Source organism: Streptomyces sp. NPDC090088, assembly GCF_044747345.1.
Lineage (GTDB): Bacteria > Actinomycetota > Actinomycetes > Streptomycetales > Streptomycetaceae > Streptomyces.
Genome location: NZ_JBIVDZ010000010.1, coordinates 511,439 through 566,522, shown reverse-complemented (window position 1 = coordinate 566,522; position 55,084 = coordinate 511,439). Strand labels below are relative to the sequence as shown.

Genomic DNA, 55,084 nt, shown 5'->3' with positions numbered 1-55,084 from the left:
GGCGGGGCAGGTACTCCGCGACGGTGATACCGACGACGTCCGCCACGCCGGCGACGTCGTTGATGGTGCGGAGGACGGTGTCCCGGCTCAGTCCGTCCGGTTCCATGCCGAGCCCCAGCACGATGTCGTTGCTGTCGACACTGTCGACGTCGAAGTGCAGGGCCACCTTGGAGCAGCCGGTCGCCCGCAGCCACTCCAGCAACGGTCGCGAGTCGTGCTCCAGGTCCGCGGGGGCGAACGTGGTCAGGCCCCACCCGGTCGTGAAGGGTTCCTGGTCGTCCTCCCACACATGGAGTCCCGCCAGGGCCAGCCGCGACGGGTCCACGATGGCCGGGAGGGCTTCGACGAACTCCTTGTCGCCGTGGCCGAGGATGTGGGAGACCGCCATCGCGTGGTAGCCGTCGTACCGGCTCTCGGGCATGCCCGTGTCCGGGTGGGCGTCCAGCCATACGACGGCCAGGTCCTCGCCGTACTTGGCCGCCAGGTAGGCGAAGGGCGCCACGCTCACCGAGCACTCGCCGCCCAGCGTCACGATGCGGTCCGGGGCCTCCGCCCCTATGAGGTCGAGCGCCGTGGTGAGCTGCTCCAGGACGGCCTCACGGGCGAACACCCCGTCGGTGGCGGCCAGTCCCTCGCGCTCGGTCGGTACGGGTACGACCACTTCGGGGCCGTCCGCGGCAGGGGCCAGCCACTGGAGCATCCTGCTCCCGAGGTGGTACCCCAGCTGGGCGGACGGCAGCGGCAGCTCGGGGGTGAGCAGGGCGACCACGTCCGGGGCGGCACCCTGCCACTGCGGCCAGACGAGCCGGAGTGTCTTTCCCTGGTCGGTCGATGCACTCATTGCTGTCTCTCCTGCGGAAACGGGGGTGTGAAGCGGCGGGGTGGGGTGTGGTCTACGTCGTGTCGCCGGCCCGGCGTCCGACCAGAACGGCCACGGAGACCGCGATGATGAGGGCGCCGCCGTTGAAGACGTTCGGCACCCAGAAGGGGGCGCCCGCGAAGGTGAGGCCGGTGATCCCCACCGCGAGCAGGAAGGTGCCCACCACGGCGCCCCAGATGTTGAACTGGCCGCGCTTGATGGTGGTGGAGCCGAGGAAGGCCGCCGCGTACGCCGGGAGCAGGAACTCCGGTCCCATGGACGCGGTCGCCGATCCGACGCGGGCCAGTTGCAGTGCTCCGCACAGCCCGGCGATGGCGCCGGCGATGACGAAGCTGCCGGCCAGGAAGGACGAGGTGCGCACACCGGTGAGGCGGGCCGCTTCCCGGCCCATGCCCGTCGCTCTCAACAGCCGCCCGAACGGGGTGTGTTCGAGCAGGTACCAGAGGATCAGCGCCCCGATCAGGAAGTAGTACACCGTGAGGTCGATGCCCAGGACCTTGCTGTTCGCGATCTCCTTGAGGCTGTCGGGTATGCCCTCGAACAGCGTTCGTCCGCCGGTGACCAGCAGATTGAGTCCGGAGAGCACGGTGGCCGTCGCCAGGGTGGCGATGAAGGCGTTGACGCCGATGCCGACGACCAGCACGGCGTTGACGGCGCCCACCACCGCTCCGACGAGCACGGCCAGCAGGATGGCCAGGCCGACCGGTGTGCCGTGGATGGTCAGTTGAGCGGTGAGGATCGAGGTGAAGCCGAGCGTGGCGCCGACGGAGAGGTCGAACTCGCCCGCCGCCAGCGGAATGACCACGGCCAGGGCCAGCAGTCCCGGTACCGCGTTGTCCCCCAGCAGCACTCGCAGGTTCTCGGTGGTGGGGAACTGGTCCGGCTGCGCGATGCTGAAGCCGACGCTGAGGAGCACCAGGAAGAGGAAGACGCCGTAGTTGGCGAGAAGGTCGGTGAGCGACGAACCGCGCCTGACCGGCTCGGCCGGCACCGCACCGGCGGCGGCCACCCCGGCCGGTGCGGTGCCGGCCTCTTCGACGACGACCACGGACGTCCGCTCGGTCGGCGGAGCCGGGTCCTGGTCCCGCTTGGTGTCGCTCATCGCTCGGTTCCCTCTCCTGTGGACAGTACGGTCAGATGTGATTCCGTGAGTTCTTCGCGCGGGACGTCGGCCACGAGGCGTCCTCGGTTGAGCACGAGGACGCGGTCGCACAGATTGACGAGCTCCTCGAAGTCGCTGGAGGCGACGAGGACGGCCACGCCGTCGTCGGCGAGCCGGGTGACGATCTGCGCGATCTCCTGCTTGGCGCCGATGTCGACGCCCTGGGTGGGTTCGTCGAGGACGAGAACCCTGGGGGCGATACGCGTCCACTTCGCCACCACGGCCTTCTGCTGGTTCCCTCCGCTGAACTTCGACAGGGGTTTCTCGGTGACCCCGGGCCTGATGCCGAAGCTCTCGACGGCGGAGCGGGCGGCCGTGCGTTCCTCCTTCTGCCGCAGGCGGCCACCCCGCCAGAACGGTCCGAGATCGCTCAGCGTGATGTTCTGGCGCAGATTCATGGCGGGGATGCAGCCGTCGGCACGCCGGTTCTGCGGGACGGAGGCGACACCGGCCTTGATCGCGTCCTTCGGGGAACGGAAGGACATCGCTGCTCCGTTCAGGAGCACTTTCCCCGACGACACGGTCTGAGCGCCGGTGACCAGTCGGGTCAGCTCGCTGCGACCGCACCCGAGCAGGCCCGTGACACCGACGATCTCGCCCTTGCGTACGGAGAGGTCGATGCCCTGAAGCCGCCGCCCCCGCAGTCCGAGGCACTGCAGCACGATGTCGCCGGACACCTCGCGGCGCTCCGCCCGCACCCGGGTGAACTCCCGCCCGAGGATCAGGTTGACGATGTCCCGGACACCGAGCCCGCCCAGATCGCGGTCGGCGGTCAGTTTGCCGTCGCGCAGCACGACCAGCCGGTCGGCCAGTTCCCGCACCTCGTCGATGCGGTGGCTGACGAACACGACGGTCGCGCCGGCGTCGCGTGCCTGGCGCAGGGCCCGGAACACGGTGTGGACCTCGCCTGCGGGCAGCGAGGCGGTCGGCTCGTCGAGGATGAGCACGCGATCGGCGATCGGACCCCCGGATCCGTCGTCCGCGAAGGCCCGCGCGATCGCCACCATGGTGCGCTGGGTGGGCGAGAGCGTGGCGACGAGCGCGCGCGGGGAGACCTCGACGCCGAAGTCGTCCAGGGACCGCTGGACCCGCCGGCGGAGGTCCTTGTGGCGGATCGGCCCGACCAGACCGGTGCCGAAACCGTTCACGAACGAGAAGTTGTCCTCGACCGTGAGGCTCTCCACCAGGCCCAGGTCCTGGTGGATGAAGCGGAGTCCGGCGTCATGTGCCCGCCTGGGCGCGACCGGGGTCGGGACCTCACGGTCCGCGACGGTGATCCGGCCGCCGGCGTCCGGGTGGTAGAACCCGGCGAGTATCTTGATCAGCGTCGACTTGCCCGAGCCGTTCTGGCCGAGGAGCGCGGTGATCCGGCCCGCCGGGAAGTGGGCCGTCACCCCGTCGAGCGCTTTGGTTCCGGTGAACGTCTTGGACAGGTCTTCGACGACGAGACCGCCGAAGGCGGGCTCGGGACGCGACGCGCCGCCGACCGGACTGAGTTCCGACATCAGTTGCCTTCCCATGTGACATCGGTGAACGGGAGGGGGGAAGCCGGCGGGGATCGCCGTGGCGAGCACTCGATCCCCGCCCGGGGCCGGGGCCTCAGCGGCTCACCCGACACCCCAGAGCTTCTTGAAGTCGGACTGGTAGTCGATCCCCGCGTCCCAGGGCTTGGCGACGTCCGTCGGCAGGTTCGACTTGTCGAGCAGCTGGGTGGGGTAGTCCTCGGTCTGGAACCCGGCGGCGTCGTTGATGGTCGGCTGACCGTTGAAGAGACGGTTCATCTGGTCGGCCACGACCCAGCCCATGAGTTCCGAGGGACGGGCGTACGACACCGTCTGGGTGCCGTCCTTGATCGCCTGGATGTTCTGCGGGTTGCCGTCGGCCCCGACCATCTTCACCTTGCCGGCCAGACCCGCCTGGGCGAGGGCCGTCGACATCTGCGTGGCCGCGAAGTCGTAGGGGGCGTAGATGTAGTTGATGTCGGGGTGGGCCTGGAGGATCGCCTTCACCCGGGAGGGGAGGGTCGTCGAGATGTCGGTGATCGAGAAGTCCAGCCGCTGGGAGATCTTGCAACTGGGGCAGTACTCGCCGAGCTTGCTCTCGAAGACCTTGACGCCGTTGGCGACATCGGGGAACTCCGAGTCGTTGACCATCAGGACCTTGGCCTTGCCGCCGCTGTCCTTGGCCACGTAGGCGGCGAGAGCCGGAGAGCTCAGCCCGTAGTCGTTGTTCATGATGCCGCTCCAGGCCGACGGACCGAGCGACTGCGAGCGACCGCCGAGCGTGAACATGGCGACGCCGGCCTTGCGCATCTGCTGGAGCAGGTCGGTGCCGACGGCCTCGACGGTGCCGCCGGGCATCCACACTCCGTTCGCCCCCAGCTGCAGGGCCTGCTTCAGCGCCGCCTGCGTCTTCTTGGGGTCACCGGCGGGGTCGATGAGCTGGGTACGCCAGCCGAGGGCCTTGGCCGCCCGAAGGAAGGCGTCTCCCGGTCTGGCGCATCCGACGGCCGCCTCGGCACAGGGAATGCTGACCACGAACTTGCCCTTCGCCGCCTTGGGGGACGTCTTCGGAGGAGTCCAGGTGGGGGCCTTCATCGCCTCGTCGAGGACGGTCTGCGCGGCTGCGGGAAGCTTGTAGTCGGACGCCGCGGCCGACGCGGAGCCGTCACTGCCGGCGCCGGTCGAGGTGGTACACGCGGCGAGCGAGAAGGCGAGGCCGGCTCCTACCAGAGCGAGCAGCCGACGGGTTGGGATGTTCATTGCCTGACCTCCATGGTGCGTGAGCCCGATCACACGCGTCCTGGGCTGGAGGGGAGCGTAACCCATGAGTGACGTCATCGTATATGATTCCGTGCATGATTTCTTATTCCCTTTTGTCGCCGCCGAGGGGTTGAAACGATCGAGCGATCCATCGTCATATATGTCTTTGGAAGACAAAAGGGACATCGACGCCAAGGACGGACCGAAGTGCCCTGACCGGCAGTGGAGCTTGCCCCCGCATCGCGGCGCCAACAGGGACGTCACGAGAGTGACCCTGGACACTATATCTGAAATCGTGTACGATCCTGCATCGCAAGGAGTGCACGATGACGTCGCCTCTCGACCAACCGCTGTCTGCGGTGGATCCGGTCCACATCGAGCGCCACGCTCGCGCCGACGAGACGGTGTTCGCGGGAAGAGCCGTCGGGAAACCGGCCCCAGCAGCCCTGCGCCGCGTTCGGCCTCCACTCCTCGGCCGCCGAGACAGGGACTCGAAAAAGGCACGAAGCGACGGATCTCGCAGGACCAACACCAGGAAGGCTGGCGCGAAGTGGGTCAAGTCGTCGAAAGAATCAGGCTGCGCGTTGCCGAAAAGACAACACTCACAGCACACGTTGTCGAACTCCACTTGGTTTCGGAGGCCGGGGAACTGCCCCCGGTGGAACCGGGCGCGCATGTCGAGGTCACGCTGCGGAACGGAATCTCTCGCCAATACTCGGTCGTACCGTCCTCATCGCACGGTGAATGGTGTGTGGCAGTGTTGCGAGAGGCCGGCAGCAGGGGCGGCTCGGTGTACATTCACGACGAACTCGCCGTGGGGGATGTTGTCGAAGCCACCGAACCCCGCAGTCTCTTTCCCCTGGAAGAAGCCCCGGAGTACCTCTTTCTCGCCGGCGGCATAGGAATAACGCCCTTCTTGTCGATGATCGAGGAAGCGGAACGGCGGGGGCGCCCTTGGAATCTTGTGTACACCGGAAAGTCGGCGGAGACCATGGTCTACGCGTCTTCCCTCCGGAGCCGCTACGGACAGCGGGTCTTGATACACGAGACCTCCGGAAGGACGCGCATGGATTGCGCGAGCGTGATCTCCGCACATCCGCGGGCCGAGGTGTACTGCTGCGGACCGACCTCGTACATCGACGGCGTGCGGACCGCCGCCGAGACGGCGGGGCGAAAGGTGCACATCGAACACTTCCATGGCGATGCGAACCCCCAGGAGGACGACCGGGCCTTCGAGCTCGAACTCGTCGACACCGGGATCACTTTGACAGTGCCTGCCGGGAGAACGGCTTTGGATGTCGTGGACGACGCGGGAGTGTTTGTGCTCTCGTCGTGCCGGGAGGGTACCTGCGGGACCTGCGAGACGCCCGTGCTGTCCGGTGAGATTGACCATCGCGACGTCGTCCTGAGCCCCGAGGAAAAGGCAGAGAATTCGCGCATCATGCTCTGCGTTTCCCGAGCCGCAGCCGGTACATCTCGTGTACGGATCGAGCTCTGACAAAAAACACGAAGCAGGACCGAAGAAGGGGAGAAAAATGAGTGACACCTCAACGCGGCCCTCGACCGCCGATGAGTTCTACCGGAACTTCGACCATTACAACGTGCCCATCGGGCCCGATGGCACACCCTTCGACTTCCTGAATTCATTTCGTGACGCGGTCGCCGCGGAAGGCCGATGGGTCAGCTGGTGCGAGAGCTACGGCGGCTACTGGCTGATCACCGGATGGGAGGAAGCCAGAGCAGTCTTCCGTGACCCTCGAACCTTCGAGAACGGCGAAGTTCCGATTGTCCCGCCCTGGGTGATGCCGTCGGGGCGCCCACAGATGCTGACCGGCTACGACGGTGCGCGGCACATGAAATACCGACGGCTGGTGCACGAGGCCTTCTCCTCCTCCACCGTCGCGCGAATGTACGATGAGTTCGCGACCGACGCGCGGCACCTGATCTCTCGGTTCTCGTCGGGTGAGCGTGCCGACCTCGCCGCGGACCTTGCCACTCGTTTCGCCCACACCGTGGTCGCACGACTGACCGGTCTGCCGTTGGAGGAAGCGGACAAGTTCGGGGCGTGGGTCCACGCCATCACGCACAGCAGTGCACTCGGGGAAGACAATTCGGCCGATCTCGAAGAGATGAAGGCCAGATTCGACCAGCTGCTTGTGGAACATCGTCAAAATCCCACCGCGAACATCATGTCAGAGTTGATCAATTCTGGCGCGGTCGACGGGGAGGCGCTCACCCACGACGATCTCATAGACTTCTTCGCCGTATTCATACTGGGCTCCATCGAAAATACATCACTTCTTCTCGCAGACGTCGGCTGGCTGCTGGCCCAACGCCCCGAGCTGCGCAGAAGGCTCCTCGACGATCCCGATCTCTACGACACGTTCATCGACGAAAGTCTGCGCTTCTTCAGCACCGCATCGGGTGCGGCGCGGACGGCTACGGTCGATACCGAGATCGGAGGCGTCAAAATCAAGGCCGGCGAAAAGGTGTTTCCCTATTTGCCCCTGATCGACCGTGACCCTCGGGAGTTCGTCGACCCCGACGCCTTCGATCCGGCTCGGACACCCAACAGGGCTTTCGCGCTCGGCTTCGGTCCGCATCGCTGCCTGGGTGCAAACCTGATACGCGTCGAACTGGCAGCGGTCGTGAAGACCCTCCTCGAAGAACTGCCCGACTTCGAACTCGATCCAGCCGCGCCGTCCGTCTGGACCCCCAGCCACGTGGCAGGGATGATCTCGGTCCCCATCCTGCTGGGGGGCCTGCCGTGACCGACGGTTCAGTCACCTCGCCCTACAATCCGAGGAAAACGCGTCTGCATTGTCCTTGCGGAGAGTTCCTCCAGGCGGACACCACCGATGAACTTGTGTCTGCGGCTCGGTCGCACCTTGAGAACGAGCATCCGGACCTCGCTGTCAAGTATTCGGATGCAGATATTCTTTGGCTTGCTCACTGAATATCGATCCGGTCGGATGCGTCGCCCCGATGTCCTTGCCGGCGTTCGTTGGTCCGCGAGCCTGCCGGGTCACAGCCGGAGGAGGCGGTCCGCGTTGCCGTGTGCGATGCGTTCGAGGTCGGCGGGGGCGTACGGTGCCGTGCGCAGGAACTCCACGGCCTCGGCGCTGGACTCGAAGGGGTAGTCGATGGCGAACAGCACCCGGTCGATGCCGACCGCGTGGACGGCCCCGAGCAGTGCGGCGTGCGAGAAGACCCCGCTGGTGGTCACGTACACGTTGTTGCGCAGGTAGTACGAGGGCAGGTGCTGCGGCTTGAGCGCGGGCGGGACCTGGACGGAGCGGCTGTCGAGCCGGGACGCCTGGAAGGGCAGCAGCTCCCCCATGTGACCCAGGGTCAGCGACGCGCCCGGGAACTCGTCGAACACACCGCCGTAGATGATCCGGAGCGCGTGGGCGCCGGTTGCCGCGGTCCACCCCCAGGTCGGTCCGTTGAGCATGGGATACCCCTCCAGCACGCGCCAGTTGTCGGCCGCGATGACGGCGGGATGCAGGTACAGCGTCACCCCCAGGCGCTCCAGCTCGGCCCATACCGGCCTGAACTGCGGCTCGTCGAGGTAGTGCCCGTGCACATGGTCGTTGTGCAGGGCGCCCTTGAACCCGAGTTCCTCGACCGCCCGACGCAGCTCGACGACCGCGGCCTGCGGGTCCTGGAGCGGGAGGACGGCGAAGCCCGCGAACCTGGTCGGGTTCTCGGCGATCGCCTTGGCCAGGTGGTCGTTGATCCGCCGCGCGGCGGCCACCGCCTCAGCGGGGTCTTTGACGGCCTCCACGCCGGGCGAGGTGAAGGAGAGAACCTGGATGTCGACGCCGTTGGCGTCCATGTCCGCGAGCCGCAGCTCGGCCAGGTCCGGCAGCCGCCGGAACCACTCCCTGATCGACTCCGGCGCCGGGGAACGCTCGTGGAACTCCGCTTCCTCGCGGATGGAGCCGGGCAACGAGAAAGCCTCTTCCACTGCAACGATACGCATGTCGAATGCCTCCAGTCGGATCTGCGACGGATCGGCTTGCACGGTGACCGGGAGCCGGTCAGTCGGTCGGCTCGCCGCTCTCGGCCAGGAACCTCTTGCGGACCCCGGCGAGGGCTCCCGCCATCGCGCCCGCGGGCCTGCCGAACTTCGAGGCGGAGAACTGGGCGGGGCCGGTCTTGGCGGTGAAGGAGTGCGGGTAGCCGAACTCGCGGAGTCCCTCGTCGCCGTGCTTGCGTCCGTAGCCGCTGTCGCCGCGGCCGCCGAAGGGCAGCCCGGAGTTCATCGAGAACACGAGGGCGTCGTTGATGCTGGTCATTCCGACGCGGAGGCGACGGGCGATGTCCGCACCGCGGTCGCGGCTGAAGACGGCACTGCCCAGGCCGTACCGGCCGGCGTTGATACGGGAGACCGCCTCGTCGGTGTCGGCGACCCTGGTGATGGCCAGGGTCGGTCCGAAGGTCTCCTCGTTGGCCGCGAGGGCGTCGAAGGGCACCCCGGCCAGGATCGTCGGCGAGACATAGCGCTCCCCCACCGCCGCCAGGCCGCCGACCACTGCGGTCGCCCCGTGTTCGAGGGCGTCCGCGATGTGCTCCCGGATGACGGGGACCTGGGAGGGCAGTGGAACGGGGCCGATCTGGGCGTCGTCGCCGCTGCCGGCGCGTACCTGCCGGGCGAGTTCGGCGACCTTCTCGACGAACTCGTCGTGGACGGACTCGACGACGTAGGCCACTTCGAGGCTGATGCAGCCGTGCCCGGTGTTCTGCAGGGAGCCCCACACGACATGCGCGGCGGCCTCGTCAAGGTCGGCGTCCTCGGCCACGATGACGCCGTCGTTGCCGCCGAGTTCCAGCAGCACCGGGGTCAGAGTCCCCGCGCACTGGGCGGCCACCGCCTTCCCCGAGGCGACGCTCCCGGTGAACGCGACCTTGTCGGGACCGGCCGCGATGAGCGCCTGGCCGGTGGCGCCGTATCCGTTGAGGTGCTGGAGCACGGCCGGCAGGTCCGGGACCGCGCGCCGCCAGGTCCCGATGAGCCACTCCGCGACGCCCGGGGTGACATGGCTGGGCTTGAGGATGACGGCGTTGCCCGCCGCGAGCGCGGAGACGACGATCGCACCCGGGGTGTTCAGGGGGAAGTTCCACGGACCGATGACGGCGGCGACGCCGTAGGGCTGGTACTCGATCCAGGCCTCCTGGTTGGACGCCGTCGGGCCGCTCGGGACATCCCGCCGGCCGAGGACGCGTTCGGCGTTCTCGACGGCGTAGTTCAGCTGCTCCAGGATGCCGAGCACCTCGACCCGGGCCTCGTCGAGGGGCTTGCCGTTCTCCGCGTGGATGAGCGCGGCGGCCTCCTCACCGCCCAGCGCGATCTCCCGCTGCCAGGCGCGCAGCCGCCGTGCGCGCCCCTCGAACCCGAGGTCCCACCAGGCTCCGGTGACCGAGCGGGCGGCGGCCACGGCGGCCTCCGCCTCCGCCTGGCCCGCGACGGCGTACTTCGCGAACTCGGCGCCGGTGGCCTGGTCGATGGTGACGATCTCCGTGCCGTCGTATCCGATGACCCCGTCACGCGTGGTCACGGGAGTGCTGTTGGCCACTGTTTCTCCTGCTTTCCTACGATCGTCCGCACGACCGGCGCGCAGGGCGCGACGACGGGCTGCCAGACGGGATGTCGACCACGGTGGTGAGGTGAGTGCGAGAGGGCAGGGTGCCGGGACGACCGGCACCTGCGGGGGTACGACTCGCACCGATGCTGTCGAAGGGGGTCGTGATGAGCGCCAGACTATCAACCGCGCTACTGCTGTCAATAGCTTGACACAAGGATAGCGGTTTACAGGAAATGGGAGTGCCCTATCCTTCGGCAGTGACGCGAACCGACGAGGAGCCCGCCGGGCCCCATGCGCTGGACAGGGTTATCTGGGTGCTGCGCCGTGCCGAACTGGCGGTGACGGCCCTCAAGGAGCAGCGACTGCGTCCGCTCGGGATGGAAGCAGCCCACTACACGCTCCTGATCTCGGTGTACTCCGAACCGGGGCTGACCCGTTCCGAGCTCGCCCGGCGGCTCAACGTGACCCGTCAGGCCGTCGGGTCGCTGGTGATCCGGCTGGAGCACCGGGGATACCTGGAGCGACGGGAGCACCCGCGCCATCAGCATGTGGAGGAACTGCACCTCACCTCGGCCGGACTCGACGCGCTGCGCGCGGCCGACGTGGTCATCGCCGACATCGAGCGTCTCGTCACCGACGGTCTGGGGCCGGAGGAGACCGCGCAGCTGCGGGGGCTGCTCAACCATGTGACCAAGACGGCCGGCAACGGCTGAGCGCGCCGGCCGGCCACGCGCCCGGTCAACGCGACGGGGCAGGACCGGAGTCGACCGGCCGCAGCCCTTCGAGGAGGACGTCGACGGACAGTTCGGTGTCCGCCTCGCTCAGTGCGGTGGCAGGACTCAGGAGCAGGCGGCTGAGCAGGGGGCCGACGATCATGTCGACGGCCAGTTCGAGGTCGACGTCGCCGCGCAGCTCGCTGTCGGCCTGCCCGCGCCGCAGGATGTCCAGCGCGAGGCCGCGCCGGGGTGCCACCACGCTCGCGTGATAAGCGCCCCAGAGATGGCCGCCTTGCCGACCCCGGCCTCGCGGGCGACGCGCTCGATGGAGAGTTCGGCCAGCTTTCCGCACCGTTCACCTCAGTCCGCCCCTCCAGGACAACCGCCTTGCCGCTCGTACGGTGCCACGGACCGCCGAGCAGGACACCGCCGGGAACGAGGCCGGAAAGGCCGCCCCGGCGCGGGCGTCCGACCCCCGGACGCCCCCTGGAACCCGGGCGGCCGCCGCCGGTCCCCCCGGCAGCGACCACGGACGATGTGTCAGCGCCCGGCCGGCGACAGCGGGTCCTGCGGGAAGCCGAACTGCCCGTTGGCGTTCTTCGCCTGGTCCGCCGGGGTCAGGGGCTCCAGGACGTCCCAGTGCTCGACGATCTGGCCCTTGGACATGCGGAAGAAGTCGTAGAAGGAGTACGGGGTGCCCTGGTAGCTGCCCTGGCCGACGACCAGGACGAAGTTGCCCTCGCCGAGCACCTTGTCGATCTTGGCGTACACCAGCGTGCCGGAGTCGACGAGCGACTTCAGCAGGGGCTTGCTGCCGGCGATGCCGTCGGCCTGGATGCCCTCGCTGTGCTGGGCGTAGGTGTCCGCCTTCCAGATCGGCTCGCCGTACTGGGAGAAGTCGCCCCCCATGAAGACCGTCGCCATGGCCGTCCAGGCGAGACTCTTGTTGGCCTTGGTGCGGCTCTCGTCGGTCACCTTGGCCGGCCCGTCGAGTTCCGTGTGTCCCGCGCCGTTCGGGCCGGCGGCGGGCTGGCGGGTGTTCCAGTGCTCGACGATCTTGCCCTGTTCGAAGCGGAAGATGTCCCAGGACGTGGTGTGACCGGTCGGCAGCTTCGTGTCCGACTGGACCATGACGTACGACCCGTCGACGAGGACGCGCACCGGCTTCACGGAGATCTGTCCCTTGGGGATCGAGGCCAGCCACGTCTTGAGGCCGGAGAGGCCGTCGCCGACCCGGGGGTCGTGCTGGATGAACTTCTTGGCGTTGATGACAGCGAAGGCGGACTGGTCACCGGTGTGATAGGCGGCGAGGAGGTTGAGTACCGCCCGCTTCTGCCGCTCGGCCACCGCACTGTGGGTGGTCTCGCCATGGCCGTGGCTCACCGCGACGACGGCAGAGGCCGAGGGGTTCGCCTGCGCGACGGGGAGCGCCGACAGCGCGACCAGCGAAGTGGTGGCGGCGACAAGACCGGTACGGGTCCAACTGTTCATGATCACTGACCTCTGTGCAAGATGAGTTGGCGTTGAGTTCAAATTTGAACTCAACGCTTACGCTACCCCACGAGTTCAAATTTGAACACTCATCCCCGGGAGGTGCGTCTCACCGCCGACGACAGACTGAGCCGCCCTCCATCGAGCCGGACCGACCGTGTCCGGCGGGCAGTCTCCTCGTCGCTCCAGCCGCACCGCCTCCGGTGGCATGTCCTTTGCGGCGATGGCCCCTTGACCGCGCTCAAGGTCGGCGCCGGTCTCACGGCACCGTCGACGGCACGCCGACGCACCGGACGGCGGCAGGACCCGCGTTCCGAGCCCGAGGACGCCCGTGCCGGCGGATGACGACGCCGGCCTCGCCGCTGAGGTCGCGGTGGGCGACAACGCGCTGGCCACGGCCGGTCGGAGTGATCTGGTCTCGGGACACGCCTCGTTGCGCGACCCGGCGGGCCACGGCGCCTGGATGAAGGCCTCCGGCTGGGGCTTCGAGGAGGTCACGCCGGAGCGGGTGGTGCTGGTGGCCCGGGACGGCACTGTCGTCGCGGGCACCGGCAGGCGGCACATCGATTTCCCCATCCACCTGGAGGTGATGGCGGCCCGCCCCGACGTGGGGAGCGTCGTCCACACCCACAGAGCGGCCGCCACCGCCTTCGCCTCCCTGGCCGTACCGCTGCGGGCGCTCTCCCACGACGGCGTCGAGTTCGCGCTGCCGCCCGTCCCCCGCTGCACCCGCACCGGCAGCCTGTGCACAGCAGTTGCGCGCCATGGCCGCGGGCCACCCCGTGCTGTGGTCCGACGACGAGGAGCTGCGGCTCAAGCAGGCCGAGGTCTGGCCACCGGAACAGATCCGCGCCGGGTACCACTACCTCGTACGGAAAGCCGCGGCGTCCGGGGTGCGCCTGCGCCGGATGTATTGCCGTCGCGACCGCGCGCGGACCCGGCACGGTGCGTGGAGCGGCCACGGTGCACGGAGGTGACTCGCTGACGAGAGCCGGGAACCGAGGAACACGGAGAGTCGCCCGAGGGCACCCGTTCACGCGCCCATCGCCTGCTGCCACTCCTTGGCCGGGATCTTCGAGCGCAGGTACTCCAGGGACTGCTGGACCTGGTGCCGGGCCCGCTGGAGGTCGACCCCGACCAGTGTGCCCCGGTGCTTGAGGACCCGTCCGTTGACCAGCACCGTGTCCACGTCACCGCGGCCGGCCTGGAACACGATGTGTCCGGCCGGGTTGTTGACGACCGACATGGCGGGGCTGGACCGGCCCAGCAGCACGAGGTCCGCGCGCTTGCCCGGCGTGATCGAGCCGATGAGGCGGTCCAGGCCAAGGGTCCGCGCGCCACCGATGGTTGCGTATTCGAGCACGTCCTGGGCGCGCAGCGCGTTGCTGGACAGCGACTTGCCCGCCTGGTGGGCCTGCAGGTGGGCGAGCCCCCGGTCGGCACTGAGGGTGGCGCGCATGGCGGAGAACATGTCGGCGCTCCACCAGATCACCGTGTCCTGGGACAGCGAGATCGGGATGCCGAACTCGCGTGCCTTACCGCTGGGCGGGTAGCCCTGCCCGGCGTTCAGTTCACTTTCGGCCGACAGGGAGATGTAGGCGCCGCCGTCGGCGATGCGCCGGTAGGAGTCGTCGCTCAGCGTGGCGGCGTGCACCAGGGTGGTCGTCGGCGACAACGCGTCGTTGTCCTGCAGGAAACGGATGTTGTCGTCACCGACGAACCCGTACAGGCCCGTGTGGGTACTGAGGGGCAGATCGAGGTCGCGGGTGTGCTTCAGGGCCCGGCGGGCGTCGTCGGTGATGGTGTACATGTCGAACGCCAGCTGCATGGTGACCAGTTGGTCGGAGCTTGCGAAGCGTTCCTTGAGAATCTTGTCGACGCGCCCGTCGTAGACCCAGCCGAGGTCGGGCGCCAGGCTGCTGTAGCCGAACCGGGCCCGTCCCGGTACGGCGAACAGGGCGTCCACGGCGGCATCGGCGTGCTCGGGGGTGAACAGCCCGTGCGAGAAGTCCATAGTGGTCGTCACACCGTCGTTGACCGACTCCACCATTGCCATGTAGTTGGCCGCGTAGATGTCCTGCGGCCGGAACAGCGACCCCCACTTCATGATGATGGTGTTGTAGTACTGAGCCAGGGTCCAGTCCGCGCCCACACCCCGCAGCGCCGCCTGCCACATGTGCTGGTGCGTGTTGACGAAGCCGGGCAGGAGCAGCGCCCCGGCCGTGTCCACCACCGTCGTTCCGTGCGGCGCCGACAGGTGCTTTCCGACCGCCTGGATGTCGGTGCCGTGCACCAGCACGTCGGTGTCGTGGAGGACTCCTCGGCGCGGGTCCATGGTGACCACGGTGGCACCGCGGAAGAGGATCGGCCGGCCGGCGGGGAAGGTGCGCGGCCCGGGGGCCGCGGCGGCCGGGGTCGCGGTGACGGCACCGGCGGCCAGGGCGGTGGCGCCGAGCGCCGCCGCACCGGCGAGCACCTGCCGTCGGCCGGTCCGCGGTCCGCCCCGGCCGGCCGAACCGGCACCGGATCCCGCAAACGCGCGATCTGTCATGTCCATGATGTACTCCGAATCGTGCGCTGCCGACCCCGGCTCTGTCGCCGAGGCGGAAAACAGGGTGTTGGGTCCGAGGCGGAAAAGAGGGTGTTGGGTCTCGTGGACGTGGCTGTAGGGCCCTTGTACGGTCGGCGGCCCGGACGGGACGGCCGACGCCCGATCGCCCGCGCGACTCAGCGGTCGTAGGCGATGCGGGCCATGCGCGGGACCGGGCCGAAGTCGCCGGCGTGGAAGTCCGTGAACGCCTTGGTGATCTCCAGTTTGGTGTTCATCACGAACGGGCCGCCCACGGCGACGGACTCGCGCAGCGGGGTGCCGCTGTAGACCATGACCCGGGCGGGCCTGTCCGGGTCGACGGCCGCGAGCTGCAGGGTCGTGGTCGCCGGACCGGCGACCGGGTCGGACCAGCCGGTCCGGCCGGCGCGCAGCTCCTGCCCGCCGACCAGCAGACGGCCGTCCATCACATGGGCGAACAGCCGGTGCTCGGCGGGGACTTCGAGATCGTAGGAGGCCTCGGGGTCGAGCGTGGCGACCAGTCCCTGCACGGGGTGGTGCGTGTCGGCGGTGCCGGTGACGCCGTCGACGGTGCCGGCGTGCACGTCGATGCGCACGCCGGGCGCCCGCACCCGGGACATGGTGGCCAGGGTGAGGTCCTGGTACCGCGACGGTGTCATCTTCTTCCCGGCCGGGAGGTTGAGCCACATCTGCAGGACGTGCGCGTGCTCGTCGCGGTAGGCGAGTTCCCGGTGGATGATGCCCCGGCCCGCGGTCATCCACTGCACCTCCCCGGCCTCCAGCGCGCCGGCGTGACCGAGGTTGTCGCCGTGCTCCAGGACACCGTCCACGACGGTGGTGACGGTCTCCAGGCCACGGTGGGGGTGCCACTCGAAGCCGGGCGTGGAGAACCAGTCCTCGACCAGGGCGAGGAACGGGTCGGTCAGGGCCGGGTCGGTCGGTACGAAGACGAGGGCCTTGTCGTCGACCTGTGCGTCGGGGCCCAGTCGCTGCTTCTCGGTGATGCGGTCCAGGGTCCTTTGACCCGCCAGCGGTGTGTTCATGGTGCTGCTCCGGTGGGATGGGAAGGGCAGGGGTCAGGCGGCGACGCGCAGTGCGATCTTGCCGCGCGTGTGACGGGTGGCCAGGGCCCGCAGCGCCTCGGCCGCTTCGGTGAGGTCGTACGTCTGCTGGATGCCCACGGTCACGGTGCCGTCGACGAGGTACCGCGCCACACGTCGCAGGATCTCCGAGCAGGGTCCGTGCATGATGTTGGTGCGTCCGGGGCCGTGGCCCGCCGCGTCCGTAGGGGAGGCGATCCGGCCGCCGTCCCGGACCAGTTCGGCGTACGGGGTGATCTCGTAGGCGGTGACCGCGTCGAAGAGCGCGTCCACGCCGTCGGGACGCAGGGCGCGCACCGCGGCGCGGACGTCGCCGCCGCGCGGGAGGACGACGCTCACGCCGAGGCCGCGCAGGTACTCCGCGTCCTCCGGCAGGCCCGGCGCGAGGACGGTGGCGCCGGCCGCGCGGGCGAGCTGTACGACGACGCTGCCGACTCCGCCCGTCGCACCGACGACGAGGACCGTGTCGCCGGGCACCGGTTCCAGCGCGTCGACGGACATGACGGCCGTGGTGCCCGCCAGGGCGGCGGCACCGGCCTCGGCCATGCCGAGCCGGGCGGGTTTGCGGGTGAGCGTGTGCTCGCCGGTCGCCACGAGTTCGGCCCACGCCCCGCGGACGGGTTCGCGCGCCGGAATCTCCCCGAACACCTCGTCGCCGGCCTCGACGGAACGAACGCCCTCCCCCACCGCCTCTACGGTCCCCGCGAAGTCGCGGCCGAGGGTGACGGGCAGCCCGTGCGGGACCTGGTCGGCGAGGAGACCGGCGGCGATGTCCGCGTCCAGCCAGTTCACCGATGACGCCCGGACCCGGACCAGGACCTGTCCTGGACCCACGGCCGGTTCCGGGACGCCGTCCCGCAGCAGGGGCCGCGCACCGAACGCGGTGACGGTCAAGGCCTTCATGATCGCTCCTGGTCTGCCGGGCCACCCGATAATTGAATGACACGTCATGCAACATACATGACGCATCATGCATTCCGGTAGACTGGGCCCATGACCAAGTGGCTATCGACCGAGCAGCAGCAGGCCTGGCGCGGGCTGATGCACCTCACCTCCCAACTCCAGACCGTGCTGGGGCGCCAGCTCCAGGACGACTACGGCATCTCCCTCGCCGACTACGAGGTGCTCGGCCGTCTCCACGACGGGCCCGGCGACGGGCTGCGCGCCCGGGATCTCGGCGCGACCCTCGGCTGGGAGCAGAGCCGTCTGTCCCACCAGCTCAGCCGGATGCAACGGCGCGGCCTGGTCGAACGGGAGGAGTGTCTGACCGACCGGCGCGGCGCCACCTTCCGGCTCACCCCGGCCGGCCGCACCGCCATCGAGGAGGCGGCCCCGGGACACGTGGAGGCCGTCCGCACCATGGTCTTCGACGCCCTGTCGGCGGAGCAGGTGACCCACCTCGCGGAACTGACCGGCCGGCTCGTCAGCCACCTGACCGACGTCGACCGGACCGGCCAGAGCTAGCGGGGCCTTCCCGGCCGCGGGCGACAGGAGCACGACGACGACGCGGCGCGAGGGTGCGATCCGCAATCGGACCGCACCCTCCCGGATCGCGTCGTCAGGCCGTCAGTTCGGGAGCGTGCCGCGCTCCCTGTCCCCGCCGGTGACCCGTCGGCGGACGAGGGCGAAGGCCACGACGCCCACGGCCACCAGGGTGGACAGAACCACCTGGTCGCGGCCGCCACCGCTGGAGGTGTCGGTGAGCATGTAGCCCAGCACGAAGGTGATCAGGGCGATGGTGGCCCAGGTCAGGTACGGGTAGAACCACATCTTCACGACGAGCTGCTCCGGGGCCTCACGCTCGATGATCTTCCGCAGGCGCAGCTGGGAGAAGCAGATGACCAGCCAGACGAAGAGGGCGATCGCGCCGGAGGAGTTGAGGAGGAACTGGAAGACGGTGTCCGGCCAGAGGTAGTTGAACGCGACCGCGACGAAGCCGAAGACGACCGAGGCCAGGATCGCGGTCCGGGGCACGCCCCGGTGGGTGGTGCGGGCGAACGAGGCCGGGGCGTCGTTGCGGCCGCCGAGGGAGAACGCCATGCGGGAGGCGGTGTACAGGCCGGAGTTGAGACAGGACAGCACCGAGGTGAGCACGATGGCGTTCATGATCTCCGCGGCGTGCGGGATGCCGATCGAACTGAGCGCGGCGACGTAGGAGCCGTCCTTGAGGATCGCCGGGTCGTCCCAGCGCAGCAGTGAGACGACGATCAGGATCGAGCCGAGGTAGAAGACGGCGATGCGCCAGATGACGCTGTTGGTGGCCTTGGTGACCGCTCCGCGGGGGTCCGCGGACTCGCCGGCCGCGAGGGTGACGATCTCGCTGCCCATGAAGGAGAAGACCACCATCAGGACGCCGGTGAGGATGGCTCCGGGACCGTGCGGGAGGAAGCCGCCGTGCGCGGTGAGGTTCGAGAAGCCCGAGGCCGGGTGGTCCGAGCCGGGCAGCAGCCCGAACAGGGCCAGACCGCCGAGGACGATGAACGCGGCGATGGCCACGACCTTGATGCCGGCGAACCAGAACTCGAACTCGCCGTAGGAGCTGACCGAGGCGAGGTTGGAGGCGGTCAGCACCACCATCACGATCAGTGCCCAGCCCCACTGCGGGACCGCCGGTATCCACCCGGCCAGGATCTTGGCGCCGGCGGTGGCCTCGACCGCCAGCACCACGACCCAGAAGAACCAGTAGAGCCAGCCGATGGTGAAGCCGGCCCAGCGTCCGAGGGCACGGTCGGCGTAGGCGGAGAACGAGCCCGAGGTGGGGTTGGCCGCGGCCATCTCGCCCAGCATGCGCATCACCAGGACGACGAGGACGCCGACCAGCGCGTACGAGACGAGGATGCCGGGGCCGGCGGCGGCGATGCCGGAGCCCGAGCCGACGAACAGGCCGGCGCCGATGACACCGCCGATGGCGATCATCGACAGGTGACGGTTCTTCAGTCCCGCCTTCAGGCCGGACTCGGTGGGCGGGCTTGCGGGGAGGGTTGTGGTCATCTCGACATCCATCGGGGAGTGCGGACCAGAGCGAGCACGAAAATTAGTTCAGGGCGATCCAAAAAAACAGTCTTGTTTAAATGTTCACCTTGCTCTATTTTTCGCTTCAGCGTTGAGCAGCGTCTTCGCTGCCACCGACGATCCGTCGCTCCGCTCCGGCCCCGGGGAGCCCTCGTGCACGAACCTTCAGCAAGGTCGCCGTTAGGGTGGCGTCGTGGTGAATACAGCGGGCAAGTTCGGCCCGTACAGTCAACCGGGCCCCGGCGCGCTGGACAGCCACGCCCTGCCCGGTCGCGCGCTGACCGGATCGGAACTCGTGCGCTCCCGGATCGCCCTGCGGGTGCGGCTGAAGGCCGAGGCACCGGGCGACCGGTTGCCGGACGCCGGCGTCCTCGCCGAGGAGCTCGGGATCGGTGAGATAACCGTGCGCCGGGCCCTGGAGGGCATGTGCCAGGACGGCCTGCTGGACCGCCGCAGGGGCAGGTCGGGCGGCACCTTCGTGGCACGGGACTGGCACACCGTCGTCGCCGCGCTGCACGACCCGGCGGAAGCCGCCTCACTGGACGCCTTCCACCTGCTCCTGGAGTGCGGCCTGGTCTCCCACGCGGCCGGCGACATCCCGGACGGCCGTCTCGACGGGCTCCGGGCGCTGGTCGACGAGATGGACCGGACCGACGTACCCGACCGGCTCCAGGAACTGGAGACACGTTTCCACCTCGACCTGGCGGAGGCGCTCGGCGGCCCGGGGATCCGCGAGTTCACCGCCGACCTGCTCGGCCGCCAGTGCCTGCTGCTGCCCGCGCCGGGCCCAGAGGTGGTCCAGGCCCGCAACCGCCATCACGCCGATCTCCTGCACGAGCTCGGACGCGCCGAGATGGCCCCGGCCGTGGCCGCGGTGAAGGCGCACCGGCATGCCGGCCCCGCCTGACACACCCCCGTGCCCCGTATCGCTCGCACACGCCCCGAAGGAGTTCGTGCCATGCCCGATTCCGCAGCTGTCGGCCGTCAGCCGGCATCGGGTCCCCCCGGCCGCAGCGCACCCCAGCGGCTGCGCGGCGGCGTCCTCGGCATGGCCGACATCGCCGCCGCCACCATGGCCAACGTCGGCCCCGCCATGAGCTTCTTCTTCGGTTTCGCCTTCCTGGCCACCACCGCGGGCGTCGCCTCCCCGCTGACCATCGTGGCGGCGGGCGTCGCCGTGGCCCTGCTCGGCAACACCCTCGCCGAGTTCTCCCGGGCCCACCCCTCGGCCGGCAGTTTCATCACGTTCGTCGGCCGGACCTTCGGGCCGGTCAGCGCCGTGACCACCGCCCTGCTGGCCGGACTGGGCTACATCATCGCGATGGCCTCCGTCATCGCGATCTCCGGCGGCTTCGTGCAGATCACCCTGCACCACTACACGGGCGTGGACCTTCCCTGGATCATCTGGACGCTGCTGCTGACCGGGGTGTCGGTCGTCCTGATGCTGCGCGGGATCGTCGTCTCCACCAAGTGGGCGGGGTACTTCTTCGCCGTGGAGATGCTGGTCCTCGTCGTGGTCTCGGCCGCCGCCATCGTCCAGCACCGCGGCAGCCTGTCCGCCGCCCCGTTCCTGCCCGGGCACATCACCCACGGCCTCCAGGGGCTTGCGGCCGGTTTCCCGATCGCGGTGTTCCTCTTCGTCGGCTGGGAGAACTCGGCGGCGCTGGCCGAGGAGACCGAGAACCCGCGCCGCAACGTCGGCCGGGCCGTGTTCTCCTCCGTCGCCATCATGACGGTGAGCTACATCCTCTTCGCCTACGCCACGGTGACCGGCTTCGGCTACGACGTGCGGCGCCTGGGCGACTCCCCCATCCCGTTCATCGACGTGGCCCAGGACACCCTCGGCGCGCTGGCGGCCCTCGCCTACGTCGGCGGCCTCACCTCCACCCTCGGGGTACTGATCGCGGGCATCAACTCCCAGGCCCGGCTGATCTTCAACGCGGGCCGGGAAGGACTCCTGCCGTCCTTCTTCGGCTACGTCCACCCCACCCGCCGCACCCCGAACAACGCGATCGTCACCTTCACCGTCACCGCGCTCCTGATCATCGGCGGCTGGGGCCTGGTGCATCTCCTCGGCGACGGCGGCCCGATGGACCCGGTGGCCTTCTTCACGGAGTCCTCCAGCCTGGGCGCCATCCTGATCCTGCTGGTCTACCTGGCCTCCAACATCGCCCTGCCGTTCTACTACCACCGTTACCGCCCGCAGGAGTTCCACCCCGTACGGCACCTGCTGCTCCCGGCGATCGGCACGCTGGCGATCCTCGTCCCCCTCTACTACCTCTCCAAGCCGGGCCAGCCCGCCCCGTACAACTGGTTCCCGTACGCGGCCCTGGCCGCCCTGCTCGCCTCGCTCGGCTACGCCGCCCTCCTGGTGCGCCGCGACCCGCACCTGGCCCAGCGCGTGGGATCGGTCGTCGCCGACGCGGAGTGACGCCCGGGGGCGGTCGGGTCAGGTGACCTGCGGTCTCGCAGGTCTGCCCTTCTTCACGGAAAACCCACCGGTAGGGCAAGTCGGCGCTGTTACTTTTACTTTCAAGATTTTGTTCGTACCCCCCGCAGCCAGCACAGCGCACCGAGGTTCCCCCATGCCCATCGGCTTCCCCACATCCGTCCGCGCCGGCGGCCGTCACCGCAAGGCCAAGGCGCCCAACCCGGCACTCCGCCGGGCGGTCGTGCTCGCGGTGACCGCCCCGGTCGCCGGGACGATCCTGACCGGCACGTCCGCCTTCGCCGCCGACAAGGCGGTCGCCAAGACCACCGCCACCACGCTCGACACCGCCGAGCAGCGGATCGCGGACAACCTCAACACCCGCGTCCAGGACACCCGCCTGGGCAGCACGGTCAGCGGTGTCGTCATCGACGCCAAGTCCGGCAGAACCGTCTGGGGCCACGACGCGACCACCGCGTTGATGCCCGCCTCCAACACCAAGCTCGGCACCGCCACCGCGGCTCTGACGGTCCTCGGCCCCGACCACCGCTTCACCACCAAGGTCGTCTACGGCGACGGCACCCTCACCCTCGTCGGCGGCGGCGACCGCTCCCTGACCTCCGACGATCTCGACGCCCTCGCCAAGACCGCCGTCGCCGGGCTGAAGAACGCGGGACTGACGTCGGTGAAGGTCCAGGTCGACGACAGTCTCTTCCCCGAGCCGACGCTCGCGACCGGCTGGAACGACGGCTACTACCCCGACTCCATCGCACCGGTACGGGCGCTGGTGGTCGACGGCCACCACGTCACGGACACCTCCGTGGACGCCGGGCAGACCTTCGCCAAGCTCCTTGCCGACCGGGGCGTCACCGTCACCGGGGATGTCACCCACGGCACGGCCGGCACGCACGACGTGCCCGTGGCCCGGCACGAATCCGACAAGCTGTCCAGCCTCGTGAAGCACATGCTCAAGGTCAGCGACAACGACTACGCCGAGACGCTGCTCCGGACGACCGCGCTCGCCGCCGGCCGCCCGGCCACCTTCGAGGACGGCACGGCGGTCGTACGCCAGGTCCTCACCGGGTACGGCGTCTCGCTGGACAACTTCGAGATCCACGACGGCAGCGGCCTGTCCCGTGCCAACCGGATCCCGGCGCAGACCATCGCCGACATCCTCGACGTGGCCGACGACCCCCGCTACAGCCAGACCCTGAAGTCCATCATCGACGGCCTCCCCGTCGCCGGTGAGGCGGGCTCCACGCTGGGCCCCGAGTGGGGCCGGTTCGACACCGCGGACTCGCAGTGCGCCGTCGGCAAGGTCAAGGCCAAGACCGGCACCCTCACCGGCGCGATCGCCCTGAGCGGCCTGACCAAGGCCCAGGACGGAGCCTGGAAGATCTTCTCCTTCATCGAGAACAACTCGACCGCCGCCCCGGGAGACACCAAGGACGCCCTGGACGGCCTGGCCGCCACGGTCAACGGCTGCTGGGCGTAACACCGCCGAACGAAATCCGGAGCCGCCCCGCTCGGGCGGCTCCGGAGGCCTGCGAAGGCAGCGCCGGGCCTCGCAGGGGTCAGCGCTCGCCGATGCCGCCGAGCAGCGTGCCGTAGAAGTAGCGGGCGACCTCGGCCGCGTCGCGTTTTCCGCCGGGCCGGAACCACTGGTAGGTCCAGTTGCACATGCCGAGGACCGCGAGAGCGGTCAGTCCGGGGTCGGCGACCCGGAACTCGCCCTCGGCGACGCCGCGTTCGAGGACGTCGACGAGCATCCGCAGATAGCGGTCGCGCTTCCCGGCGATCTCCTCGCGGACCTGCTCCGGGAGTTCCCGGAAGTGCTCGAAGAACACCCGCAGATGACCGGGGTGGATCTCCATCAGCGACACCGGGTCCGTCATGATCGCGAGCAGCAGTTCGCGGGGCGCCAGCCCGCCGTCGTCGAGGCGGCTCTGCTGGGCGATGGCCTCCATGGAGGTGTCCTGGTGGCCGCGCGTGTCGAACAGCCCGGCCGCCACCTTCATGATCTGCTCTTTGCGCTGCCGTCCGGACATGCGCAGGTCCGTGCCCCGTGCGTCCGCCACCGCTGGCTGTTCGACCTGATCACGGCCGCGACCCTGCCCGCGCTGCCGGAGGACGACGCCGCCCCGCACGCGTCGGCCGACGGCGAAGCCCTCTGACGGCTCTCCGCACCTCCGCAGCGGTCACCTGACCCCGGGTTGTCCGGCGCGGGCCGGAATCCGATGCGATACATGACGCATCATGTAGAGTGAATGACGCGTCATGGAAATCGGGCCGCAGGCCCGTGCACGCGAGGAGCACCCCCATGAAGGACGTCACCGTCCACCGGACCCGCGACCTGCTCACCGCCGGCCGCGTCCGCGGCAAGATCGCCCCGCGCGTCGCCTGACGCCGACCCCGCGCCGCCCCTCCAACGACCCAAGAAACGATCGGAGTCAATCAACGATGAACATCGCCGCTGACGTCCTGAGCATCCTGCTGGCCTTCGCCGCCGCGGGTGCAGGATTCCCCAAAGTGCTCGACAAGGGCAGCGTGCCGACCCAACTGCGCGATCACCTCAAGGTGAGAGCCGGACTGGTGCCCCTCATCGGTCTCGCCGAGATCGCCGCCGCCGTCGGCCTGGTCATCGGCGTCTTCTGGCGCCCGCTGGGCATCGCCGCCGCGATCGGCCTGGTCCTGGTCTTCGTCGGCGCCGTCGCCTATCACGGGCGCGCGGGAGACTACGCCGACCCGAAGGCCCGCGGCGGGGCGATGGGCCCCATCGTTCTGGGCCTGACAGCGACGGCCACGATCGCCACGCTCTCCCTGTCCCTCTGAACGCGCCGCGGGCTCGGCACCTCAGAACGCGTACGCCCCGAAGCAGCCCCACGCGATCACGAGGAGCAGCACGACCCAGACGAGGTTGCCGCCCACCTGTGCCGTCTCGGACCGGCGCAGGTGTACGACGGCGCCGCCCCCCGCCAGCAGGACCCCGCCGACGGCGGCCCAGGGGACGAGGACGGGGGCGATGCCGGTCGCGGCGGGCAGGACCAGGCCGAGACCGACCAGCCCGTCCAGCAGTCCGGTGCCCTTCACCACGGCATCGGGGAAGTCCTCGACCCAGCCGAAGACGGAGGCCAGTCGCTCTCCGCTCCGCACGATTTCCAGATTTGGACAACCGCGAAGCTAGCGGGTTATTCAAATTTGAATCAAGGGCCCGATGTCGGGACTACTTCACCGCCGCAGCACCCTCGCCGCCCTGCATCCGCCGGGCGACCTCGTCCAGGCCGTCGGCGAGAACCGAGAGCTGCTGCGGGGTGAGGACGTCGATGAACGCCTCCCGCGCGAGCGCGACATGCCCCGGAGCGGCACGCTCCAGCATGCGTCGGCCCTCGTCGGTGAGGACGGCGTACACCGCGCGCACGTCCTCCTCGCAGTACCGGCGGCGCACCAGTCCCGCCTTCTCCAACTGGGTGACCTGATACGTGAGTCCGCTCTTGGAGCTGTACAGGACGTCGGCGAGCACACTCATGCGCAGCTCCCCGCCGGGAGCCGCGGCGAGGCGCCCGAGGGTCTCGTACTGCAGGTGCGTGATTCCCGCGTCCTCCTTCAGCTGCTGATCCAGCCGGCGGTCCAGCAACGCCGCGACCCCGAGGAAGGCGTGCCAGGCACGCATCTCCTCTTCGTTCAACCACCTGGGCTCAGCCATACCGCCAGCTTACAGAGAGTTCAAATTCGAACCAACCCTGGGAAGCCGGCCCGCCTGTGACCGAAGCAACACTCCGCAGGTAGTTCAAATTTGAAGCCGCGAGGGGTACGGTCACTCCATCGATTCAAATTTGAAACAGTGATGTGAAGCAGTGTCGACCGCAGACGCCGGAGCAACCATGAGCCCCACCCCTCCCACCCCCCGTACGCACCTCTTCGACGCCTCCGTGCGCACCCGCACGGCGACTCCCCTGCGGCCGGCCGACGGCCACGAGGTCACCGCCGAGCTGGTCACCTTCGACGGCCTGGCCGACGGCAGGGACCATGTGGCCCTCGTCCTCGGCGGCGCCGCCACGACGTCGGCCCCGCTGGTGCGGCTGCACTCCGAGTGCCTGGTCGGCGACGTGTTCGGATCGGCACGCTGCGACTGCGCCCTGCGGCTGCGCGAGGCGGCCCGGATCATCGCCGGGACCGGCGGTGTCCTGCTGTACCTGCGCCAGGTCGGCTGCGGCGTGGAACCCACCGGGGACGGCCCCGGTTCGACCGCGGCCGCGGCCGCCCAGATGCTCGCCGCGCTCGGCGTCACCGAGCCGGATCTGCTCACCGACCACCCGGACGAGGCCCGCCGGTTGCGCTGCCTCGGCATCGACGTGCGCTTCGTCCGGCCCATCCGCGCCGTCACCACCGGCAGGAACGTCAGCTACCTGCGCTCCAGGCCCTCGACGGCACCACACGTCCTCGGACTGGCCGGCTGACCCGCCCCGCCCGACGCCACTGAAGCAGTCCCCCCCTCGAAACCGGAGTCCACCGTGCCCACTTCCCTCGGCCGTACGACCACCGACGCCGCGGCCCGCTACGCCAAGCAGTTCGCCTCGCACTTCGGCCGCAAGATCCCCGTCGAGGAGACTCCCGAAGGCGGCCACCGGCTGTCCTTCCAGGCGTCCGAGGTCGTCCTCAAGCCCGCGGACGACCACCTCCTCATCAGCGTGACCTCACCGGACGCGACCACGCTCACGGCCATCCAGAACGTGGTGACGAGCCATCTCGAACGCTTCGGCCGCCGCAACGAACTCACCGTCACCTGGGACGAACCCACCGACGGCTGACGGCCCCTGTCACCCCTGTTACCCCCTCAGTCCCCTCCCAGCACGCGAGAAAGAGGTACCGCCGTGAAGGCCGTGGTCGTCACGGGCTTCGGCACCGAGCCGACCCTCATGGAACTGCCCGTACCGGACCCCGGCCCCGGCGAGCTGCTGGTCCGCCTGCACGCCGCCGCGCTCAACCCCTTCGACTGGAAGGTCGCCGACGGAGCCCTCAGGGATGTCGTCGAGCACGGCTTCCCGCTCGTCATGGGCTCCGACGGGGCCGGCGTGGTCGAGCGCATCGGTGCCGGTGTGAACCTCTTCCGCCCCGGCGACACCGTCTACGGGCAGTTCATGAACGTCGCCCGGGGCCGGGGTTCGTACGCGGAGTACGCCGTGGTCGCCGAGGACGGCACGATCGCCCGCATGCCGGAGGATCTGCCGTTCGGCGTCGCGGCGGCCCTGCCCACCGCGAGCGTCACCGCATACCAGGCGATAGAGGCCGCCCGGCTCGACACCGGGCACATCGTCCTGATCAACGGCGCCTCCGGAGGCGTCGGTCAGTCGGCGATACAGTTCGCCGTCAACGAGGGTGCCCGGGTGTGGGCCACCGCCGCCCCGGACGTCTCCGGCCGGCTGCGTGAACTCGGCGCCCACGAGACCGTCGACTTCACCTCCGCTGCCGTGGCCGAGCAGGTGCTGGCCGCCCATCCCGAGGGCATCGACGCGGTCCTCGACCTGGTCACCCGCCCGGGCGGCGACATCGGCCCCCTGGCGGACCTGCTCAAGCCCGGTGGCCGGCTGGTCAGCACCAACCACGCCACCGACCCCGACGCGCTCGCCGCCCGGGAGATCCACGGCGTCAACCTCTCCAACGATCCGAGCCGGGCGGAACTGACGGCCCTCGCCGACCTCGCCGCCGCCGGGAAGCTCCGCGTCACCCTCGACGCCGAGATCCGGCTGGACGACGCGCCGGCCGCCGTGACCCGCGCCCGCTCCGGTCACGCCCGCGGCAAGACGGTGATCCTGCTCTGAGCCGCAGGCCGGTCGCCGGCGGCACGCACCGCGGCACTCGCCCGCCTCACGCGAGCAGCCCGCGCAGGGCGGCGCCGACGAGGGCGATCCCCTCGTCGATCTCGTGGGCCGGACCGGCCGCGTAACCGAGCACCAGCCCCGGCGGCCCGGCACTCATCCGGTGCCACGACAACGGGTGCACCTTGACGCCCCGGTCGAGCGCCGCCGCCGCGAGGCCGGTGTCGTCGAGGTCGCCTGCGCGCGCCTCGTCGAAGGTGACCATCAGGTGCAGGCCCGCGGCCGCGCCGTGCACCCGGGCGCCGGGCAGGTGCGCCGCGACGGCCCGCAGCATGACGTCCCGCCGTCGCCGGTGCCGCAGCCGGACGTGGCGCAGATGCCGTTCCAGCTCACCGGAGTCCATCAGACGGGCGAGGACGAGCTGGGCGAGGATGCCGTTGCCGAGGTCCGCGTAGCGTTTGGCGGTCACGACGGCGTCCAGCCGGTCCGGCGGCACAAGCAGCCAGCCGACGCGGAGCGCGGGCGCCAGCAGCTTGGACACGCTGCCCGCGTAGCAGACCCCCTCGGGCATCAGGGAGCGAAGGGCCGGTACCGGCGGCCGGTCGTAACGGTGCTCGGCGTCGTAGTCGTCCTCGATCACCACGCCGCCGTCGGCCGCCCAGTCCAGCAACTCCCGGCGGCGTTCCCCGTCCAGGACCACTCCGGTGGGGAACTGGTGGGCCGGGGTCAGCAGCGCCGCCCGGGCTCCGGAGGCCCGTAGCGCCCCGACGTCCAGGCCTTTCGCGTCCACCGGGACGGGCACGACCGTATGCCCGTGGTACTCCAGCTGCTGGCGTGCGCCGAGCGATCCGGGGTCCTCGACGGCGATACGGCGGATGCCGTCCCGCAGCAGCATCAGGCCGAGCAGGCCGAGTGCCTGGGCCACGCCCGCGACCACCACCACCTCGTCCGGGTCGGCGCGGATGCCGCGGTTGCGGGCCAGCCAGCCGACCACGGCCCGGCGCAGCGCAGGCGCGCCCCGGGGATCGCCGTAGCCGAAGTCGGCGGGGGTGACGTCGGCCAGTACGGCACGCTCGGCGCGCAGCCAGCTCGTACGGGGGAACGCGGCGAGGTCGGGAACGCCCGGGGAGAGGTCGATACGGCACGGCACTGCCCGCAGGGCGTCGACGACGCCCTCGCGGTCGGCCGAACCGAAGGGCACGGGCCCTGGCCCCGGTGTGCCGTGGCCGCGGTCACCGGGCGCCGCGGGCACCGCCACGACCACCGTCCCGAGCCGGCCGCGGCCGGCGATCTGACCGGACTCGGCGAGCCGCCGGTATGCCTCGGTGACCACCCCCCTGGTGACATTCAGCTCGTCGGCGAGCACCCGGCTGGCGGGCAGCCTGGTTCCCACGGGCAGGCGGCCGTCGGCGATGGCCGACCGCAGCCGTTCGGCGAGCCAGGCGGTACGCCCGCCGGGCGGCGCCTGGCCGATGTCCAGCTGGAGGAAGTCCGATCCACCGGCCTCGCCGGGACTCGCCGAGCCGACTCCCGTGGCGCCCGTCACCGGACTTTTGGACCCCTTGGGGACCGGGTTCGTGGACCTGCCCATGGCGTCCATTGTGGGGGCAGGGTGGAGGGCATGGATACGACTTCGGCTTCGTTCGGGCGGCTCGTCCCGGGCATCGTGGGGATGGTGCTGGTCGGCAGCAGCGTCACCGTCTCGCACGGGCTCGTGGACGCCCCGCTGTTCACCACCCAGGCCGTCAGGTACGCGGTCGCCACCGTGATCCTCCTGGTCGTCGCCCGGGTCGCCGGCGCTCGGCTCGTGTGGCCGCGCGGTCGGGAGTGGCTGTGGCTGACCGGACTGGCGGTCACGGGTCTGGTGCTCTTCAACGTGGCCGTGGTGCGCGGTGTCGCGCATGCGGAGCCCGCGGTGATCGCGGTCGCCGTGGCATGTGTGCCGGTGGTTCTCGCAGTGGTGGGCCCCTTGCTGGAGCGGCGCTCGCCGAGCCGTCAGGTCCTGGTGGCCGCGCCCGTGGTCGTGGCGGGCGCGGTGCTGGTGGAGGGTACGGGGCGCGCGGACACCGCCGGAGTGGCGTGGGCGGCGCTGGCCCTCGGGTGCGAGGCGGGGTTCACCCTGCTCGCGGTTCCGGTGCTGCGGCGGCACACCCCGTGGGGGGTGTCCGTGCACGCGACCTGGCTGGGCGCCGTACTGCTGGCGGTTCTCGGCACCGCGCTGGAAGGGCCCTCGTCCGTACGGGAGTTGTCCGGGGCCCAGTGGGCCGCCGTCGGCTATCTGGCGCTGCTGGTCACGGCGGTCGCGTTCGTGCTGTGGTACTCGACGGTCCGCGCGGTCGGGGCCGGCCGGGCCGGGCTGCTCACCGGCATCGCCCCGCTCGCCGCGGCGGCGGCGAGCGCCGCCGGGGGCACCGGCGCGCCCGCCCCCTCGGTCTGGGCGGGCATCGGCGTCGTCGTCATCGGCCTGGTCATCGGCCTGCGACCGCGTGGCCTGCGCGGGCGCGAGGGTGAAGGTGCGGTCGCGGACACCGCCCGGCCCCCCGCGACGGACCCGGCGACCACCTCGGCTCACGCCGGGCAGACGCCCGCGGACCGCTACTAGGCCCGCCCGGGTCACGCGCCGGGGTGCAGCCCCAGCCACCCCGGGCTCGGGTCCCCGTGGACCTCGCCGAAGTACAGCGTGAAGGTCTGCTTCCAGCGCTCCACCTCGGCGCGGTCGGCCATGAAGCGGGGGAACTCGGCGAAGTGCGCGTTGGGGTACTCCCAGGCGGGCTTGAGCCCCGGGGGCGGGGTGATGTCCGTGCGCACCGACCAGCCGGTCGCGGACTGCTGCCGGGGCGTCGAGAGCCACCAGTTGAGGTACAGCTTCGCGGCGGTGGGATGAGCGGCGCGCCGGAAGATCGCGGCGCGCTGGCCCCAGGCCATGAACGGGGCGTCGTTGTCGGGGATCGCCCAGCGCAGCGTGGCGCCGGAGGGGGTGACGGCCGCTCCGCTGCCACCGACACCGATGGTCTTCTGCTTGTTGGTGACGGCGAGGGCGGGGGTGTGCGTGCCGCGCGCGAACTGGATGCCCTGGGCGGCGAGTCGGGCGATCCAGTCCCAGCCGTAGGTCTCGGCGTAGAGCTTGTAGAGGAAGAGGGACGCGTCGTCGTCGTTGGGGTAGGACGAGGCGATCCGGTCCTTCCAGCGGGGGTCGACCAGGTCCTGCGGTGTGCGGGGCGCGTCGGCATCCGCCGCGACGATGTCGTACATGAAGCTGAACGCCGAGAGGCGGATGGCCACCCAGGCACCGTCCCGGTCCCGCAGCGATGGGTGAACCCGGGCGAAGCCGGCCGGCTTGTACGAAAGCAGGTGGCCCTCCTGCTTCCAGCGCGGGAAGTCCTGCAGCGTCTGGAAGTGGCCGACGTCCGGCACCAGCGTGCCGGTGGCGAGCTGGTTGTCGATGCGGGCGTCGTGGAACTTGCTGTAGTCCACGACCATCGTCAGGTCGATGCCGGGGAACTGCTGGGTGAACGCCTGGACGTTCGCGGTCTGCTGGGAGGCGATGTCGCCGCCCGCATAGACGACCAGCCGACCGCCCTCGGCCAGAGCTGCGCGGTAGAGCTCGTCGAGGGTCCGGGTCTCTTCGAGGACCGGCTTGCCACCGACCGGCTCGCCACCGAGGGGCGTCGCGGCCGCCGCGTGGGGCAGGGCGGCGGAGAGGGCACCTGCGCCGAGTGCGGTGCCGGCGGACAGGGCCTGGCGACGGCTGAGGAATCGGGTCATGGGGGGGCTGCTCCTCGTCATCGGCCTCGCGATGTGGGCGGGTGGCCGGGGGGCGGGATGCCCTCACCCTGACACGTTCTCCCCGTCGGCCCCCGTGCCGTGTCCCCGTTCGACCATGACAAGTCCTCGACACACCCCTTGCCCCCGGCCGCGTCCTAGGTCATCGCGCCTGTGGCACGGGGCAGTTCACCGCACCGGGACGCGTCGCGGACGGCAGCGCGGGCCGCCCCGGTGGCTCCCTCGCCCGGGGAGGTCTCGCCGCCACCGGCCTACGGTCCGTCCGGTGTCACCGCGCCCGGGCACGGTGTCGACCGCGGGATAGGATGAGAATCCAATGTGGTCGAAAACGGACATCAGTGAGGTCGCCCCGGCGACACCCCACGCAACCGCCGCGCCTGCCACGGCCGACGGCCAGATCCCCGGCTTCGGCTTCAACCCTCCGGCCGTCCCGGTGCCCGGCTTCGAGATCGCCGAACTGGCGGACCTGTACGACCGGATGCCCGACGGCAGTCTCGAACGCGTCCACCGTGTGGACTTCCACACCGTCACCCTCGTCACCGAGGGGAGCGGAGAGCACACCGTCGACTTCGTCGCCCACCCGTGCCGCCCCGGGACGCTGCTGTGGATCCGCCCCGGGCAGGTGCAGCGCTTCGACCGCCCCGGCGCGATGAACGGCCCGCACCTGATGTTCACCCCCTCCTTCCCGGGGCTGCCCGCCGGCACCGAGCGGCTGGTCGACGAGTGGGACGGCCCGGTCTGCCGGCAACTCGGCGCGCATCCGGACCGCGCCGTCCTGTCCAACCTGCTGGGCCAGTTGCGGGCCGAGTTCCTCCGCCCGCCCGGCACGGTGTCCCGGGACATCCTCCAGCTGCTGCTCACCACTGTGCTGCTGCACGTCGACCGCCTGCCCCGGCAGGACGACATCGACGGCCCGCGCTCCGACGGGGAGATCTACGCACGTTTCCGCGCCGAGCTCGAACACTCCTACACGGCCACCCGGCGCGCCGAGGACTACGCCCAGCGCCTCGGCTACACGGTCAAGACCCTCACCCGTGCCTGCCTGGCCGCCACCGGCCGGCCGGCGAAGCAGGTCATCGACGCCCGCGTCGCCCTCGAAGCGAGGCGGCTGCTGGCACACACCGACACACCGGTCGCGGTCATCGCCCGCCGTCTCGGCTTCTCCCAGGCCACCAACTTCGGCAAGTTCTTCACCCGCCACACCGACACCACCCCCAGCGACTTCCGCCGCGGCCACCAGGGCCGACGCTGACCCCGCACGGCCGCGGCAGCGGCGACCGAGTCCGTTTCTGACCTCGACGAGTCCGCCAGTCATCTCGTCCGGCCGCGGTTTCCCACGGAGGATCGGCAACACGGCCGGACCGACCGTGCGTACGAGGCCCCCGGGCCGCCCAGCCCACGGCGATCCCGGCCGACCCGCTTCCCGGTGGTCGGTGACCGCCGGTTCCCGGAACGGGCTGTCCATGCGGCCCGTCCAGTTCGTACGACCGGAGCACAGCACCATCGTGAACGCCCTGAGACTCAGCGACTACGCCGACGCGATCGCACTCGACGAACCCTTCCGCCCCGGCACCACGGACGCGCCCGACCGCCCTGTCCTCGTGCGCGCCGCACTGGCCGACCTGATCGCGGACGGAACCGCCGCCCGGCTGCGGCTGTCCGGATCGGAGATCGAACGGGTCGCGGACGAACACCCCGCCATGGCACGGCAGTTGCTGACCGCCCTGCTGACCGTGCGCCCCGCGGGCGGCTGGAGTCCGGCCGCGCTCTCCCGGGTCGACTCGCTGCTGTCCGCCGAGGCCGCCGACCGGGTGTCCGTGAGCGCGAAGGATCTGCCCAGGATCAATCAGACCCACCCCGCGAGCACTTACTCCGCCGCCGACCGCACCGCCCTGTGGCGGGGCGACCGCACCACCCTCGCCGCCGACGCCGTCGTCAACGCCGCGAACGGCGCCCTCCTCGGCTGCTTCGCCCTCGGGCACGACTGCGTCGACAGCACCCTCCACTCGGCGGCCGGACCCCGTATGCGGGTGGACTGCGCCCGTGTCATGGAGCTCCAGGGGCATCCCGAGCCGACCGGCAGCGCGAAGATCACCCGGGGCTACCATCTGCCCGCACGCCATGTGCTGCACACCGTCGGGCCGGTCGTCGGCGGCTCCCCCGACGCCTCCGGCGCACGGGCCCTGATCTCCTGCTACCGCTCCTGCCTGGACCTGGCGGCCGAGGCCGGGGCGCGTACGGTCGCCTTCTCCCCGATCTCGACCGGCGCCCTCGGTTACCCCCGGCTGCCCGCCGCCCGCGTCGCACTGGCGACCGTCGCCGGCTGGCTGCGTGCCCGTCCCGGCACCGTGGACCTGGTCGTCTTCGATGTCAGCGACGACGCCGACCACACCGCCCACACCTCGGTGCTGAGCGAACTCCCCGCCTGGTGACGCCCGCGGCCCGGACAGGCCCGCCGAAGGCCGGGGCCGGCTAGGGCCTGTGGACCGCGTCCACCACCCGGCCGAGCAGCGCGGTGAGCTGGACCGCGTCGGCGCCACCGAGGTGCTCGGCGAGACGGCGTTCGATGTCGATGACGACGAGGTCGGCGGAGGCGAGCAGTTCGCGGCCTGCGTCGGTGAGGTGGAGCTCCTGGACATGGCCGTGGCGCGGGTGCGGCCGACGCTCCAGCTGGCCCCGTCCTTCGAGGCGGGCCACCAGGGAAGCCACCGCCTGCGGAGTGACGTTCAGCCGCCGGGCGGCCTCCGCACCGGTGAGACCGGGGACGTCACGGACGAGAACCAGCAGGGAGTAGTGCGCCGCCGCCATGCCGAGCGAGCGCAGCCGCTGCCCCTTGAGCCCCTGCACGGCGAGTTCCGCCCGGCGCAGCGCCCACAGCAGTCCGTCCAGCGGGCCGCCGGTGGGCGGCGGCATCTCGTGGTCCCTCGACCTGTCGTCCGTCATCTCGTCTTCCCTCGTCACGCGACGAGGGTACGCCATTTCACATGTATCAAACACTTGATATCAAACGCTTGACTCTCGACAGGTGCTTGCTCAAGGCTGGTCGCGTGTCTCGAACCATCGCACTCATCACCGGTGCCTCCTCCGGCATCGGCGCGGCATACGCCCGCCTCCTGTCCCCCCATTTCGACTTCGTCCTGGTCGCCCGACGGGCGGACCGGCTGAACGAACTGGCCGCCGAGCTGGGCAAGGCCGGTGCCGCCGTAGAGGTCCTGCCCGCCGATCTCAGTACCGCCGAGGGCGTAGCCGCCGTGTCCGACCGCCTCGCGGCCGGTGACGTCCGGCTGCTGATCGCCAACGCCGGAGCGGGCGCGTTCTCGCGGCTCGCCGATACCGAACCCTCCGACATCGACCGCCTGCTCACCCTCAACGGCACAGCCCCCGTCCACCTGGCGCGGGCCGCCCTGCCCGGCATGCTGGCCGCGCGCGAGGGCACCGTCATCACGGTGTCGTCCCTGCTGGCCTTCAGTGCCGGGCAGGGGTTCTCGATGCCCCGCACGCTCTACGCGGCCGCGAAGGCGTCAGTGGTGGCCTTTACCCGGAGTCTCGCGGGCGAACTCGCCGGCACGGGGGTGCGGGTCCAGGTGCTGTGCCCGGGCGTCGTGGACACCGAGTTCCACGGCGGCCACGGGCAGCGCCTGCCCTCCGCGATGAGCCCGGAGGACGTGGCGAAGGCCAGCCTGACCGGCCTGGACCTGGGCGAGTCGGTGTGCGTCCCGGGCCTGGAGAACCTGCCCGACGCGCTCGACGCGCTCCTGGCCGCCGAGTCCGGACTGCTCGCCGCCGGCGGCAGCCGCACACTCGCCGCCCGCTACCACCAGGACCAACCCGCGTGAGCCGACGGTCCGGTGAGCGTGTCGGCGCGCTCACCGGACCGTCACAACCCCCTCCGCCCACCCCCCGCCCACCGACTGCCGGACCCTTCGACGGGCGGATGGCTCCGGAGCGGGACGTCGCGTGTGCTCAGCCGGCCGTCAGCAGGCGGACGGGGGTGCCGGCGAGGAAGGCGGTGATGTCCTCCACGGCCTCGGTGTAGAAGGTGCGGTAGTTGCCCTGGCTGACATAGCCGAGGTGCGGGGTGGCGAGCACGTTGGGCAGGGAGCGGAAGGGATCGTCGCCGGGGAGCGGCTCGGTCTCGAACACGTCGAGTCCCGCCCCGGCGATCCAGTTCTCGCGCAGGGCACGCAGCAGCGCCGGCCGGTCGACGATGGCGGCGCGGGAGGTGTTGACCAGGTAGGCGTCCGGGCGCATCGCGCGCAGTTCCGGCTCGCCGAGCAGGCCACGGGTGCGGTCGGACAGCACGAGGTGGACGGAGACGAAGTCGCTGCGGGAGAGCAGGTCCTGCTTGCTCGCGGCGAGTCGGGCTCCGGCCTCGGCGGCACGCTCCGCGGTGAGGTTCTCGCTCCAGGCGAGGACCTCCATGCCGAAGGCGGTGGCGACCCGGGCGACCCGGGTGCCGATCTTGCCGAGCCCGAGCAGGCCCAGGGTGCGGCCGGCGAGGTCCTGGCCGACGGTGGACTGCCAGGGTCCGCCCTCGCGCAGGGCCCGGTTCTCCGTGCCGACGTGCCGGGCCAGGCCCAGCAGCAGCGCCCAGGTCAGTTCGACGGGCGGAGTGGCGCTGCTGGCCGTGCCGCAGACGGTCACGCCCTGGGCGGCAGCGGCGGCGAGGTCGACGGAGGCGTTGCGCATGCCGGTGGTGACCAGCAGGCGCAGCCGGGGCAGTCGCCGCAGGAGGTCCGCGTCGAAGGGGGTGCGCTCCCGCATGATCACGACGATCTCGCAGTCGGCGAGTTCGGCGGCGAGCTCGTCCCGGTCGGCGATGTACTCGCGGAGCGTACGTACCTCGACCTCTCCGGCGAGGGGGCTCCAGTCGGCCAGGGTGAGGGCGGCACCCTGGTAGTCGTCCAGTACGGCGCAGCGGAGGGTCATGCGGGCGTTCTGCCTTTCATCGGTCCGCACGCCGGGTGCGGGTGAGGCGGTTGACGACGACGGTGGCGGCCAGGGCTCCGAGCAGGGGCGCCAGCAGGTACACCGCCAGGAACGGGGTGTCGCCCGCGAGCACGGCCGGACCGAACTGGCGGACGGGGTTGGCCACTCCGCCGGAGAGAGTGCCGAAGGCGATGATCTGCGCGGCGATCAGGGTACCCACCGCCCACGGGGTGAACGGGTCGAGTCGCCGGCTGGAGCCGCCGATTCCCGCGACGACGACGATGCCGAACATGGTCGCGGTCTCGACCCCGGCGACGGCGGCCCAGGACCAGTCGGCCGCGGGGCGGACGGCGGCGTAGTCCACGCCCGGGCCGGCCACGACGCCTCCCCAGACGAGTCGGCCGGCCAGCGTCCCCAGCACGGAACCGAGCAACTGCGCGGCGACGAAGGGCAGTACCTCCCGTGCGGGCGTTCTGCCGTAGCGCCACATGGCGAGGGTGATGGCCGGGTTGACGTGGCCGCCGGTGCGTCGGCCCCAGGGCGAGAGCATGATCGCGGTGATGGTGTAGCCGGCGATCGGGGCGAGCACGAGCAGCCTGCCGTGGAGCGTGTTCCACCAGCCGCCGTCGGCGTCGCTGTCGGTGGGATGCGGGGTGCCCATCAGCCAGCGGGTCGCGGTCACCACCACGAACAGCATCGCCGTGGTGAGGGCGAGTTCGAGCGCGGCCCTGTGAAGGGTGCGCCGCCACGCGGGGGGTTCGGCGGGGCGGGACGCCCTCGGTGTGCCCACCCGTTCCAGGGCGTCCATCACAGCGGGTCCGTCCAGGCGGCGTCGGACCGGGTCAGTACGAAGGCGACGATCGTGCCCGCGGCCAGGAGCAGGGTGGCGACGAGCAACGGCAGGGCGGGGCTGCCGTGCTGGACGGCAAGCGCACCGACCAGGCCCCCGGTGAACATGGCCAGCACCGACAGGGCACGGCGGCCGACTTTGCCGCCCTTGCCGCCGGCGGCCCGGCTGTCGGCGGCCATGCCGGTGATGGTCAGCGTGAGGACGGTGGTGGTGAGGTCCGGGACGGCCAGGGCACGGGCGGCGGCGTTCTGGACGCCCATGGCGAGACCGAGCAGCGCGATCAGGGGGTACCGGGCGGTGTCGTCGTACGGAGCACCGGCGCTCTGGGCGACGACGTAGGCCGCCAGGACCAGGGCGGTCTCCATGACGAGTGCCAGGTGGAGCACCCGGCCGCGGTGGGCCCGGGCTCCGTGGGCCACCCGGCCGCCCAGCAGGGCGCCCCCGGCGAAGGCGGCGAGCGCGGCCAGCGAGGCGACGAGCGAGAAGCCGGCGGCACCGGCGAGGGCGAAGCCGGAGAAGACGACGTTGCCGGTCATGTTGGCCACGAAGACGTGGCCCAGGACGAGGTAGCTGAAGGCGTCCACCAGGCCGGTGACGACGGTCAGCGCGAGCATCAGCGGGGGCAGCGGGCCGTGCCGGTCCCGCCGGTCGGGCACCACGGTGGTCCACGCGTCCCGCAGTACGGCGTGCATGTGCGTTACTCCCGTTCGAGGGTGGCAGGGGGCCGGACCGGGCCGGGTCCGGCCCCCTGCCGGAGGTGTGCGCTCAGTCCTGGGCCGTGGCCTCGGCTATGACCTTGTCCGCGGTGCGGAACGCCTCCAGGGCCGCCGGGGCGCCGCAGTAGACGCCGGTCTGGAGCAGGACCTCCTGGATCTGCTCCACGGTGCAGCCGTTGGTCAGGGCGCCGCGCACATGGCCGGCCAGCTCGTTCATCTTGCCGAGCGCGGTCAGCATGGCGATGTTGATCAGGCTACGGGTGGCACGGTCCAGGCCGGGCCGGTTCCACACCGTCCCCCAGCAGGCCTCCGTCACCCATTCCTGCACGGGCCGGGTGAAGTCGCTGGCGGCCGCCAGGTTGCGTTCGACGAACTCGGCGCCGAGCACCTCCTTGCGGATCCGCAGTCCCTCTTCGAAGCGGCTGCTGTCCGTGCGGTCGTTCTCCGTCATGGCGGTGCCTTTCCTGTGCCTCTCACTTGCCCGCGAACTTGGCGCCGAGCAGGTTGGGGTCCTTCTGGGTGAAGTACGCGGCGCTCGGGACGAGGATCCGGTCGCCGCGGATCGCGAGGGAGGTGGGGCCCTCCAGCCCGTCCTTCGCGGTGAGGACGATGGTGTGGCTGCCGTTCGGCCGCACCATCGCCACCTCGTTGGTGCTGTTGAGGGCGACGAGCAGGGTGTCGCCCTTGCCGGTGAAGGAGAGGTCGTCGGCGGCCGGGAGGCCGGTGGCGACGGTGCGGACGTGACCGGCGGCGCCGTGGCGGCCCACGGGGATGCGGAGCACGGCGCCCGCGTCGAGGCTGGTCGCCCAGACCGCGCCGTTGTGCACCTTGATGCCGTTGGCGCCGAGGAAGCTCTGCTGGGCCAGGGCCTTGTCCGTGGACCAGGCGGTGGCCTTGCCGCCCTTGACCGGGGCGCGCCAGACGGTGCCCAGGACCGAGTCGGCGGCGTAGAGGTGGCCGGAACGGGCGTCCAGGGCCAGGCCGTTGGGCAGGCCCCTGGCCGGGAGCGCGGCGATGCGCTGCGGCCCGCCGCCGGGGCGCAGCTTCCAGATGCCGGTCAGGTCGGCGGTGCCGGTGGCGTAGTTGAAGTACAGGGTGCCGTCCTTGGCGCGGACGATGCCGCCGAGGAACGGCGAGGACAGCACAGGGGTGGTGGAACCGGCCGCGGGGGCGGGCAGGGTGGCGAGGACCTTCACCTTGCCGTCGGGTCCGATCGCGGCGATCTGGCGGGACAGGGCGAAGGTGACGGCCACCGAGCCGTGCGGCAGCAGGGTGATGTTCTCCGGCTGCTGGCCGGCGGCCAGGTCCAGGTGCGCGACGATGCGCGGCGCGGACACCGGGGCGGTGGCGGCCGAGGCCGGGCCGGAGGTCGCGGCCAGGGCTCCGGCCGCCAGGGCGGTCACGGCGACGGACGAGACCACGTGCTTGGTCGACATGGGGATCCATTCGGGACAGGAACCAGCGTTCGCGCCCAGCCTGCGGCCCGACCGCCTCAGCAGTCCAACATATGGATCAGCACGCAGCGATCGGCAATACCGATCGGCGGTGGGCCGTACGCCCGTCGATCCCGGCCGACGCCCGCCCACCAGGCCCGGCCGGCGCCCGCCTACCTGTCCTCCCCCGCGTCCCCGTGCCGCTCGATGACGTGCAGGAACGCGGCGGCGGCCGGCGCCAGCCGCTTGCCGTCGTAGACCACCGAGACGTGGTGGACGGCCTCCTCGTCCGCGAGCGCGAGGATGCGGGCACCGTCCGGCGGTTCGTCGTCGGCCTTGAGACCCAGCACCGAACCGGGCCCGAGGATGGAGGAGCGGGGCACGACGGTGACCCCGACACCCCGGGAGGCGAGGCGGATCATGTCGTACATCTGCCCGACCTCGAAGTGCCGGCCGGGATCCACGCCCGCGCGGGCGAAGGCCGCCTCGACCTGGCGGCTCAGCCCGGTGCCCCGGGAGAACTGTATGACCTGGTCCCCGTCCGGGAGGTCACCGAGAGCGATCATCTCGCGGTCGGCCAGCGGATGTTCGCGGGAGACGACCACCACGAGCGGGTCCCTGCCCAGCAGCCGGTGGTCGAGGCCTTCCGGCACCTGACGGGGGCCCAGCCCGACCACGGCGAGGTCGAGTCGGCCGGACAGCACGTCGGCGGCCATCTCGGAGCTGGGCGCGTTGGTGACGTGGAAGTCGATGCCCGGGTAGCGGACGTGGTAGTCGGCCATCACGTCGACCATGTCGAAGGGGCAGGCCAGGGTCTGCACCAGGCCCAGGCGCAGCCGCCCCCGGCGCAGGCCCGCCAGCGCGTCCAGGGCGGCCTGGGCGTTCTCCACGTCGGCGAGGACGCGCCGGGCCAGCGGTTCGAGCAGCTCGCCCGCGGCGGTCAGCCGCACGGAGCGGCTGGTGCGGCTGAACAGCGTGGCCCCGACGTCCTTCTCCAGCCGGGCGATCTGCTGACTGAGCGCGGACTGCGCGACGTAGCAGTTGGCCGCGGCCTGCGTGAAACTGCGGGTGTCGGCCACGGCCAGGAAGTACTTCAGATGCCGTAGCTCCATGAGCCCTCATCCATCTGTTATGCCGATCGGCATGAGCGGATCCATGTGTTGGACCGATATTCACTGCTCAGCCTAGCGTGTCGAAGCGCCGCCAGACGACTCTTCCTCACTGCTCAAAGCGTGAGGGCCCCAAGGAGCAGCAACGTGTCCAGCACCACCATGCCCGTGGCCGGTGTCCGCCCGTACGAAGGCGTCCGGCACCCGGCCGATCTCGTCGTGCGCAACGGCCGTATCCACACCGGCGATCCCGCCCGCCCCGCCGCCTCCGCCGTGGCGATCACCGACGGGGTGTTCACCGCCGTCGGTGACGACGCCACCGTCGCCCCGTACATCGGCCCGGCCACCCGCGTCGTCGACGCGCTCGGCCGACGGGTGATCCCCGGCCTGAACGACTCCCACCTGCATGTCATCCGCGGTGGCCTCAACTACCTGCTGGAACTGCGCTGGGACGGTGTCCGTTCGCTGCGCACCGCCCTGCGCATGCTGCGCGAGCAGGCCGAGCGCACGCCGAAGGGCCAGTGGGTCCGGGTGGTCGGCGGCTGGACCGGCGAGCAGTTCGCCGAGAAGCGGCTGCCGACCGTCGCCGAGCTGAACGCCGCGGCCCCCGACACCCCCGTCTTCGTCCTGCACCTCTACCAGTCGGCGATCCTCAACCGCGCCGCGCTGGAGGCGGTCGGCTTCACCCGCGACACCCCCAATCCGCCCGGCGGCGAGATAGTCCGGGACTTCGCCGGGAACCCCACCGGCGTCCTGCTCGCCGCGCCCGCCGCCGGGCTCCTCTACTCCACCCTCGCCAAGGGCCCGGTGCTCGCCCCCGAGGACCAGCTCGGCTCCACCCGCCACTACCTGCGCGAGCTGAACCGGTTCGGCATCACCAGCGCCGTCGACGCGGCCGGCGGCTTCCAGAACTTCCCCGACAACTACGCCGCCGTCACCGAACTCGCCCAGCGCGGCGAACTGACCGTGCGCATCGGCTACCACCTCTTCCCGCAGACCGCCGGGCAGGAACTGGACGACCTGCGCCGCTGGATCGGCATGGTCTCCCCCGGCGACGGCGACGCGTGGCTGCGCTGCAACGGCGCCGGCGAGAACCTCGCCTGGTCCCCCGCCGACTTCGAGAACTTCGCCGAGCCGCGCCCCCAGCTGTCGCCTCGCGCCAAGGAGGAGCTGGAGGCGGCCGCCCGGCTGCTCCTGGAGAACGGCTGGGGCTTCCGGCTGCACGCCACCTACGACGAGACGATCCGTCAGGACCTGGACGTCTTCGAGAAGATCGCCGCGGACGGCGGCTTCCCGCCCGGCACCCGCTGGCTGTTCGACCACGCCGAGACCGTGAGCCGGAGCAGCCTGGAGCGCATCAAGGCGCTCGGCGGGGCCGTCTCCGTGCAGAACCGCATGATGTTCCAGGGCAGGGCCTTCGTCGACCGCTACGGCCCCGAGCGCGCCGAGACCGCTCCCCCGATCCGCGCGATGCTCGACACCGGCCTGCACGTCGCCGCCGGCACCGACGCCACCCGCGTCTCCAGCCACAACCCGTGGCTCTCCCTGTCCTGGCTGGTCACCGGCCGCACCATCGGCGGCACCCGCCTCTACCCGGCCGAGAACCGTCTCGACCGCGCCAAGGCCCTGGAGCTGTACACCAGCGCGGGCGCCCACCTCACCGGCGAGCAGGACGTCAAGGGCACCATCAGCGAGGGCAGGTACGGCGACCTGGCCGTCCTGTCCGCCGACTACTTCTCGGTGGCCGCCGAGGACATCGACCGCATCGAGTCGGTGCTGACCGTGGCCGGCGGCAAGGTGGTGTACTCCGCGCTGGACTACGGGAACATCGCGGCCCCGCTGCCGGAGATCAGCCCGGCCTGGAGCCCGGTCACCCGCTTCGGCGGCTTCCAGGCCGCCGAGCCGGGTGGCGTCCGGCAGGCCCGCGCCCTCACCGAGACCGCGGCCGACTCCGAGGAGCAGCGTGCCTGGCGCGAGCGCCGCGGTGACTTCGACAACGTCCCGCGGCTGGGTCCGGTCGACGTCCTGGACGGCTGCTTTTAGTACAACTTTTATCCAACGGCCGTAGCACGCACCGCCGTTGATCTTGTAGGCCGTAGTGGTCCCGGTGATCTGCCGGGACCCGTCCATCCCTTGTGGAGCAGACCATGACAGTGTCGACGACGCGTGACAGCACCGCTTCCCGGGCCGAATCGGCCTGGGCGCCGCTGGCCGCGCCGGTGTTCCGGGCCCTGTGGATCGCGCAGTTCGTGTCGAACGTCGGCACCTGGATGCAGACGGTCGGCGCCCAGTGGCTGCTCCTCGGGCACGGGGCCACCCTCGTGACCCTCGTCCAGACGGCCTCCAGCCTGCCGGTCGTGCTGCTCGCGCTGCCCTCCGGAGTGCTCGCCGACCGCTTCGACCGGCGCCGGCTGCTGGTGGCCGCACAGTTCGCCATGTGCGCGGTCGCCGCGGTCCTCACCGTGCTGGCGTTCGCCGGCGGGCTCACGCCGGGCCCGCTGCTCGCCCTGACCTTCCTGCTCGGCTGCGGCACCGCCCTGATGGGCCCGGCCTGGCAGGCGATCCAGCCGGAGCTGGTCGACCGGAGCCAGCTGGGGCAGGCGTCGGCGCTGGGCGCGGTCAACATGAACCTGGCCCGCGCCATCGGACCCGCCGTCGGCGGTGTGCTGGTGGCCGCGGCGGGCGCGGGCTGGACCTTCGCCTTCAACGCGGTGTCCTACCTGGGCATCGTGATCGTGCTGCTGCTGTGGAAGCGCCCGCCGGCCCCACCGGTCCCGGCCGCCCAGCGCGAACGGTTCCTCACCGCCCTGTACGCGGCCCGCCGCTACGTCCGCAACGCCCCCGGCATCCGCCGCATCCTGCTGCGCGCCGCCCTGTTCATCCCCGGCGCCGCCGCCGTGTGGTCCCTGCTGCCGCTGGTCGCCGGCGAGTCGCTCGGCCTCGGCTCCGGCGGCTACGGCCTGCTGCTGGGCGCCGTCGGCATCGGCGCGGTCAGCGGCGCGTTCCTGCTGCCCCGCATCCGCGGGACGCTGGGCGCCAACGGCACGCTCGCGGTGGGGGCCGTGGTCTTCGCGGCCGTCCTGGCCGTCCTGGCCACCGTCCACCTCACCTGGGTCGTCGCGCTCGCGCTGCTCCCCGCCGGGCTGGCCTGGATCGGCGTCCTGTCCACCCTCAGCGCCGCGACCCAGACCCGGCTGCCCGGCTGGGTACGCGCCCGGGGGCTGGCCGTCTACCTCCTGGTCTTCCAGGGCAGCCAGGCCCTGACGGCACCCCTGTGGGGCGCCCTGGCCCAGTGGCTGGGCCTGACCGGCGCGCTGCTGGTCGCGGGTGGCCTGCTCCTGCTGACCGCCACGAGCGTGCGCCGGTGGCCGCTGTACGACGCCGCCCACATCGATCCCACGCCGTCCGACCACTGGCCCACCCCGCCGCTGGTCTTCGAACCCGGCCCGGCCGACGGCCCGGTGCTCGTCTCCGTCGTCTACCGCGTCGCGCCCGACGACCGCGCCGCCTTCACCGACGCCATGCGGAACGTGGCCCGCTCCCGGCGCCGTACCGGAGCGCTCACCTGGGGCCTGTACGAGGACGGCAACGAACCGGGCCGCTTCATCGAGAACTACCTCACCGGCTCCTGGGCGGAACACCTCGCCCAGCACCACGCCCGCCTCACCACCACCGACCGTCGCTTCGAGGAACGGGCCCGCGGGCTCCTGCTGCCCGGCACCGAGCCGGAGGTCACCCATGCCTTCGACGCCGTCACCGGGCCGAGCGCGCACACCGGCTGAACCAGCACACCGGAAAGAGAGAACCCATGACCGCCATACGTGGCACGGACGTGTCCATCCGCACCCAGGACGGCACCGCCGACGCCTACTTCGCCCACCCCGCCGACGGAACCGCCCACCCCGCGGTGGTGCTGTACATGGACGCCTTCGGCCTGCGCCCGCGGCTGAAGTCCATGGCCGACCGGCTCGCCGGGGCCGGATACACGGTGCTCGTCCCGAACGTGTTCTACCGGCACGGGAGCGCCCCGGTGGTGCCCCTGCCCGAGTTCATCGCGGACGCCGACCGCCCGGCCCTCTTCGAGCGGATCGTCCCGCTGATGGGAGACCTGACCGGGGACGTGGTGGACCGCGACTCCGCCGCCTACCTGGACTGGCTGGCCACCCGCCCCGAGGCCGCCCCCGGAGCGATCGGCACCACCGGCTACTGCATGGGCGCCCGCCTGGCCCTGCTCACCGCCGGCCACCACCCCGGCAAGGTCGCCGCCGCGGCCGGCTTCCACGGCGCGGGCCTGGCCACCGATGCCCCCGACAGTCCCCACCTGCTTGCCGACCGGATCACCGCCGAGCTGTACTTCGGCCACGCCGACAACGACCCCTCCATGCCGCCCGAGCAGATCGAGCGCCTCGACAAGGTCCTCACCGAAGCGGGCGTCACGCAGCACGCCGACGTCTACGCCGAGGCCGCCCACGGCTACACGATGGCCGACACCGACCGCTTCGACGCCGGATCCGCCGAACGGCACTGGGCGGCGCTGCTCGACCTGTTCGGCCGCACCCTCTGAGCATCCCGCCCCGCGGGACCCCGCAGAAACCCGCGGGATACCTCCGGAACAAGCAACCAGGAACAAGGAGCAGCCTTCCGTGGCAAAGCTGGAGATCATCGTCGCGAGCACGCGACCGGGCCGGATCGGCCTGACCATCGGAGAGTGGTTCGAGGCCCGCGCCAAGGAGCACGGCGGCTTCGACGAGGTCGAACTCGTGGACCTCGCCGAGGTGAACCTGCCGTTCATGAACGAGCCGCACCACCCGCGGCTTGGCAAGTACACGCACCAGCACACCCGTGACTGGAGCGCCAAGGTCGCGGAGGCGGACGCCTTCGTGTTCGTGATGCCGGAGTACAACTACGGCTACAACGCCGAGCTGAAGAACGCCATCGACTACCTGCACCGCGAGTGGCACTACAAGCCGGTCGGCCTGGTCAGCTACGGCGGTGTCTCGGCCGGAACCCGGGCCGCGCAGATGATCAAGCAGGTGGTGACCACCCTGCGGATGACGCCGGTCTTCGAGTCGGTGTCGATCCCCTTCGTGCACCAGTTCCTCGACGAGGAGGAGGGCCTGGTCGCCAACGAGGTCATGAACGCCTCCGCCCCGGCGATGCTCGACGAACTCGTGCGCGTCGAGGAAGCCCTGCGCCCGCTGCGCGGGACGCCGCCGGCGTCCTAGCGGACCCGGGTTCACCGCTCGCGGGTACGCCGGACGTGTCCGGCGGGCAGTACGCCACCGGGGACCGGCCGGATGGGCCGGTCCCCGGTGGCGGCGTCAGTCCTCGGTGGTCGCGGAGATCAGCGGGAAGCCCTTCAGGATCTGCTGGAGGTGCATGACCTGCCGGGGGATGAACTCCGCGATGGTGAGGCCGACGACGTCTGCGGCCTCGTCGAGGTCGGCGACGACGCGCCGGACTTCGCCGCTCGTGAGGCCGTCCGGCTCGGGGCCGAGGCCGAGCACGATCTCGTTGCTGTCGACCGTGTCGACGTCGAAGTGGACGGCGAGCCGCGAGCACCCGGTGGAGGCGAGCCAGTCGAGCAGCGGCTGCGAGGACTCCCGGAGCTCGTCCGGCGCGAAGGTCTTCAGACCCCACCCTGTGATGTTCGCGGTGACGTCGGGCTGCCACGAGTGCAGCCCGACCAGGGCGACGCGTTCCGGGGAGACGGTCGCGGGGAGCAGCTTGAGCACGTCCGGGTCGCCCTGGCCGACGAGCGCGGAGACCGCCATCGCGTGGTAGCCCTCGTACCCGGTCTCGGGCGTGTCGACATCGGGGTGCGAGTCGATCCAGACGACCGCCAGGTCGTCGCCGTAGCGACGGGCGAGTTCCGCGAACGGCGCGACGCTCACCGCGCACTCACCGCCGAGCGTGGCGATCCGGGCCGGGTCGTGCGCGCGGATGATCTCCAGGGCGCGCGCCAGCTGCTCTACGACGACGTCCTTGGCCTCCACCCCGTCGCGCAGCTCGGTGCCCTCGTCGGTCATCGTCACCGGCACCGTCGCCGTGGGGCCGTCGTGTGGCGGCAGCATGGCTTCCAGCACCGCCGTGCCGACGGTGTAGCCCCGGCGGGCCACGTCGAACGGGAACTCGGGGGCGAGCTGCCTGACAGCGGAGGACCCGGCGCCCTGCCACTGGGGCCAGACCAGGCGCAGACTGACATCCTCGTGGTCCGTCACGGGATTTCCCTTCCTTGTTGCTCGTACTTCATTGCTGACGTGTCTTCCCCGTCCGCGCGGGCGGCCGTCAGACCGTCACCGTGAGCGGCAGCTCGCGCGACGACGGCCCGACTCGCACCAGGCGCGGTGCTCCGGGGAGTTCCCACCCGGCGTCGAGGTAGCGGGAGAGCGCCCGGCAGGAGATCCTTACCTCCACGTCGGCCTCGGTACCGGCGTCCAGTTCGACCGAGGCGAAGCCGACGAGCTGCCGGAGCGGCGCCGCCTCGTCGCCGTCCACCCGGTCGGCGTAGGCCTGCACGACCTGACGGCCGCGGCGGCCGCCGGTGTTGCGGATCCGCACGGTGACCACGGCGTCCTTCCCGGCGGCGAGGGACTCCCGCGCGTCCGGGGCGGTGGCGGCCGAGAGAAAGTCCCAGTCGGTGTAGCCGAGGCCGTGTCCGAAGGCGTACTGCGGTTCGGTGCCGGCGGCGTCGTAGCCGCGGTGGCCGACCAGGAGCCCCTCGGTGTAGTCCAGGCGGCAGCCCTCGGTCGGTACGGCATCGGGCACGGGCGCGTCCCCGGCGGCCCGGGGGAAGGTCATCGTGAGCCGACCGCCGGGCTCGGCGACGCCGTACAGGACGTCCGCGACCGCGTCGCCGTACTCCTGGCCGCCGAAGAACGTCCACAGCACGGCGCGCGCGTCCTCGGCCCACGGCATCAGCACCGGGGACGAGGCGTTGACGACGACGACCGTGTCGGGGTTGGCCGCGATCACGGCCGCGGCCAGCTCGTCCTGGCGGCCCGGCAGGGACAGGTCCGGCCGGTCGAAGGTCTCGCTCTCGACCTCGTCCGAGGTACCGAGCAGCAGGACGACCGTGTCGGCCTCGCGTGCGGCGGCGACGGCGGCGGCGAACTCCTCGTCCTCGGTCAGGGGGCTCGCGTCGTGGCCGAGGAGGAGTTCGACGAGGGACACGTCCGGGGCCTCGACGGTGGGCCGCAGGAGGACCTCGACCTCGACGTCACCGCCGTCGAGGTCGACGGTGACGCGGCTGTCGGCGCTGCGGCGCATCACGTCCTCCATGCCGTCGCGGGCCACGGAGTCGGAACGCAGGACGACGTCGCCGTCGAGCGACAGCTCCAGGGGGCCGGTGCCGCTCAGGGCGAAGGTGTGGCGGCCGGGGCGCGGTGCCTTCAGGAGCGTGCGCAGCCGCATCAGGGCGGTGCTCGGGGGCAGGGCGGGCGCTCCCGGGAAGCCTATCCAGCTGAGGCTGTAGCTGTGCCGGTGCTCGGCGAGCAGTACGTCGCCGTCGGCGTCCAGGAACTCCAGCAGGCCGCCGGGCCGGCCGGTGACGGTGTCGAGGGTGGCCTCGACGGCGAGGGGTTCGAGGTTCGTGCGGGAGGGGACCCCGCGGTGGACCGTGAGCCGGGTGCCGCTCGGCAGGGCCGAGCGCAGTCCCGCGACGGGGTCGGTGAGGGTCGCGGAGTTGAGGGCGGCGCTGCCGCCGCCCTGGTAGGCGGGGGCGACGGCAGCGGGACCGATCAGGGCTACCCGGCGCGGGCCGTCGTAGCGCAGTGGCAGGAATCCGTCGTTCTTCAGCAGGACGAAGGTCCTGGCGGTCAACTCGCGCAACTCCGGGCGGCGTTCGGCGGGCGGCGGGGTCGAGGCGAGGCCGCTCTCCGGGGCCGTGGCGTCCAGCGCCCCGACGCGCGCGGCGAGCCGGAGCAGCCGGAGCACCTTGTCGTCGATCGCCGTCTCCGGGACCCGGCCCTCCTTCACCGCCGCGACCAGGGCGGAGCCCCAGGGGCCCTCGGGTCCTGGCATGACCAGGTCGAGTCCGCCGAGCGCCGGGCCCTCGGTGAGCTGGGTGGCCCGCCAGTCCGAGAGCAGCACGCCGTCGAAGCCGAACTCGCCCTTGAGGACGTCGTTGTTGAGCGGGCCGTTGGCGGTCATCGTCGTGCCGCGCACGGAGTTGTACGCGGCCATGACCGTGGCGGCGCCGGCGGCGACGGCCGCCTCGAACGGGGCCAGGTACACCTCGCGCAGCGTGCGCTCGTCCACGTGGACGTCGTAGCGGGTGCGGTCGGTCTCCGACTCGTTGCCCACGTAGTGCTTGGGGCAGGCGCCGACACCGCGGGACTGGATGCCTTCGACGTAGGCGGCGCCGAGCCGGGCGGTGAGCAGCGGGTCCTCCGAGAAGTTCTCGAAGTTCCGGCCGCCGTTCAGGACCCGCTGGATGTTGATGGTGGGGCCGAGCACCACGTGGACGCCCTTGCGGCGGGCCTCGTCGCCGAGGATCTCGCCGGCCCTGTGCAGGGCGTCGGTGTCCCAGGTGGCGGCCAGCGCGGCGAGGTTGGGCAGCAGCAGGGCGGGGTCGCGCTCCTCGTTGAAGCGCTCGCCGCGCACCCCGTTGGGGCCGTCGGACAGCAGCACGGACGACAGGCCGATCTCCGGGCAGCCCGGGACGTGCCAGGCGTCGGCGCCGGTGAGCAGGGTGACCTTCTGCTCCAGCGTCAGCGCGGCCAGTCGGGTGCGCAGGGATGCCTCGTCCACGGGCAGCAGTCCGCTGCGGAGTTCGTGCGTCATGACGATGGGTTCCTCGTGGGTGTTGGGGGTTCAGTCCGCGCGGGCGAAGACTCGGACGGGGAAGGATCCGACGCCTCTGACGGCCGCCGGTACCGCCGTGACCCTGGTGCCCGTCCAGGGCAGGGTGGTCAGGCCGGTCATGTTCTCGACGATCGGGATGCCCGCGCCGAGCAGGCTGACGTGGGCTTCGCGCAGTGGCCGCGGATCGGGGTCGTCGACGTCGTCGACGAGCACGGCGTCGATGCCGACGAAGGCGGGCCGGGCCTCGACGAGCCGGTGGGCGGCGGCCGGGCCCAGGTAGGGGGAACCCGTTCCGTAGGCGGGGGTCGCCCAGTGCCGGTCCCAGCCGGTGGCCAGGAGCACCGCGCGGCCGGTGAGGTCGAGTCCGTCGAAGTCGGCCGGCAGGTACTCGCGTCGCCCGTCGGCCGGGGCCGGGACCACGACGGCGAAGACGTCCACCAGTCGGTCGAGCGGGAGCGCCGCGATGTCCGCGCCGTGCCGGTCCATGTGGCGGGGGGCGTCGATGTAGGTGGCCGAGCCGCCGATGAGGGTGATGAGGTCGATGCCGAACTCCCTCCCCTCGGCGATCATTCCGGCGGACTCGTCGTAGCCGATGTGCGCCCGCATCACCGGTGTCGGAAACCCGGGATAGGTCTCCACGCCGTGTTCCAGGGGGTGGCTGAGGTCGATCAGGGTCATGAGTCGTGCTCTCCGGTGACGGCGGCCAGGGCGTGCCGGGCCTCCCTGCGCTTGGCCTGTTCGGCCGGGTCCGCGACCGGCGCGGACAGCAGCAGCTTGCGGGTGTAGGGGTGCTGGGGCTTGTCGGTGACCTCGACGGCGGGTCCCGACTCGACGATCCGGCCGCGGTGGATGACGGCCACCCGGTGGCTGATCCTGCGGACCACGCCCAGCTGGTGCGAGATGAACAGGTAGGCGACGCCGGTGCGTTGCTGGATCTCGATGAGCAGGTCCAGGACCAGGGCCTGCGTGGTGAGGTCCAGGGCGCTGGTCGGCTCGTCGCAGATGACGAGCTTCGGGGAGCGGGTCAGCGCGCGGGCGATGGCGATGCGCTGGCGCTGGCCGCCGGAGAACTCGCGGGGCAGCCGCTGTCCGGAGTCGGCGGGCAGCCGTACCTGGTCGAGCAGTTCGGCGACCCGGGCACGTGCCGTACGGCGGTCCGTACCGGCCGCCTCGAGCGGTTCGCTGAGGATGTCCTCGATGGTGAGGGCGGGGTTGAGGGAGGAGTAGGGGTCCTGGAAGACGACCTGGAGGTCGGCGGCCAGGGCCCGGCGCTCGCGCGCGCCCGCGCCGGCGATGTCCTTGCCGTCGAACACGATCGAGCCGGAGGTCACCGGGTTCAGGCCGAGGACGGCCCGGCCGATGGTGGTCTTGCCGGAACCGGACTCCCCCACCACACCGAGGGTCTCCCCGGGCCTGACGTCGAGGCTCACGCCGTCGAGCGCGCGGAACGGTGTGCGGCCCCGGCCTTTCGCCGCGAACTCGACTACCAGGTCGCTGACTTGGAGGACGGGAGCGGTCTGCGGGCTCATCGGGCACCTGCCGGGGGTACGGCGTCGGCGGCGGCGCCGAGCGGCGGGCGGGGGTCGGCGTGCTCCAGGCCGGAGGCCAGGAGGGTGCGCGTGTACTCGTGCCGCGGCGCGGCGAAGATCTGCCGGGCGGGCGCGGTCTCCACCAGGTGGCCGTCGCGCATGACGGCGACCCTGTCGCACAGGTCGGCGACCACGCCGAGGTCGTGGGTGACCAGCAACATGCTCATGCCGTACTCCTTCTGCAGGCCGCGCAGCAGGTCGAGGACCTCGGCCTGGACGGTGACGTCCAGGGCGGTCGTCGGCTCGTCCGCGACCAGGAACTCCGGGTCGCAGGAGACCGCTCCGGCGATCAGGACGCGCTGGGCGAGGCCGCCGGAGAGCTGGTGCGGGTAGTCCTCGAAGGTCTTGCGGGGGTCCGCCACGCCCACCCGGTCGAGCAGGTCGAGGGCCCGGGTGGCCGCCTCCTGCCGGGACAGGCCCAGATGCCGCCGCAGGGGTACGACGAGTTGCTGACCCACGGTGAAGGACGGGTCGAGGTTGGACATGGGGTCCTGCGGGATGTAGGCCATGCGACGGCCGCGCAGGTCCTGCCACTGCCGGGAGGTCAGCCGGGTCAGGTCGTGGTCGGCCATGCGCAGGGTGGCCGCCTCGACCCGGGCCTCGCGCGGGAGCAGGCCGAGCAGGGCGAAGGCGGTCTGGGTCTTTCCGGATCCCGACTCGCCGACCAGGCCGAGCACTTCGCCGGGGCGGACGGCGAGGCTGATGCCGTGCACGACCTGCTTGTCCTCCCCGTCCGGCCGGGTGTAGGAGACCCGCAGGTCGCGCGCCTCGACCAGGGCGTCCGGCTGCGGCTCGGCGGCGTCCTGCGCGGCGGTCGGTACGGCGGTCCGTGTGGACGTCTGCTTCCCGCGTCCGCGCCGGGTGCGGCCGTCCCCGGTGAGCACGTCGCCGAGCGCGGCGCCGAGGATGCCGAAGCAGGCGGCGGTGATGCCGATCGCGAGGCCCGGCGGGTAGAGCAGCGAGGGGCGCGTGTAGATGTTGCGCTGGGCGTCGTTGACCATCGCGCCCCAGCTGGCGGAGGTGGTGTCGCCGACGCCGAGGTACTGCAGGCCGGCCTGGGTGACGATGACGGCTCCGACCAGCAGCGTCGCCCAGATGACCAGGGGCGGGCGCACCACAGTGAGGATGTGCCGGCGCATGATGCGGGTCTCGCCGAGGCCGGAGACCCGGGCGGCGTCCACGTACAGCTCGCCGCGTACGCCGCGCACCGCGGAACGGGTGAGCTGGAAGGCGCCGGGGGCCAGCAGGACACCGAAGGCGATCATGGAGGGTGCGATCGAGGAGCCCAGGGCGGCGATGACCGCGAGCAGGGCGACGACGGCGGGGATGGACTGGAACAGGTTGCCGATCCAGGTGGCCACCGCGTCGAGGCGTCCCCCGCGGTAGCCCGCGAGCAGGCCCGCGGGGACGCCGAGCACCAGGGCGGTGCCCAGGGCGATGGCGGCGGACAGCAGGCTGGAGCGTCCGCCGTACAGCAGCCGGGCGAGGACGTCCCGTCCGCTGCCGTCCCCGCCCAGCAGGTGGTCGCCGCCGGGCGGGGCCAGCACCAGGTTGAGGTCCACCTTGGTCGGGGACTGGCTGGTCAGCAGTGGGGCGAACACGCTGGCCAGCACGATCAGGACCAGGATGGCGAGGGCAACGGCGGCCAGCGGGCGGCTGATCAGGGCGCGCAGCGCACCTCTGCGCCGTACCGCTTCGGCGGGCCGCGCCGTGACCGCGTCGAGCGCGCCGGCTGCCGGGAGTTGGGGATTGCTCATCAGATACGCACCTTCGGGTTGGCCCAGGCCTGGGCCAGGTCGAGCACGATGTTCACCGCGACCACCAGCAGCACCATGATCAGCATCACGCCCATCACCACCGGGATGTCCCGGGAGGTGGTCGCGGTGTTGGCGAGGGAGCCGAGGCCCGGCAGGGCGAAGACGTTCTCGACGACGATCGTTCCGCTGAGCAGGCCGATGAACGACAGCGACAGGGTGGTGAGCGAGGCGGGCGCCGCGTTGCGCAGCACGTTGACCAGCAGCAGCCGCCTGGTGGTCAGGCCCCGGCTGCGCAGCGTGCGGACGTAGTCGGTGCCCAGGACCTGCACGGTGGCGTTGCGGGTCTGCTGGGCGACGGTGGCCGTCACCCCGAGCACCAGCGCGGTGACGGGCAGGACGATGGAGGACAGCCAGTCGCCGGGTGACTGGGTGAAGGGCACGTATCCGGTCGCGGGGAACCAGCCGAGCTTCACGGCGAAGAACGACGACAGGACGAGGGCCAGCCAGAAGCCGGGGAAGGCGTAGCCCGCCACCACGAAGATCTGGAGGACCGGGTCGAGCGCGCCGCGGCGGACGGCCGCCCAGGTACCGGCGGCGATGCCCAGCACGGCGGAGACCAGGGTGGCTCCGACGGCCAGGACCAGGGTCACGGGCAGCCGCACGTCGATGGCGTCGGACACGGACTCGCTCGTGGTCCAGGAGGTGCCCAGGTCGCCGCGGACCGCGTGCGACAGCCACTCCCAGTACTGGCTGAACAGGGGCTGGTCGAGCCCCAGTTGCCGGCGGCGCACGTCGATCTGGGCGGCCGTCGCCGTCTTCCCGGACAGGCTCGCCGCGATGTCGCCGCTGAAGGCGTGCAGCACGAAGAACGTCAGGGTCACGACGATGAGGACGAGGAGCACGCCACCGGCCAGACGACGGCCGACGTAGGTCAACATCTCAGGCACCTCCCGGGCCTTGAGGGCGAGTTCGGTGGGTCAGGAGGCCGGGGTGAAGAACCGCAGCGACGGCACGACGTTGCCCGTCTGCAGGTCGAACTCGACCGACTTGTTCGCGATCACCACCGAGCTGTTCACGGTGGCCCACGGGTCGAACCAGGCCTGGTCGACGAGGTAGGCGCTGAGCTGCTTGCCCGCCGTGGCGCGCTCCTGCTCGCTGCCGGTCCGCATCTTCTCGATCAGTGCCTCGGACTTCGGGTCGCTGGTCTTCTGCGGGTTGATCAGGCTGGTCCTGCTGAGCATCTGAAGGACGTCGACGTAGGACTCCTTGGCGGTCTGCCAGGTGACCATGAAGACCGGGTAGTCGGAGAAGGCCTTGATGATGTCGGCGGCCTGGACGGTGGTGAACTTCACCTTGATGCCGACGGCGTCCAGCTGCTCCTTGAACACCGGCTCGAAGCTGCCCCAGGCCGCGGAGATCGACGCCATGGGCAGGGTGAACCCGTTCTTGTAGCCGGCCGCGGCGAGCAGTTGCTTTGCCTTCTGCGGGTTGTACGGGTAGCGGGAGTTCAGCGCCGGGTCGTACGCCTCGCCGTTCGGGTTGAAGATCTGGGAGGTGGCGGTGCCGTAGCCCTTGTCGATGGACTTCAGGATGCCCTTGCCGTCGATGGCGTAGTTGATCGCCTGGCGGACCCGCACGTCCTTGAGGGCCGGAACCAGCTTGCCCGCCCGGTCGCCGATCACCAGGCCCTGCATGTCCAGCGGGGCGCTCTTGGTGGTGAGGCCGGCGGACTTGGCGGCGTCGATCATCGTGATCTTGCCGTTGATCGCGTCGACCTGCTTCGACTGCACGGCGTTCAGCCGCGCCGTGTCGTCCGCCATCACGGTGAGGGTGAGCGTCTTGTACGGGTAGGAGGCCGCGTCCCAGTACTGGGCGTTCTTCGTGAACGTGTACTTGCTGCCGGCCACGGTCTGCGCGGTGTCCAGGCTGTACGGCCCGGTGGGCGCCGGCTTGGTGGTCAGGCCGCTCCCCTTGAGCGCGGCGGGCGGCAGTACGTAGCTCGCGCCGAGGCCGAGGTTGTAGAGCAGGGCGGGGTCGGGGGTGCTCAGGTGCAGTTCGACGGTCGACGCGTCCGGGGCCGTGACCGACTTCAGGGAGGCCAGCGAGGCCGCGAAGCCGCCGGAGCCGTTCTTGGTGGCCATCAGGCTCGGCGCGACCAGCGAGGAGTCGAACGCGGTGCCGTCGCCCAGCTTGGCGCCCTGCCGGAGCTTGAGGGTCAGCACGGTCTGGTTCGCGTCGTAGGACCAGGACTTGGCCAGGCCCGGCGCGACCTCGCCGGCCGGGGTCAGTCGCAGCAGTGAGTCGTAGAGAGCCTGGAAGAACAGGGTGTTGACGCCGCCGTCGGAGTTGGCCGGGTTCCACGTGGTGGGGTTGGCGGCGACGCCGAGGCGGAGGCTGTCCGCCGTACCCGAACCGCCGGAGGCGGAGCCGCCGCACCCGGCCAGCACGAGTACGGACGCCGTCGCCAGCGCGGCGACCGGGAGGATTCTCTTCTTCATGGGCTCGTCTTTCTCAGGACCGGCCAGAAATGGGTCGAAGACGTGGGGGGAGACGGGGGCACGGATCGATGCCGACCCCGCGCGCCTACGG

Annotated in this window: 51 protein-coding genes (1 of these 51 only partly in view); 20 read left to right on the top strand and 31 right to left on the bottom strand. The window is 71.1% G+C overall.

From position 1 onward, the window contains the following. From ACIPSJ_RS42200 to ACIPSJ_RS42185, 4 genes are all read right to left on the bottom strand, one after another. A protein-coding gene (locus ACIPSJ_RS42200; protein WP_401353987.1) for an arginase family protein crosses the window boundary here: on the bottom strand, positions 1-841 show its 5' portion. It extends 71 nt beyond the left edge of the window; the window shows 841 of its 912 coding nt (coding positions 1-841); the start codon lies at positions 839-841; the stop codon falls past the left edge of the window. Between the two features lie 52 nt (positions 842-893). Next, the gene (locus ACIPSJ_RS42195) at positions 894-1,982 is read right to left on the bottom strand and encodes an ABC transporter permease (protein ID WP_401353985.1); all 1,089 of its coding nucleotides are present in this window, start codon (positions 1,980-1,982) and stop codon (positions 894-896) included. Further along, on the bottom strand, positions 1,979-3,547 hold the full coding sequence (locus ACIPSJ_RS42190; RefSeq protein WP_401353983.1) for a sugar ABC transporter ATP-binding protein: 1,569 nt from the start codon (positions 3,545-3,547) through the stop codon (positions 1,979-1,981). Before ACIPSJ_RS42190 ends, ACIPSJ_RS42195 begins: the two co-directional genes overlap by 4 nt. 102 nt (positions 3,548-3,649) lie before the next feature. Then, positions 3,650-4,804: a sugar ABC transporter substrate-binding protein gene (locus tag ACIPSJ_RS42185; protein ID WP_401353981.1), complete on the bottom strand. Its 1,155-nt coding sequence runs from the start codon at positions 4,802-4,804 to the stop codon at positions 3,650-3,652. A 751-nt stretch (positions 4,805-5,555) separates the two neighbouring features. On the opposite strand from ACIPSJ_RS42185, the gene ACIPSJ_RS42180 reads away from it, so the two are divergent. Beyond that, complete coding sequence (locus tag ACIPSJ_RS42180) at positions 5,556-6,302, top strand: PDR/VanB family oxidoreductase (RefSeq protein WP_401353978.1); 747 nt, start codon at positions 5,556-5,558, stop codon at positions 6,300-6,302. A gap of 37 nt (positions 6,303-6,339) precedes the next feature. After that, positions 6,340-7,575: a cytochrome P450 gene (locus tag ACIPSJ_RS42175; protein WP_401353975.1), complete on the top strand. Its 1,236-nt coding sequence runs from the start codon at positions 6,340-6,342 to the stop codon at positions 7,573-7,575. 254 nt (positions 7,576-7,829) lie between these two features. Here ACIPSJ_RS42175 and ACIPSJ_RS42170 read toward each other — a convergent pair whose 3' ends face one another. Both ACIPSJ_RS42170 and ACIPSJ_RS42165 read right to left on the bottom strand, forming a co-directional pair. Further along, the gene (locus tag ACIPSJ_RS42170) at positions 7,830-8,789 is read right to left on the bottom strand and encodes an amidohydrolase family protein (RefSeq protein WP_401353974.1); all 960 of its coding nucleotides are present in this window, start codon (positions 8,787-8,789) and stop codon (positions 7,830-7,832) included. Between the two features lie 58 nt (positions 8,790-8,847). Further along, positions 8,848-10,383 (bottom strand): aldehyde dehydrogenase family protein, encoded by a 1,536-nt coding sequence (locus ACIPSJ_RS42165; RefSeq protein WP_401353971.1) that lies wholly within the window; start codon positions 10,381-10,383, stop codon positions 8,848-8,850. 266 nt (positions 10,384-10,649) lie between these two features. On the opposite strand from ACIPSJ_RS42165, the gene ACIPSJ_RS42160 reads away from it, so the two are divergent. Next, positions 10,650-11,105, top strand: coding sequence for a MarR family winged helix-turn-helix transcriptional regulator (locus tag ACIPSJ_RS42160; RefSeq protein ID WP_401353969.1), 456 nt, complete (start codon positions 10,650-10,652; stop codon positions 11,103-11,105). Positions 11,106-11,130: 25 nt separating this feature from the next. Here ACIPSJ_RS42160 and ACIPSJ_RS42155 read toward each other — a convergent pair whose 3' ends face one another. Together ACIPSJ_RS42155 and ACIPSJ_RS42150 are read right to left on the bottom strand one after the other, a co-directional pair. Next, positions 11,131-11,367, bottom strand: a complete 237-nt coding sequence (locus ACIPSJ_RS42155; RefSeq protein ID WP_401353966.1) for a TetR/AcrR family transcriptional regulator C-terminal ligand-binding domain-containing protein — start codon at positions 11,365-11,367, stop codon at positions 11,131-11,133. A gap of 281 nt (positions 11,368-11,648) precedes the next feature. After that, complete coding sequence (locus ACIPSJ_RS42150; RefSeq protein WP_401353964.1) at positions 11,649-12,599, bottom strand: nuclear transport factor 2 family protein; 951 nt, start codon at positions 12,597-12,599, stop codon at positions 11,649-11,651. Positions 12,600-12,930: 331 nt separating this feature from the next. Here ACIPSJ_RS42150 and ACIPSJ_RS42145 point away from each other — a divergent pair, with 331 nt between their 5' ends. Then, entirely contained in the window at positions 12,931-13,584 is a 654-nt protein-coding gene (locus ACIPSJ_RS42145; protein ID WP_401353962.1) for a class II aldolase/adducin family protein, read from the top strand. A 48-nt stretch (positions 13,585-13,632) separates the two neighbouring features. Here ACIPSJ_RS42145 and ACIPSJ_RS42140 read toward each other — a convergent pair whose 3' ends face one another. From ACIPSJ_RS42140 to ACIPSJ_RS42130, 3 genes are all read right to left on the bottom strand, one after another. Further along, positions 13,633-15,150, bottom strand: coding sequence for an amidohydrolase family protein (locus tag ACIPSJ_RS42140; protein WP_401353959.1), 1,518 nt, complete (start codon positions 15,148-15,150; stop codon positions 13,633-13,635). 176 nt (positions 15,151-15,326) lie between these two features. Next, positions 15,327-16,211 carry a pirin family protein gene (locus ACIPSJ_RS42135; protein WP_401353957.1) on the bottom strand — a complete coding sequence of 295 codons (885 nt, stop codon included), beginning with the start codon at positions 16,209-16,211 and terminating at the stop codon, positions 15,327-15,329. Between the two features lie 33 nt (positions 16,212-16,244). Then, complete coding sequence (locus ACIPSJ_RS42130) at positions 16,245-17,171, bottom strand: NADP-dependent oxidoreductase (RefSeq protein ID WP_401353954.1); 927 nt, start codon at positions 17,169-17,171, stop codon at positions 16,245-16,247. Between the two features lie 90 nt (positions 17,172-17,261). Between ACIPSJ_RS42130 and ACIPSJ_RS42125 the strand changes: the two genes are divergently transcribed. Beyond that, a complete protein-coding gene (locus tag ACIPSJ_RS42125) occupies positions 17,262-17,732 on the top strand; it encodes a MarR family winged helix-turn-helix transcriptional regulator (protein WP_401353951.1) in 471 nt (156 codons plus the stop codon). Positions 17,733-17,834: 102 nt separating this feature from the next. Here the strand turns inward: ACIPSJ_RS42125 and ACIPSJ_RS42120 are convergent, their stop codons facing one another. Continuing rightward, positions 17,835-19,259, bottom strand: a complete 1,425-nt coding sequence (locus ACIPSJ_RS42120) for an amino acid permease (RefSeq protein WP_401353949.1) — start codon at positions 19,257-19,259, stop codon at positions 17,835-17,837. Between the two features lie 214 nt (positions 19,260-19,473). Between ACIPSJ_RS42120 and ACIPSJ_RS42115 the strand changes: the two genes are divergently transcribed. From ACIPSJ_RS42115 to dacB, 3 genes are all read left to right on the top strand, one after another. Next, entirely contained in the window at positions 19,474-20,187 is a 714-nt protein-coding gene (locus ACIPSJ_RS42115) for a FadR/GntR family transcriptional regulator (RefSeq protein ID WP_401353947.1), read from the top strand. 51 nt (positions 20,188-20,238) lie between these two features. Then, positions 20,239-21,711, top strand: coding sequence for an APC family permease (locus tag ACIPSJ_RS42110; RefSeq protein ID WP_401353945.1), 1,473 nt, complete (start codon positions 20,239-20,241; stop codon positions 21,709-21,711). 154 nt (positions 21,712-21,865) lie between these two features. Next, positions 21,866-23,203 carry a D-alanyl-D-alanine carboxypeptidase/D-alanyl-D-alanine-endopeptidase gene (gene dacB, locus ACIPSJ_RS42105; RefSeq protein WP_401353943.1) on the top strand — a complete coding sequence of 446 codons (1,338 nt, stop codon included), beginning with the start codon at positions 21,866-21,868 and terminating at the stop codon, positions 23,201-23,203. 79 nt (positions 23,204-23,282) lie between these two features. Here the strand turns inward: dacB and ACIPSJ_RS42100 are convergent, their stop codons facing one another. Then, entirely contained in the window at positions 23,283-23,756 is a 474-nt protein-coding gene (locus ACIPSJ_RS42100) for a TetR/AcrR family transcriptional regulator C-terminal domain-containing protein (RefSeq protein ID WP_401353941.1), read from the bottom strand. A gap of 412 nt (positions 23,757-24,168) precedes the next feature. Between ACIPSJ_RS42100 and ACIPSJ_RS42095 the strand changes: the two genes are divergently transcribed. Then, complete coding sequence (locus tag ACIPSJ_RS42095) at positions 24,169-24,540, top strand: DoxX family protein (RefSeq protein WP_401353939.1); 372 nt, start codon at positions 24,169-24,171, stop codon at positions 24,538-24,540. A gap of 21 nt (positions 24,541-24,561) precedes the next feature. Here ACIPSJ_RS42095 and ACIPSJ_RS42090 read toward each other — a convergent pair whose 3' ends face one another. Together ACIPSJ_RS42090 and ACIPSJ_RS42085 are read right to left on the bottom strand one after the other, a co-directional pair. Next, entirely contained in the window at positions 24,562-24,861 is a 300-nt protein-coding gene (locus ACIPSJ_RS42090) for a DoxX family protein (RefSeq protein ID WP_401353937.1), read from the bottom strand. Between the two features lie 70 nt (positions 24,862-24,931). After that, positions 24,932-25,411 carry a MarR family transcriptional regulator gene (locus ACIPSJ_RS42085; protein ID WP_362589331.1) on the bottom strand — a complete coding sequence of 160 codons (480 nt, stop codon included), beginning with the start codon at positions 25,409-25,411 and terminating at the stop codon, positions 24,932-24,934. A gap of 178 nt (positions 25,412-25,589) precedes the next feature. Between ACIPSJ_RS42085 and ACIPSJ_RS42080 the strand changes: the two genes are divergently transcribed. The 3 genes from ACIPSJ_RS42080 to ACIPSJ_RS42070 all read left to right on the top strand — a co-directional run bounded on the left by ACIPSJ_RS42080 (position 25,590) and on the right by ACIPSJ_RS42070 (position 27,527). Beyond that, a complete protein-coding gene (locus tag ACIPSJ_RS42080) occupies positions 25,590-26,165 on the top strand; it encodes a GTP cyclohydrolase (RefSeq protein WP_401353935.1) in 576 nt (191 codons plus the stop codon). A gap of 54 nt (positions 26,166-26,219) precedes the next feature. Further along, positions 26,220-26,516, top strand: a complete 297-nt coding sequence (locus tag ACIPSJ_RS42075) for a DUF2218 domain-containing protein (protein WP_401353933.1) — start codon at positions 26,220-26,222, stop codon at positions 26,514-26,516. Between the two features lie 63 nt (positions 26,517-26,579). Beyond that, positions 26,580-27,527 carry an NADP-dependent oxidoreductase gene (locus ACIPSJ_RS42070; RefSeq protein ID WP_401353931.1) on the top strand — a complete coding sequence of 316 codons (948 nt, stop codon included), beginning with the start codon at positions 26,580-26,582 and terminating at the stop codon, positions 27,525-27,527. A 46-nt stretch (positions 27,528-27,573) separates the two neighbouring features. On the opposite strand, the gene ACIPSJ_RS42065 is transcribed toward ACIPSJ_RS42070, so the two are convergent. After that, the gene (locus tag ACIPSJ_RS42065) at positions 27,574-29,124 is read right to left on the bottom strand and encodes a PLP-dependent aminotransferase family protein (RefSeq protein ID WP_401353929.1); all 1,551 of its coding nucleotides are present in this window, start codon (positions 29,122-29,124) and stop codon (positions 27,574-27,576) included. 21 nt (positions 29,125-29,145) lie between these two features. On the opposite strand from ACIPSJ_RS42065, the gene ACIPSJ_RS42060 reads away from it, so the two are divergent. Further along, positions 29,146-30,126: a DMT family transporter gene (locus tag ACIPSJ_RS42060; RefSeq protein ID WP_401353927.1), complete on the top strand. Its 981-nt coding sequence runs from the start codon at positions 29,146-29,148 to the stop codon at positions 30,124-30,126. Between the two features lie 11 nt (positions 30,127-30,137). On the opposite strand, the gene ACIPSJ_RS42055 is transcribed toward ACIPSJ_RS42060, so the two are convergent. After that, positions 30,138-31,289: an ABC transporter substrate-binding protein gene (locus ACIPSJ_RS42055; RefSeq protein WP_401353925.1), complete on the bottom strand. Its 1,152-nt coding sequence runs from the start codon at positions 31,287-31,289 to the stop codon at positions 30,138-30,140. 334 nt (positions 31,290-31,623) lie between these two features. On the opposite strand from ACIPSJ_RS42055, the gene ACIPSJ_RS42050 reads away from it, so the two are divergent. Both ACIPSJ_RS42050 and ACIPSJ_RS42045 read left to right on the top strand, forming a co-directional pair. Then, entirely contained in the window at positions 31,624-32,559 is a 936-nt protein-coding gene (locus tag ACIPSJ_RS42050) for a helix-turn-helix domain-containing protein (protein WP_401353923.1), read from the top strand. 181 nt (positions 32,560-32,740) lie between these two features. Then, on the top strand, positions 32,741-33,739 hold the full coding sequence (locus ACIPSJ_RS42045; RefSeq protein WP_401353921.1) for a macro domain-containing protein: 999 nt from the start codon (positions 32,741-32,743) through the stop codon (positions 33,737-33,739). 40 nt (positions 33,740-33,779) lie between these two features. On the opposite strand, the gene ACIPSJ_RS42040 is transcribed toward ACIPSJ_RS42045, so the two are convergent. Further along, positions 33,780-34,268 carry a MarR family winged helix-turn-helix transcriptional regulator gene (locus ACIPSJ_RS42040; protein WP_401353919.1) on the bottom strand — a complete coding sequence of 163 codons (489 nt, stop codon included), beginning with the start codon at positions 34,266-34,268 and terminating at the stop codon, positions 33,780-33,782. 86 nt (positions 34,269-34,354) lie between these two features. Between ACIPSJ_RS42040 and ACIPSJ_RS42035 the strand changes: the two genes are divergently transcribed. Then, positions 34,355-35,143 (top strand): SDR family NAD(P)-dependent oxidoreductase, encoded by a 789-nt coding sequence (locus ACIPSJ_RS42035; protein ID WP_401353917.1) that lies wholly within the window; start codon positions 34,355-34,357, stop codon positions 35,141-35,143. Between the two features lie 127 nt (positions 35,144-35,270). Here ACIPSJ_RS42035 and ACIPSJ_RS42030 read toward each other — a convergent pair whose 3' ends face one another. From ACIPSJ_RS42030 to ACIPSJ_RS42005, 6 genes are all read right to left on the bottom strand, one after another. Next, positions 35,271-36,236 carry a D-2-hydroxyacid dehydrogenase family protein gene (locus ACIPSJ_RS42030; protein WP_401353915.1) on the bottom strand — a complete coding sequence of 322 codons (966 nt, stop codon included), beginning with the start codon at positions 36,234-36,236 and terminating at the stop codon, positions 35,271-35,273. Positions 36,237-36,252: 16 nt separating this feature from the next. Next, positions 36,253-37,044: an MIP/aquaporin family protein gene (locus ACIPSJ_RS42025; RefSeq protein WP_401353913.1), complete on the bottom strand. Its 792-nt coding sequence runs from the start codon at positions 37,042-37,044 to the stop codon at positions 36,253-36,255. Then, entirely contained in the window at positions 37,044-37,778 is a 735-nt protein-coding gene (locus ACIPSJ_RS42020) for a YoaK family protein (RefSeq protein WP_401353911.1), read from the bottom strand. Before ACIPSJ_RS42020 ends, ACIPSJ_RS42025 begins: the two co-directional genes overlap by 1 nt. Before the next feature lie 73 nt (positions 37,779-37,851). Further along, positions 37,852-38,253 (bottom strand): carboxymuconolactone decarboxylase family protein, encoded by a 402-nt coding sequence (locus tag ACIPSJ_RS42015; RefSeq protein WP_365681492.1) that lies wholly within the window; start codon positions 38,251-38,253, stop codon positions 37,852-37,854. A gap of 22 nt (positions 38,254-38,275) precedes the next feature. Next, on the bottom strand, positions 38,276-39,238 hold the full coding sequence (locus tag ACIPSJ_RS42010; protein WP_401353908.1) for an SMP-30/gluconolactonase/LRE family protein: 963 nt from the start codon (positions 39,236-39,238) through the stop codon (positions 38,276-38,278). Between the two features lie 170 nt (positions 39,239-39,408). Beyond that, positions 39,409-40,347 (bottom strand): LysR family transcriptional regulator, encoded by a 939-nt coding sequence (locus tag ACIPSJ_RS42005; RefSeq protein ID WP_401353906.1) that lies wholly within the window; start codon positions 40,345-40,347, stop codon positions 39,409-39,411. A gap of 159 nt (positions 40,348-40,506) precedes the next feature. Between ACIPSJ_RS42005 and ACIPSJ_RS42000 the strand changes: the two genes are divergently transcribed. The 4 genes from ACIPSJ_RS42000 to ACIPSJ_RS41985 all read left to right on the top strand — a co-directional run bounded on the left by ACIPSJ_RS42000 (position 40,507) and on the right by ACIPSJ_RS41985 (position 45,569). Then, entirely contained in the window at positions 40,507-42,387 is a 1,881-nt protein-coding gene (locus ACIPSJ_RS42000) for an amidohydrolase (protein WP_401354062.1), read from the top strand. Between the two features lie 104 nt (positions 42,388-42,491). Then, the gene (locus tag ACIPSJ_RS41995) at positions 42,492-44,126 is read left to right on the top strand and encodes an MFS transporter (protein ID WP_401353904.1); all 1,635 of its coding nucleotides are present in this window, start codon (positions 42,492-42,494) and stop codon (positions 44,124-44,126) included. A 26-nt stretch (positions 44,127-44,152) separates the two neighbouring features. Beyond that, positions 44,153-44,908, top strand: coding sequence for a dienelactone hydrolase family protein (locus ACIPSJ_RS41990; RefSeq protein WP_401353902.1), 756 nt, complete (start codon positions 44,153-44,155; stop codon positions 44,906-44,908). 79 nt (positions 44,909-44,987) lie between these two features. Further along, positions 44,988-45,569 (top strand): NADPH-dependent FMN reductase, encoded by a 582-nt coding sequence (locus ACIPSJ_RS41985; RefSeq protein WP_401353900.1) that lies wholly within the window; start codon positions 44,988-44,990, stop codon positions 45,567-45,569. A 96-nt stretch (positions 45,570-45,665) separates the two neighbouring features. On the opposite strand, the gene ACIPSJ_RS41980 is transcribed toward ACIPSJ_RS41985, so the two are convergent. The 7 genes from ACIPSJ_RS41980 to ACIPSJ_RS41950 form a co-directional block, all read right to left on the bottom strand. Next, the gene (locus ACIPSJ_RS41980; RefSeq protein ID WP_401353898.1) at positions 45,666-46,565 is read right to left on the bottom strand and encodes an arginase family protein; all 900 of its coding nucleotides are present in this window, start codon (positions 46,563-46,565) and stop codon (positions 45,666-45,668) included. 67 nt (positions 46,566-46,632) lie between these two features. Then, positions 46,633-49,128: a beta-glucosidase gene (locus ACIPSJ_RS41975; protein WP_401353896.1), complete on the bottom strand. Its 2,496-nt coding sequence runs from the start codon at positions 49,126-49,128 to the stop codon at positions 46,633-46,635. A 30-nt stretch (positions 49,129-49,158) separates the two neighbouring features. Then, positions 49,159-49,827: a cyclase family protein gene (locus ACIPSJ_RS41970; RefSeq protein WP_401353894.1), complete on the bottom strand. Its 669-nt coding sequence runs from the start codon at positions 49,825-49,827 to the stop codon at positions 49,159-49,161. Beyond that, positions 49,824-50,678, bottom strand: coding sequence for an ATP-binding cassette domain-containing protein (locus ACIPSJ_RS41965; protein ID WP_401353892.1), 855 nt, complete (start codon positions 50,676-50,678; stop codon positions 49,824-49,826). Before ACIPSJ_RS41965 ends, ACIPSJ_RS41970 begins: the two co-directional genes overlap by 4 nt. Further along, complete coding sequence (locus ACIPSJ_RS41960; RefSeq protein WP_401353890.1) at positions 50,675-52,495, bottom strand: dipeptide/oligopeptide/nickel ABC transporter permease/ATP-binding protein; 1,821 nt, start codon at positions 52,493-52,495, stop codon at positions 50,675-50,677. The genes ACIPSJ_RS41965 and ACIPSJ_RS41960 overlap by 4 nt, the downstream gene beginning before the upstream one ends. Then, a complete protein-coding gene (locus ACIPSJ_RS41955) occupies positions 52,495-53,433 on the bottom strand; it encodes an ABC transporter permease (RefSeq protein ID WP_362589400.1) in 939 nt (312 codons plus the stop codon). Before ACIPSJ_RS41955 ends, ACIPSJ_RS41960 begins: the two co-directional genes overlap by 1 nt. A gap of 39 nt (positions 53,434-53,472) precedes the next feature. After that, a complete protein-coding gene (locus tag ACIPSJ_RS41950; RefSeq protein ID WP_401353888.1) occupies positions 53,473-54,993 on the bottom strand; it encodes an ABC transporter substrate-binding protein in 1,521 nt (506 codons plus the stop codon). Positions 54,994-55,084: the final 91 nt, after the last annotated feature.

What these genes read in the sequence shown, in the direction of transcription:
- ACIPSJ_RS42195 (WP_401353985.1), bottom strand. Translation starts at nt 1,982, where the DNA reads ATGAGCGACACCAAGCGGGACCAGGACCCGGCTCCGCCGACCGAGCGG.
- dacB (WP_401353943.1), top strand. Translation starts at nt 21,866, where the DNA reads ATGCCCATCGGCTTCCCCACATCCGTCCGCGCCGGCGGCCGTCACCGC.
- ACIPSJ_RS42025 (WP_401353913.1), bottom strand. Translation starts at nt 37,044, where the DNA reads ATGGACGCCCTGGAACGGGTGGGCACACCGAGGGCGTCCCGCCCCGCC.
- ACIPSJ_RS42050 (WP_401353923.1), top strand. Translation starts at nt 31,624, where the DNA reads ATGTGGTCGAAAACGGACATCAGTGAGGTCGCCCCGGCGACACCCCAC.
- ACIPSJ_RS42185 (WP_401353981.1), bottom strand. Translation starts at nt 4,804, where the DNA reads ATGAACATCCCAACCCGTCGGCTGCTCGCTCTGGTAGGAGCCGGCCTC.
- ACIPSJ_RS42060 (WP_401353927.1), top strand. Translation starts at nt 29,146, where the DNA reads ATGGATACGACTTCGGCTTCGTTCGGGCGGCTCGTCCCGGGCATCGTG.
- ACIPSJ_RS42080 (WP_401353935.1), top strand. Translation starts at nt 25,590, where the DNA reads ATGAGCCCCACCCCTCCCACCCCCCGTACGCACCTCTTCGACGCCTCC.
- ACIPSJ_RS42140 (WP_401353959.1), bottom strand. Translation starts at nt 15,150, where the DNA reads ATGACAGATCGCGCGTTTGCGGGATCCGGTGCCGGTTCGGCCGGCCGG.
- ACIPSJ_RS41950 (WP_401353888.1), bottom strand. Translation starts at nt 54,993, where the DNA reads ATGAAGAAGAGAATCCTCCCGGTCGCCGCGCTGGCGACGGCGTCCGTA.
- ACIPSJ_RS42055 (WP_401353925.1), bottom strand. Translation starts at nt 31,289, where the DNA reads ATGACCCGATTCCTCAGCCGTCGCCAGGCCCTGTCCGCCGGCACCGCA.
- ACIPSJ_RS42170 (WP_401353974.1), bottom strand. Translation starts at nt 8,789, where the DNA reads ATGCGTATCGTTGCAGTGGAAGAGGCTTTCTCGTTGCCCGGCTCCATC.
- ACIPSJ_RS41975 (WP_401353896.1), bottom strand. Translation starts at nt 49,128, where the DNA reads ATGACGCACGAACTCCGCAGCGGACTGCTGCCCGTGGACGAGGCATCC.
- ACIPSJ_RS42150 (WP_401353964.1), bottom strand. Translation starts at nt 12,599, where the DNA reads ATGAACAGTTGGACCCGTACCGGTCTTGTCGCCGCCACCACTTCGCTG.
- ACIPSJ_RS42010 (WP_401353908.1), bottom strand. Translation starts at nt 39,238, where the DNA reads ATGTCGACCAAGCACGTGGTCTCGTCCGTCGCCGTGACCGCCCTGGCG.
- ACIPSJ_RS42000 (WP_401354062.1), top strand. Translation starts at nt 40,507, where the DNA reads ATGCCCGTGGCCGGTGTCCGCCCGTACGAAGGCGTCCGGCACCCGGCC.
- ACIPSJ_RS41955 (WP_362589400.1), bottom strand. Translation starts at nt 53,433, where the DNA reads ATGTTGACCTACGTCGGCCGTCGTCTGGCCGGTGGCGTGCTCCTCGTC.
- ACIPSJ_RS42065 (WP_401353929.1), bottom strand. Translation starts at nt 29,124, where the DNA reads ATGGACGCCATGGGCAGGTCCACGAACCCGGTCCCCAAGGGGTCCAAA.
- ACIPSJ_RS42100 (WP_401353941.1), bottom strand. Translation starts at nt 23,756, where the DNA reads ATGTCCGGACGGCAGCGCAAAGAGCAGATCATGAAGGTGGCGGCCGGG.
- ACIPSJ_RS42095 (WP_401353939.1), top strand. Translation starts at nt 24,169, where the DNA reads ATGAACATCGCCGCTGACGTCCTGAGCATCCTGCTGGCCTTCGCCGCC.
- ACIPSJ_RS42135 (WP_401353957.1), bottom strand. Translation starts at nt 16,211, where the DNA reads ATGAACACACCGCTGGCGGGTCAAAGGACCCTGGACCGCATCACCGAG.
- ACIPSJ_RS42175 (WP_401353975.1), top strand. Translation starts at nt 6,340, where the DNA reads ATGAGTGACACCTCAACGCGGCCCTCGACCGCCGATGAGTTCTACCGG.
- ACIPSJ_RS41970 (WP_401353894.1), bottom strand. Translation starts at nt 49,827, where the DNA reads ATGACCCTGATCGACCTCAGCCACCCCCTGGAACACGGCGTGGAGACC.
- ACIPSJ_RS42125 (WP_401353951.1), top strand. Translation starts at nt 17,262, where the DNA reads ATGACCAAGTGGCTATCGACCGAGCAGCAGCAGGCCTGGCGCGGGCTG.
- ACIPSJ_RS42015 (WP_365681492.1), bottom strand. Translation starts at nt 38,253, where the DNA reads ATGACGGAGAACGACCGCACGGACAGCAGCCGCTTCGAAGAGGGACTG.
- ACIPSJ_RS41995 (WP_401353904.1), top strand. Translation starts at nt 42,492, where the DNA reads ATGACAGTGTCGACGACGCGTGACAGCACCGCTTCCCGGGCCGAATCG.
- ACIPSJ_RS42030 (WP_401353915.1), bottom strand. Translation starts at nt 36,236, where the DNA reads ATGACCCTCCGCTGCGCCGTACTGGACGACTACCAGGGTGCCGCCCTC.
- ACIPSJ_RS41990 (WP_401353902.1), top strand. Translation starts at nt 44,153, where the DNA reads ATGACCGCCATACGTGGCACGGACGTGTCCATCCGCACCCAGGACGGC.
- ACIPSJ_RS42120 (WP_401353949.1), bottom strand. Translation starts at nt 19,259, where the DNA reads ATGACCACAACCCTCCCCGCAAGCCCGCCCACCGAGTCCGGCCTGAAG.
- ACIPSJ_RS42085 (WP_362589331.1), bottom strand. Translation starts at nt 25,411, where the DNA reads ATGGCTGAGCCCAGGTGGTTGAACGAAGAGGAGATGCGTGCCTGGCAC.
- ACIPSJ_RS42020 (WP_401353911.1), bottom strand. Translation starts at nt 37,778, where the DNA reads ATGCACGCCGTACTGCGGGACGCGTGGACCACCGTGGTGCCCGACCGG.
- ACIPSJ_RS42005 (WP_401353906.1), bottom strand. Translation starts at nt 40,347, where the DNA reads ATGGAGCTACGGCATCTGAAGTACTTCCTGGCCGTGGCCGACACCCGC.
- ACIPSJ_RS42110 (WP_401353945.1), top strand. Translation starts at nt 20,239, where the DNA reads ATGCCCGATTCCGCAGCTGTCGGCCGTCAGCCGGCATCGGGTCCCCCC.
- ACIPSJ_RS42130 (WP_401353954.1), bottom strand. Translation starts at nt 17,171, where the DNA reads ATGAAGGCCTTGACCGTCACCGCGTTCGGTGCGCGGCCCCTGCTGCGG.
- ACIPSJ_RS41965 (WP_401353892.1), bottom strand. Translation starts at nt 50,678, where the DNA reads ATGAGCCCGCAGACCGCTCCCGTCCTCCAAGTCAGCGACCTGGTAGTC.
- ACIPSJ_RS41960 (WP_401353890.1), bottom strand. Translation starts at nt 52,495, where the DNA reads ATGAGCAATCCCCAACTCCCGGCAGCCGGCGCGCTCGACGCGGTCACG.
- ACIPSJ_RS42190 (WP_401353983.1), bottom strand. Translation starts at nt 3,547, where the DNA reads ATGTCGGAACTCAGTCCGGTCGGCGGCGCGTCGCGTCCCGAGCCCGCC.